The organism is Mycobacterium asiaticum, assembly GCF_001673635.1.
In the GTDB taxonomy this organism is placed as follows: Bacteria; Actinomycetota; Actinomycetes; order Mycobacteriales; family Mycobacteriaceae; genus Mycobacterium; species Mycobacterium asiaticum_C.
Genome location: NZ_LZMH01000023.1, coordinates 170932 through 228602 on the forward strand (window position 1 = coordinate 170932; position 57671 = coordinate 228602).

Annotated in this window: 35 protein-coding genes and 1 pseudogene (2 of these 36 only partly in view); 20 read left to right on the forward strand and 16 right to left on the reverse strand. The window is 71.7% G+C overall.

Annotated features, from left to right (window positions below):
• The 3 genes from mmpL3 to trmB form a co-directional block, all read right to left on the reverse strand.
• Nucleotides 1–1744, reverse strand: the 5' portion of a protein-coding gene (gene mmpL3 / locus A5645_RS06150; protein ID WP_065036231.1) for a trehalose monomycolate exporter MmpL3. 1109 nt of this gene lie to the left of the window's left edge; only the first 1744 of its 2853 coding nucleotides appear in the window; its start codon is at nucleotides 1742–1744; its stop codon lies off the left edge, out of view.
• Between the two features lie 66 nt (nucleotides 1745–1810).
• Complete coding sequence (locus A5645_RS06155) at nucleotides 1811–2533, reverse strand: NYN domain-containing protein (RefSeq protein WP_065036230.1); 723 nt, start codon at nucleotides 2531–2533, stop codon at nucleotides 1811–1813.
• 14 nt (nucleotides 2534–2547) lie between these two features.
• A complete protein-coding gene (trmB, locus tag A5645_RS06160) occupies nucleotides 2548–3291 on the reverse strand; it encodes a tRNA (guanosine(46)-N7)-methyltransferase TrmB (RefSeq protein WP_436405473.1) in 744 nt (247 codons plus the stop codon).
• Nucleotides 3292–3451: 160 nt separating this feature from the next.
• On the opposite strand from trmB, the gene A5645_RS06165 reads away from it, so the two are divergent.
• The 5 genes from A5645_RS06165 to A5645_RS06185 all read left to right on the forward strand — a co-directional run bounded on the left by A5645_RS06165 (nucleotide 3452) and on the right by A5645_RS06185 (nucleotide 10511).
• Entirely contained in the window at nucleotides 3452–4399 is a 948-nt protein-coding gene (locus A5645_RS06165) for a hypothetical protein (protein WP_065128953.1), read from the forward strand.
• 35 nt (nucleotides 4400–4434) lie between these two features.
• A complete protein-coding gene (locus tag A5645_RS06170; RefSeq protein ID WP_065128954.1) occupies nucleotides 4435–5937 on the forward strand; it encodes a hypothetical protein in 1503 nt (500 codons plus the stop codon).
• 199 nt (nucleotides 5938–6136) lie between these two features.
• Entirely contained in the window at nucleotides 6137–7960 is a 1824-nt protein-coding gene (locus tag A5645_RS06175) for a phosphoenolpyruvate carboxykinase (GTP) (protein ID WP_065036228.1), read from the forward strand.
• An 88-nt stretch (nucleotides 7961–8048) separates the two neighbouring features.
• Nucleotides 8049–9572 (forward strand): fatty-acid--CoA ligase FadD4, encoded by a 1524-nt coding sequence (gene fadD4, locus A5645_RS06180; protein ID WP_065128909.1) that lies wholly within the window; start codon nucleotides 8049–8051, stop codon nucleotides 9570–9572.
• A 3-nt stretch (nucleotides 9573–9575) separates the two neighbouring features.
• Nucleotides 9576–10511, forward strand: coding sequence for an enoyl-CoA hydratase/isomerase family protein (locus A5645_RS06185; protein ID WP_065128910.1), 936 nt, complete (start codon nucleotides 9576–9578; stop codon nucleotides 10509–10511).
• A 32-nt stretch (nucleotides 10512–10543) separates the two neighbouring features.
• On the opposite strand, the gene A5645_RS06190 is transcribed toward A5645_RS06185, so the two are convergent.
• Complete coding sequence (locus A5645_RS06190) at nucleotides 10544–11671, reverse strand: acyl-CoA dehydrogenase family protein (RefSeq protein ID WP_436405474.1); 1128 nt, start codon at nucleotides 11669–11671, stop codon at nucleotides 10544–10546.
• A 159-nt stretch (nucleotides 11672–11830) separates the two neighbouring features.
• Here A5645_RS06190 and A5645_RS06195 point away from each other — a divergent pair, with 159 nt between their 5' ends.
• Nucleotides 11831–12829, forward strand: a complete 999-nt coding sequence (locus A5645_RS06195) for a MaoC family dehydratase (RefSeq protein WP_065128911.1) — start codon at nucleotides 11831–11833, stop codon at nucleotides 12827–12829.
• Between the two features lie 22 nt (nucleotides 12830–12851).
• On the opposite strand, the gene A5645_RS27565 is transcribed toward A5645_RS06195, so the two are convergent.
• Complete coding sequence (locus A5645_RS27565) at nucleotides 12852–30722, reverse strand: PE family protein (RefSeq protein ID WP_155767866.1); 17871 nt, start codon at nucleotides 30720–30722, stop codon at nucleotides 12852–12854.
• 215 nt (nucleotides 30723–30937) lie between these two features.
• Nucleotides 30938–33550: a PE family protein gene (locus tag A5645_RS27570; RefSeq protein WP_065128913.1), complete on the reverse strand. Its 2613-nt coding sequence runs from the start codon at nucleotides 33548–33550 to the stop codon at nucleotides 30938–30940.
• Between the two features lie 231 nt (nucleotides 33551–33781).
• Between A5645_RS27570 and A5645_RS06210 the strand changes: the two genes are divergently transcribed.
• Nucleotides 33782–34939, forward strand: a complete 1158-nt coding sequence (locus A5645_RS06210; protein WP_065128914.1) for a CoA transferase — start codon at nucleotides 33782–33784, stop codon at nucleotides 34937–34939.
• Nucleotides 34933–36234, forward strand: a complete 1302-nt coding sequence (locus tag A5645_RS06215) for an amidohydrolase family protein (RefSeq protein WP_065128915.1) — start codon at nucleotides 34933–34935, stop codon at nucleotides 36232–36234. Before A5645_RS06210 ends, A5645_RS06215 begins: the two co-directional genes overlap by 7 nt.
• A 15-nt stretch (nucleotides 36235–36249) precedes the next feature.
• Here the strand turns inward: A5645_RS06215 and A5645_RS06220 are convergent, their stop codons facing one another.
• The gene (locus tag A5645_RS06220) at nucleotides 36250–37146 is read right to left on the reverse strand and encodes an alpha/beta hydrolase (RefSeq protein WP_065128916.1); all 897 of its coding nucleotides are present in this window, start codon (nucleotides 37144–37146) and stop codon (nucleotides 36250–36252) included.
• Between the two features lie 122 nt (nucleotides 37147–37268).
• On the opposite strand from A5645_RS06220, the gene A5645_RS06225 reads away from it, so the two are divergent.
• The 8 genes from A5645_RS06225 to A5645_RS06260 all read left to right on the forward strand — a co-directional run bounded on the left by A5645_RS06225 (nucleotide 37269) and on the right by A5645_RS06260 (nucleotide 45164).
• On the forward strand, nucleotides 37269–37916 hold the full coding sequence (locus tag A5645_RS06225; RefSeq protein ID WP_065128917.1) for a class I SAM-dependent methyltransferase: 648 nt from the start codon (nucleotides 37269–37271) through the stop codon (nucleotides 37914–37916).
• 24 nt (nucleotides 37917–37940) lie between these two features.
• Complete coding sequence (locus A5645_RS06230; RefSeq protein ID WP_065128918.1) at nucleotides 37941–39188, forward strand: molybdopterin-dependent oxidoreductase; 1248 nt, start codon at nucleotides 37941–37943, stop codon at nucleotides 39186–39188.
• 1 nt (nucleotide 39189) lies between these two features.
• A complete protein-coding gene (locus A5645_RS06235; RefSeq protein WP_065128919.1) occupies nucleotides 39190–39774 on the forward strand; it encodes a hypothetical protein in 585 nt (194 codons plus the stop codon).
• A gap of 38 nt (nucleotides 39775–39812) precedes the next feature.
• On the forward strand, nucleotides 39813–41012 hold the full coding sequence (locus A5645_RS06240; RefSeq protein WP_065036216.1) for an alpha/beta hydrolase: 1200 nt from the start codon (nucleotides 39813–39815) through the stop codon (nucleotides 41010–41012).
• Between the two features lie 44 nt (nucleotides 41013–41056).
• Nucleotides 41057–42466 carry a WS/DGAT/MGAT family O-acyltransferase gene (locus tag A5645_RS06245; protein ID WP_065036215.1) on the forward strand — a complete coding sequence of 470 codons (1410 nt, stop codon included), beginning with the start codon at nucleotides 41057–41059 and terminating at the stop codon, nucleotides 42464–42466.
• A 58-nt stretch (nucleotides 42467–42524) separates the two neighbouring features.
• Nucleotides 42525–43304 (forward strand): crotonase/enoyl-CoA hydratase family protein, encoded by a 780-nt coding sequence (locus tag A5645_RS06250; RefSeq protein ID WP_065121182.1) that lies wholly within the window; start codon nucleotides 42525–42527, stop codon nucleotides 43302–43304.
• A 73-nt stretch (nucleotides 43305–43377) separates the two neighbouring features.
• The gene (locus A5645_RS06255) at nucleotides 43378–44871 is read left to right on the forward strand and encodes a class I adenylate-forming enzyme family protein (RefSeq protein ID WP_065128920.1); all 1494 of its coding nucleotides are present in this window, start codon (nucleotides 43378–43380) and stop codon (nucleotides 44869–44871) included.
• Entirely contained in the window at nucleotides 44868–45164 is a 297-nt protein-coding gene (locus A5645_RS06260; protein ID WP_065036212.1) for a hypothetical protein, read from the forward strand. Before A5645_RS06255 ends, A5645_RS06260 begins: the two co-directional genes overlap by 4 nt.
• Before the next feature lie 20 nt (nucleotides 45165–45184).
• Here A5645_RS06260 and A5645_RS06265 read toward each other — a convergent pair whose 3' ends face one another.
• Together A5645_RS06265 and A5645_RS29040 are read right to left on the reverse strand one after the other, a co-directional pair.
• The gene (locus tag A5645_RS06265; RefSeq protein ID WP_253866859.1) at nucleotides 45185–45820 is read right to left on the reverse strand and encodes a TetR/AcrR family transcriptional regulator; all 636 of its coding nucleotides are present in this window, start codon (nucleotides 45818–45820) and stop codon (nucleotides 45185–45187) included.
• Nucleotides 45821–45839: 19 nt separating this feature from the next.
• Nucleotides 45840–45974: a hypothetical protein gene (locus tag A5645_RS29040; protein WP_269199548.1), complete on the reverse strand. Its 135-nt coding sequence runs from the start codon at nucleotides 45972–45974 to the stop codon at nucleotides 45840–45842.
• A 233-nt stretch (nucleotides 45975–46207) separates the two neighbouring features.
• Here A5645_RS29040 and A5645_RS06270 point away from each other — a divergent pair, with 233 nt between their 5' ends.
• The gene (locus tag A5645_RS06270) at nucleotides 46208–46990 is read left to right on the forward strand and encodes a crotonase/enoyl-CoA hydratase family protein (RefSeq protein ID WP_065128921.1); all 783 of its coding nucleotides are present in this window, start codon (nucleotides 46208–46210) and stop codon (nucleotides 46988–46990) included.
• An 81-nt stretch (nucleotides 46991–47071) separates the two neighbouring features.
• Here the strand turns inward: A5645_RS06270 and A5645_RS06275 are convergent, their stop codons facing one another.
• Nucleotides 47072–48547, reverse strand: coding sequence for an aldehyde dehydrogenase (locus A5645_RS06275; RefSeq protein ID WP_065128922.1), 1476 nt, complete (start codon nucleotides 48545–48547; stop codon nucleotides 47072–47074).
• Nucleotides 48548–48651: 104 nt separating this feature from the next.
• On the reverse strand, nucleotides 48652–49419 hold the full coding sequence (locus tag A5645_RS06280; RefSeq protein ID WP_065128923.1) for a class I SAM-dependent methyltransferase: 768 nt from the start codon (nucleotides 49417–49419) through the stop codon (nucleotides 48652–48654).
• A gap of 73 nt (nucleotides 49420–49492) precedes the next feature.
• Here A5645_RS06280 and A5645_RS06285 point away from each other — a divergent pair, with 73 nt between their 5' ends.
• Nucleotides 49493–50647, forward strand: coding sequence for a glycosyltransferase family 4 protein (locus tag A5645_RS06285; protein ID WP_065128924.1), 1155 nt, complete (start codon nucleotides 49493–49495; stop codon nucleotides 50645–50647).
• Between the two features lie 14 nt (nucleotides 50648–50661).
• On the opposite strand, the gene A5645_RS06290 is transcribed toward A5645_RS06285, so the two are convergent.
• Complete coding sequence (locus A5645_RS06290) at nucleotides 50662–51444, reverse strand: YoaK family protein (protein WP_065128925.1); 783 nt, start codon at nucleotides 51442–51444, stop codon at nucleotides 50662–50664.
• A gap of 181 nt (nucleotides 51445–51625) precedes the next feature.
• Between A5645_RS06290 and A5645_RS06295 the strand changes: the two genes are divergently transcribed.
• A complete protein-coding gene (locus A5645_RS06295) occupies nucleotides 51626–51937 on the forward strand; it encodes a helix-turn-helix transcriptional regulator (RefSeq protein WP_065036253.1) in 312 nt (103 codons plus the stop codon).
• Here the strand turns inward: A5645_RS06295 and A5645_RS06300 are convergent.
• Both A5645_RS06300 and pgfA read right to left on the reverse strand, forming a co-directional pair.
• On the reverse strand, nucleotides 51934–53613 hold the full coding sequence (locus tag A5645_RS06300) for an MmpA family trehalose lipid delivery protein (protein WP_436405471.1): 1680 nt from the start codon (nucleotides 53611–53613) through the stop codon (nucleotides 51934–51936). The two genes, A5645_RS06295 and A5645_RS06300, sit on opposite strands and share 4 nt — an antisense overlap.
• A 4-nt stretch (nucleotides 53614–53617) precedes the next feature.
• Nucleotides 53618–54961: a cell envelope lipid trafficking protein PgfA gene (gene pgfA, locus A5645_RS06305; protein ID WP_172830475.1), complete on the reverse strand. Its 1344-nt coding sequence runs from the start codon at nucleotides 54959–54961 to the stop codon at nucleotides 53618–53620.
• Between the two features lie 126 nt (nucleotides 54962–55087).
• Between pgfA and A5645_RS06310 the strand changes: the two are divergent.
• A pseudogene (locus A5645_RS06310) lies at nucleotides 55088–56300 on the forward strand (acyltransferase family protein); the annotation flags it as partial.
• Between the two features lie 16 nt (nucleotides 56301–56316).
• On the opposite strand, the gene A5645_RS06315 reads toward A5645_RS06310, so the two are convergent.
• Nucleotides 56317–57072 (reverse strand): PP2C family protein-serine/threonine phosphatase, encoded by a 756-nt coding sequence (locus A5645_RS06315; RefSeq protein ID WP_065036204.1) that lies wholly within the window; start codon nucleotides 57070–57072, stop codon nucleotides 56317–56319.
• Nucleotides 57069–57671 carry the final stretch of an AMP-binding protein gene (locus tag A5645_RS06320; RefSeq protein ID WP_065036203.1) on the reverse strand. It continues 936 nt past the right edge of the window, so the window shows 603 of its 1539 coding nt (coding positions 937–1539); the start codon falls outside the window, past its right edge; it ends in the stop codon at nucleotides 57069–57071. The genes A5645_RS06315 and A5645_RS06320 overlap by 4 nt, the downstream gene beginning before the upstream one ends.

Genomic DNA, 57671 nt, shown 5'->3' on the forward strand with positions numbered 1-57671 from the left:
CCAGGAACATCAACAGCATCGTCGTGGTGATCAGCACGAGCACCATCAACGGAGCCTTGTCGACCAGGCTGTGAATAGAGTCCTGCTCCAGCGCGGGTGTGCCGCCGACGAATATCTGCAGACCCTTAGGCGGGGTGATCGCCCTTAGCTCCTCGAGTTTCTTCGCCGAGTCGGCGGTGTTGGAGAGTCCGTTCTGCAGCACTCGAACGGACGGATCCTTCGACCCGCCCGGCGCCTGCGGACGTTCCTGCCACATGTTCGCCGGATCGTTGTCCTGCTCGATGAAGCCGGGGATCTGCATTGCCTTGCTGCGGATATCCGCGACCTGCTGGTCGGTGACCGGCTGATGGTTGGTGGACTGGATCACCAGGGTCAGCGGGTTGGTGCGATACCCCGGGAAAAGCTTGTCGAAGTGCTCCTGGGACTGGCGCGCCGCGTTGTTCGGCGGCAGGTATTTCTCGCTCATGCCGCCCAGGGACATGTTGCCCAGCGGGATGATCAGCAGAATCATGCCGACGATGATCGGGATGGCGAACGCCAGCGGACGCTTCATCACGAAGTTCGTCAGCTTCCCCCAGAAGCCGGCCTCCACCTCTTCACGGGTCTTGGTCTTCTGCAGCCGGTCGGCCAGCCAGTTCAGGTAGGCGCGCGACACCTTCCAGTTCCGCAGGAACGGAACCCGGAACGCGGTCCGCACACCGAGCGCGTCCACGTGCTTGCCCAGGATGCCCAGGCAGGCGGGTAGCAGCGTGATGGACAGAATCGCGGCCAGGGAAACCGCCGTGATCAGGGCATAGGTCAGGGATTTCACGAAGCCCTGAGGCAGCAGCAGCAAGCTGGCCCCGGACGCGGCGATCAGCACCGCGGAGAACACCACAGTTCGGCCGGCCGTCATCACGGTGCGGCGCACCGCCACTTCGGTGTCGTAACCCTCGGCTATTTCCTCGCGGAACCGGCTTACCACGAACAGGCCGTAGTCCACCGCGATACCCAGCCCGATCAACGACACCACGGGCTGGGCGAAGAAGTGCACCGGTCCGAACACCGCGATCAGTCGCAGAATGCCCAGCGAACCGGCAATGCTCAGACCGCCGACCATCACCGGCAGGCAGGCCGCCACCGCGCCGCCGAACACCAGGAACAGCACGACGGCCACCAGGGGCAGGGCCAGCACCTCCATGCGGCGCTGGTCGGTGGCGATGGTGCCGGTCAACGCACTCGCGATCGGTTGCAGGCCGGCCAGTTGCACGGTGCCGCCGTCCAGCTTCTGCAGGGCCGGCTCGATGGTCTTGTAGTTGGTCAGGATGGTGTCGTCGTCGTCGCCCTTGAGCGGGATCGACACAAAGGTGTAGTGCTTGTCGTCGGTGGCCATGCCCTTGATGACCGGGCTGGTGCTGTCCGGCGCCCGCAGGTAGCCGGCCCAGCCGAGCACCTCTTTGGGGTGGTCCGCGACGAACTGGTTGAGCTCGTCGTTGATCTTCTTCGACCACTGCGGGTCGTTGACCGTCTTGCCGTCGGGAGCTTTGAAGATGGCGACGATGTGTCCGGTTCGGTCGCGGCCATAGACCTGGTCGCCGAGGACCGAAGCCTTCACCGACTGACTGCCGTCGTCGTAAAAGCCGCTCTGTGTGACATGCTTGCCCAGGCTGAGCCCGAAGATGCCGCCGAACAAGCACAGAGCCACAGTGACCCCGATTACGATGAACCGGTACCGGTACACCGTTCGACCCCACCAGGCGAACACTTAAGCTCCTTACTGGATCGCTAGCGACCCGCGCATTGCTTTTCGATTGTCGGACACGCGGCTTCTTTACACACGCGAGGTCAACAGCGACGACAGCGGCCGGAACGGCTGCAGCCATGCCCCCTGCTCAGGTAGCGAATCAAGCCCGATTCGCGGCAATGGCTCCCGGAAAACACCTGCGATGTCCTCCAGGTCGACGAACTCCAAGGTATCCGACGCTAGCGCCCAACTGGCGTGTTCACGAAATCCAAGCACTTGAACCGGCACTGAGCCGCGCGCTATTTCTTCCAGCGGCTGGCGGAACGCCTGCCCGTCGGCCGACGCCACCATCAGGCCCGCCAGGCCCTCCCGGAACCGCTGATCGATGTGCTCGAGCATGTCGCGGTCGACGTCGCTGTCCTCATCGATCTTGGGTTTGGCGAACACGGCGAACCCGACGTTGCGCAGCGCGTCGACCCAGGGACGTACCACCTCGGCGCTGCCGGGGGCGATGTTGGTGAAGACGGTGGCCTCGGGTTCCACCCGGATATCCGCTGCACCCCCCGCCGCGACCTCCGCGGTGCGGGCCAGCAGCCAACGGCCCAGCGCATCAAAGCGGGGACGTTCCAGCGCGGTGGGGCGGCGGCCCAGGATCGAACCCAGGCCCATGTCGAGATTGGGCGCGTCCCAGACCAGCAGGACGCGCTTCATCGGCTCGGGGAATCCGGTCAGGCCGTCCTGGGACAGGTCGCCCGCCAGGATCGACGGGTCAGTCAGGGATTCCGTGGTGGGGGTGGCTACGTCAGTCATTGAGCATCAGTCATTCAGCGCCGCTTCCATACGAATTCGCAGACGGTACTACCCGCTTCTTGGGCCTTCGTCTCGTACTTGGTGGTGGGACGTGTGGTCGATATCGGCAGGGATTCGGTGCCCGGGTCGACCCGGACGAGTTGGGATTCGGCGTCACCGACCTCGCCGATCTGCTCGGCATAGCCCGGATGGTCGGTCGCGGCGTGCAGCACACCACCCGGGAGTAGCCGGTCGGCGATCAGCGCAACCGTCGCCGACTGCAACAACCGGCGCTTGTGGTGCCGGGCCTTGGGCCAGGGGTCCGGGAAAAAGACCCGAACACCGGTCAGCGACGCCGGGGCGAGCAGGTCTGTGAGTACGTCGATGCCGTTGCCGCGGATCAACCGGATGTTGCGGACCTGATCGTTATCGATTCCACACAGCAACTGCGCGAGTCCCCGCCGGTAGATCTCCACGGCGATGACGTCGACGTCCGGTTCGGCCTTGGCCATTGCGAGGGTGGAGGTGCCGCTGCCGCACCCGATCTCCAGCACCAGCGGAGCCACCCGGCCGAACCAGTTCCGGGCGTCCAGGGGCTGGCCTTCCGGATCGTCAGCCTGCCGGCCCAGCGCCGGCCAGAGCCGCTCCCAAGTGTCGCGCTGAGAATTGGACAGCGCCGAACGCCGGGAGCGGAAACTCGTGGCAGGGAGGTAGCCCCAGGGCGTATCGGGCCGTAACCCCACCCCGGGTTGCGCATGCATCCCACCATCGTGGCTTATGAGGACCGGATGTGGCCGCCTCAGGTCCAGATTGAGACCCAACAGTTGCCTTCGGCTGGTAACGGCGGACACCTGGCTCGCGTGCTCGGAATGCAAATGACACGATTCGGTGGGGACCGTCGATTCCGGAGAGGGGCATCGGATTTTCGTCGACGAGCTGATGGGTTTCGCCCAGGAGGTCGCTGACCAGCGGCTTCTTGCGGTCGCGCAGCGTATGGGGGTGCCGCTGCGGGTGGCCGTGAGCGGTCGCCCGGGGGTGGGGCGGCGCACCGTGACCCGCGCGCTGGACCGTGCGGGCCTCGCGGTGACGACGGACACACGTGCCGCGGAACTGCACGTCCACGTCGTCGCCGAGGTCGTCAAGCCCGAAGACACCGGCGCCGGTGCGACGCTGGCGGTGCTGAACAAGGCGGACCTGACCACCTTCGCGTCGGGGGCGGACCCGGTCGAGGCCGCCCGCGCGGGCTGTGGGCGATTCGCCGAACTGCTCGGGGCGCCGGTGCTGCCAATGAGCGGGTTGCTGGCCGTGGCCGCCCTCGATGGTCTGGATCCGGTGTACTGGGCGGCGTTGCGGGCGCTGGCCGCCGACCCGGACGGGCTGGTCTGTCTGGACCGCGGCTTCGACGGGTTCCTGGCAGCGCGGCTGACGGTGCCGGTGGCGGCACGGCGGCGATTGTTGGCGGTCCTCGATTTGTTCGGCATCGCGCTGGCGGTGGCCACCCTGCGCCGGGGCGCCGGGCCGGCTGGCGTGCGGGCGGTGCTGCGCCGGGTCAGCGGTGTCGACGCGGTGCTGGACCGGCTCGTCCTCGCGGGCGCGCGGCCACGCTACCGGCGCCTCCTCGACGCCGTCGGCGACCTGGAGGCGCTGGCGGTCTCCGACGCGCGGGTCGCGGCGTTCCTGGCCCGCGATGCGACCGTGGTAGCCCGGATGGCGGCCGCGCTGGACGCGGTCCGGGCCGACGAGCTGGAACTTGGGCCGTCGGCGCCGTTGCAGCGGGCGGCGCATTGGCAGCGTCGCCGCCGCACCGTGACGAACGAACTACACCGCGCGTGCGCGGCCGATATCGCTCGGGGATCGCTGCGGCTGTGGGCGCGGGGGACCCGGTGAGTACTCGCGACGATCCGGCCGCCCGGGTGGATGCGATGGTCGCTGCGATCGGACCGGGTCTGGCTCCGCCCGCGATCAACCGTCGGGACGTGGTGCTGGTGACCGGTCCCTGGCTGGCCGGCGTCACCAGCGTCGCGACCGCGCTGCGGGAACGGTTCCCGGACTACCCGGTGGTGGAGTCTCCCGAGTTCAGTCCCGGCGATGCGCCACTGGCCGTGGTGTTCGTCGTCTCCGCGTCCGCACCCATGGCCGCATCGGACTGCGCCCTACTCGATGCCGCCGCGGAAAACACCGACGTGGTGGTGGGGGTGGTGGCCAAAATCGACGTGCACCTCGCCTGGCGGGACGTGCTCGCCGCCAACCGCGACCGGCTGGCCGAGCATGCGCCGCGCTACGGCAAGGTGCCGTGGATCGGCGTCGCCGCCGCGCCGGAGGTGGGGGAGCCGCAGGTCGACGAGTTGGTCGCGACCGTTCAGAGTCAGCTCGCCGACTCCGACGTGGCGCGCCGCAACCGATTGCGGGCCTGGGAAGCGCGGCTGCAGAAGGTGGCCGCGCGGTTCGACCGGGACGCCGACGGTGCGGGGCGCCGGGCACGCGTCGACGCCCTGCGCGAGGAACGCAGTGCCGCCCTGCGGCTGCGGCGGCAGTCGCGAACCGAGCGCACCATCACGATGCGCGGCCAGATCCAGCAGGCCCGGGTCCAGCTGTCCTACTTCGCGCGCAACCGCTGCACCTCGGTGCGTGGTGAGCTGCAGGAGGACATCGCGACGCTGACCCGGCGCCGCATCCCCGCGTTCGAGGACTACGTCCGGGGACGGCTGGACGAGGTGGTCAGCGAGGTCGCCGAGGGTATCGACGCCCACCTGGCCGATGTCGCGGAGGTGACCGGGGTGGCGCTGGAACTGCCGCCCGCCGACAAGCCACCCGCCGTCCCGGTGTCCTCGCCGCCTCGGAAGTCCCGACGGCTGGAGACCAGGTTGCTGATGGTGATCGGCGCGCTGTTCGGGCTCGGTGTGGCGCTGACCCTGAGCCGGCTGGTGACCGGCCTGCTGTCGCGGCTGAGCCCCGGTGTGGCGCCCCCGGTGGTGGGCGCCGGGATCGTGGCGTGCGTGGCGGTGGGCCTGGCGACGACGCTGTGGTTGGTCAACGTCCGCAGCCTGCTCAGCGATCGCGCCGTGCTGGACCGCTGGGTGACAGATGTGACGTCTTCGCTGCGTTCGGTCACCGAGCAGATGGTCGCCAGCCGGGTGCTGGACGCCGAATCGAGCCTGTCCACCGCGGTCAGCGCACACGACGAGGCCGAGAACACCCGGGTCAATGACCAGGTCAGCCTGATCGACGGCGAACTGCGCGAACACGCCCTGGCCGCGGCACGGGCTGCGGCGGTGCGCGACCGGGAGATGCCGACCATCCTGGCGGCCCTCGACGCGATTCGCGCGGAGCTGGGCGAACCGGGTATATCTGGTACGGTCACCGACCCAGGGATCATCCGGGCAAAGATCTCGCCGCGGTCGGACGCGGGTCATGGCGCTTTCTGACCGGATTAGACCTTTCTGAATCGGTCTTGTGAGAAGGCTTATACCCGCCCATACCTTCCCCGACAAGTGATGCGCGATAATCTGTATAAGAAAGCGCTAAGTGTTATTACCGCCGCGCGGGCAATACTAAGCAAGCGCATGCGACCAGAACGAGCCGACAAACCGACGATCGCCAACGCAGCAGATTCAGGAGAGTTCGATGACTTCAGCAACCATTCCCGGTCTGGATACCGCCCCCACGAACCATCAGGGGCTGCTGTCCTGGGTGCAGGAGGTTGCTGAGCTCACCCAGCCCGACCGGGTGGTCTTCACCGACGGGTCGGACGAGGAATTCAAGCGGCTGTCCGAGCAGCTGGTCGAGGCGGGCACCTTCACCCGGCTGAACCCGGAGAAGCACCCGAACTCGTTCCTGGCGCTGTCCGACCCCTCCGACGTCGCACGGGTGGAGTCGCGGACCTTCATCTGCTCGGAGCGCGAGATCGACGCCGGCCCGACCAACAACTGGAAAGACCCCAGCGAGATGCGGTCGATCATGACCGACCTGTACCGCGGCTCGATGCGCGGTCGCACCATGTACGTGGTGCCGTTCTGCATGGGTCCACTGGGCGCCGACGACCCGAAGCTGGGCGTGGAGATCACCGACTCCGAGTACGTCGTGGTCTCCATGCGCACCATGACCCGGATGGGCAAGGCCGCGCTGGACAAGATCGGCGATGACGGGTTCTTCGTCAAGGCGCTGCACTCCGTCGGTGCGCCGCTGGAGGAGGGGCAGCAGGACGTCCCGTGGCCGTGCAGCGACACCAAATACATCACCCACTTCCCGGAGACCCGCGAGATCTGGAGCTTCGGCTCGGGCTACGGCGGTAACGCGCTGCTGGGTAAGAAGTGCTACTCCCTGCGTATCGCGTCGGCGATGGCCCACGACGAGGGCTGGCTGGCCGAGCACATGCTGATCCTCAAGCTGATCTCGCCGGAGAACAAGGCGTACTACTTCGCGGCCGCGTTCCCGTCGGCCTGCGGCAAGACCAACCTGGCGATGCTGCAACCCACCATCCCGGGCTGGCGCGCCGAGACCCTGGGCGACGACATCGCCTGGATGCGGTTCGGCGAGGACGGCCGGCTGTACGCCGTCAACCCGGAGTACGGCTTCTTCGGGGTGGCGCCGGGCACCAACTGGAAGTCCAACCCGAATGCCATGCGCACCATCGAGGGCGGCAACACGGTGTTCACCAACGTGGCGCTCACCGATGACGGCGACGTGTGGTGGGAGGGCCTGGAAGGCGAGCCCGACCATCTGATCGACTGGAAGGGCAACGACTGGTATCTCCGCGAGACGGAGAGCAAGGCGGCCCACCCGAACTCGCGCTACTGCACCCCGATGTCGCAGTGCCCGATCCTGGCCCCCGAGTGGGACGACCCGCAGGGCGTGCCGATCTCCGGCATCCTGTTCGGTGCCCGCCGCAAGACCACGGTGCCGCTGGTCACCGAGGCGCGGGACTGGCAGCACGGCGTGTTCATGGGCGCGACCATGGGCAGCGAGCAGACCGCGGCCGCCGAGGGCAAGGTCGGCACGGTGCGCCGCGACCCGATGGCCATGCTGCCGTTCCTGGGCTACAACGTCGGCGACTACTTCCAGCACTGGATCGACCTGGGCAAGCACGCCGACGAGTCCAAGCTGCCGAAGGTGTTCTTCGTCAACTGGTTCCGCCGTGGCGACGAGGGCCAGTTCCTGTGGCCGGGCTTCGGCGAGAACAGCCGGGTGCTGAAGTGGATCGTGGACCGTATCGAGCACAACGCGGGTGGCCAGGACACCGCCATCGGCGTGGTGCCGACGGCGGCGGACCTGTACCTGGACGGCCTGGACGCGGACGCCGCCGACGTCGAGTCGGCACTGGCGGTCAATGCCGCCGAGTGGCGCGAAGAGCTACCGCTGATCGAGGAGTGGTTCGAGTTCGTCGGCGACAAGCTGCCGACCGGCATCCGCGACGAGTTCGAGGCGCTCAAGGCCCGCCTGGCCGAGTAGCTGGCGCGAGCAGACGTAAAAGCACCTACACGCACGGCGTGTCAGGTGCTTTTACGTCTGCTCAGCCGTGGCTCGTAAAGTTTCAGCCATGCACATCCGCCCCTACGCGCAAGCCAATCCCGACAAGCCCGCCGTCATCCTGTACCCGTCCGGCACGGTGGTGACCTTCGGCGAAATGGAGGCGCGGGCCAACCGACTGGCGCACAAATTCCGGCAGGCGGGCCTGCGCGAGGGCGACGCCGTCGCGATCCTGCTCGAGAACAACGAGCACATGCACACGGTGATGTGGGCGGCCCGGCGCAGCGGGCTGTACTACGTGCCGATCAACACCCACCTCACCGCGGCCGAGGCCGCATACATCGTCGACAACAGCAGCGCCAGGGCGATCATCGGTTCGGCGGCGCTAAGCGAGGTCTGCGCCGGCCTGGCCGAGAACCTGCCGGGCGGGCTGCCCGAGTTGCTGCTGATCGCCGACGGCGATCTGGACGGCTGGCAGCGCTACCCGGAATGTGTTGCCGATCAACCGGATACCCCGATCGACGACGAAATCGAGGGTGACCTGCTGCAGTACTCCTCGGGCACCACCGGCCGGCCCAAGGGCATCAAACGCGAACTGCCGCACCTCCCGCCGGCGGAGGCGCCCGGCCTGATGTCGGCGCTGGTGGATTTCTGGATGGACCGCGAAACGGTGTATCTGAGCCCCGCCCCGCTCTATCACACCGCACCGTCGGTGTGGTCGATGACGGTGCAGGCCGCCGGGCTGACCACCGTGGTGATGGAGAAGTTCGATCCAGAAGGGACGCTGGAGGCCATCGCGCGGTACGGGGTGACGCACGGCCAGTTCGTCCCGGCGATGTTCGTGCGGATGCTGAAACTGCCTGACTCGGTGCGTGATTCGTACGACCTGTCCAGCCTGAAGCGAGTGATGCACGCCGCCGCGCCCTGTCCGGTGGAGATCAAGAAACAGATGATCGACTGGTGGGGACCGATCGTCGACGAGTACTACGCGTCCTCGGAGGCGATCGGCTCGACGTTGATCACCGCCGACGACTGGCTGGCGCACCCGGGTTCGGTGGGCAAACCGATGATCGGCGCGCTGCACATCCTCGGGGAGGACGGCACCGAGTTGCCGCCCGGCCAGCCGGGGGAGATCTACTTCGAAGGCGGCGCCTCGTTCGAGTACCTCAACGATCCGTCCAAAACCGCTGCGTCCCGGGACAAGCACGGGTGGATGACGGTCGGCGACATCGGCTACCTCGATGAAGAAGGTTACCTGTACCTGACCGACCGCCGGCACCACATGATCATCTCCGGCGGGGTGAACATCTACCCGCAGGAAGCCGAGAATCTGTTGGTCACCCATCCAAAGGTGTTGGACGCGGCCGTGTTCGGCGTTCCCGACGACGAGATGGGTCAGCGGGTGATGGCGGTCGTACAGGCCGTCGACCCGGCCTACGGCACCGACGAATTCGGCGAGGAACTACTAGGCTGGCTGCGGGAACGGTTGTCGCACTTCAAGTGTCCGCGGTCGATCGCGTTCGAAACACAGCTGCCGCGCACCGACACCGGCAAGTTGTACAAGAACGGGCTGGTCGAGAAGTATTCGGCGTGACCCATGATCGGGCTGGTCGATCTGTCCGCACCGCCGGATCCGGACGCCCGAACGCCGCCGGGTGTGGTCGTCGGCTACGGGCCACCCTCGAATGAATCATGGCTGACGACAGCTAGTTTCACCGTCACCGAAGAGCCCTGTGCCGACCGGCGGGTGGTCACCGTGGATTCGGTTCCCGAGACGCTGGCCGAGCTGACCCGACGCTGCGCGCATTGGCCGCAGGCCAGCGCCGTCTGCGACGACGTGCTGCGCAGCCTGAACCCTGATGGCTCGACGCTGGCGGGAGTGGTCACCGAATCGCTGGCCTATTCGACGCTGCAGGCCGGCCCGGAGTTCGCCCGCTGGCTGTCCGAGCGCGGGCCGGCGTCCGTCCCCGAGATCGCCGATCCCGTTGTGGCGCAACGAGACGGCGATCTACTGCGAATCCAGTTCAACCGGCCGCAGCGGCATAACGCCTTCTCCACCGACATGCGGGCGGCGTTGCTGGAGGTGCTGTCGGTTGCGCAGCTGGATCCGTCGGTGAGCGGAATAGTGTTGAGCGGCAACGGCCCGTCCTTCTGCAGCGGGGGTGACCTGGCCGAATTCGGTTCCTTCGCCGACCCGGCCAGCGCGTACCTGGCCCGCACCCGGCACAGCCCGGCCCTGGTGCTTGACGAGCTCACCGCCCGGTTCGGCCGCCGGTGCCGGGCGCGGGTGCACGGTCAAGTACTGGGCAGCGGCCTGGAGATGGCAGCGTTCTGCGGCTGGGTCGAGGCGAGCCGCGACGCGGTGTTCGGCCTGCCCGAGCTGAGTTTGGGTCTGCTTCCCGGGGCCGGTGGCACCGTCAGCGTCACCCGACGGATCGGTCGTTGGCGCACCGCTTATCTGATGCTATCTGGCCGGACCATCTCCGCCGAGACGGCGCAGCAGTGGGGGCTGGTGGACGCGCTCCGCGACTGATCAGCAGCCGAAACAGCCGGATGGTTTCGGACTCAGATCCCGCCGCGTGACACCAATTGCGCGGCAATCACATTGCGCTGAATCTCGTTGGTGCCCTCACCGACGATCATCAGGGGCGCGTCGCGGAAATAACGCTCCACGTCGTACTCGGTGGAGTAACCGTAACCGCCGTGGATGCGTACCGCGTTCAGCGCGATTTCCATCGCGATCTCGGAGGCGAACAGCTTGGCCATCCCGGCCTCCATGTCGCAGCGCTGGCCGCTGTCGTAGCGTTCGGCGGCATACCGCGTGAGCTGGCGCGCGGCGGTGAGTTTTGTTGCCATGTCGGCCAAGTAGTTGCCGACGGCCTGATGCTGCCAGATGGGCTTGCCGAAACTTTCGCGTTGTTGGGCATAGTCCAAAGCGTCCTCCAGGGCCGCGGTGGCCACGCCCAGTGCTCGGGCCGCGACCTGAATGCGGCCCGTCTCCAGGCCCTTCATCATCTGCGAAAAGCCTTGGCCCATCCGCCCGCCCAGCACGGCTGAGGCCGGCACCCGGAAGCCGTCGAACGAGAGCTCGCAGGACTCGACACCCTTATAGCCCAATTTCGGCAGGTCCCGCGACACCGTCAGACCCGGACCGTGCTCGACAAGCAGCACCGAGATGCCCTTGTGTCGAGGCGTGGCGTTGGGGTCGGTCTTGGCCAGCAGCGCGATCAGGCCGGAGCGCCGCGCGTTGCTGATCCACGTCTTGGATCCGTTGACCACCAACGTATCTGGTCCATCCGGCAGTGCGGTGGTGGTCATGTTCTGCAGGTCCGAGCCACCACCGGGCTCGGTGAGCGCCATGGTGGCCCGCAACTCGCCTGTGGCCATCGGCGGCAGATACGTCCGCTTTTGCTCCTCGGTGCCGAACAGCGTCAGCAGCTTGGCGACCACGGTGTGGCCGCCCATCGCCCCGGCCAGGCTCATCCAGCCGCGCGCAAGTTCCTGGGTCACCTGGACATAGCAGGGCATCGAGACCGGTGACCCGCCGTACTCCTCGTCGATGGCCAGGCCGTAGATGCCGATGCGCTTCATCTGTTCGATCCACGCCTCGGGATAGGTGTTGGCATGCTCGATTTCGCGCACGGTCGGCTTGACCTCGCGATCGATGAACGCCCGCACGGTGGCGACCAGCATCGCCTCCACGTCGTCCAGTTCAGTGCTCACCGTCGGCCGCCTCTCCGTTGGTCGAGAGTGATTCTGGCGACGCGGGACCGGCGTGTCGCGTCGTGGCTTTCACTCTCGGCTGTATGGGTGTTTGACCCTCGGTTGGACAGCCTGCCAGCATGAGCCCTTGTGATTAACGGGTACCGGGACCTCCGGGCGGGCGGCCCCTACTTCGACGACCTGTCGCCGGGCCAGGTGTTCGACTGGGCGCCGTCGGTCACCCTGAGTGCCGGGCTGGCCGCCGCCCATCAGGCGATCGTGGGCAACCGGTTGCGGCTGTCGCTGGACGCCGGGCTGTGCGGCGCGGTCACCGGCGCGACGGGTGCGCTGGCGCACCCCGGCTTGGTGTGTGACCTGGCGATCGGGCAGTCGACGCTGGCCACCCAGCGGGTCAAGGCGAATCTGTTCTACCGCGGGTTGCGGTTTCACCGCTTTCCGGTGCTCGGCGACACGCTGTACACCCGCACCGAAGTGGTGGGGCTGCGGGCCAACTCGGTCAAGCCCGACCGGCCGCCGACGGGCCTGGCGGCGCTGCGTATGACGACCATCGACCAGGCCGATCAGTTGGTGCTGGACTTCTACCGCTGCGCGATGCTGCCCACCAGCCCGCAGTGGGCAGGCTCGGGGCCGGCCGATGACCTGTCCGCTATCGGCGCGGACGCGACGGACCCGCTCGTCGACCCGACCCAGGAGTGGGACGCCGAGGCCTTCCGCGCCCGGGTGCCCGGTCCGCATTTCGACCCGCAGCTGGCGGGTGCGGTGCTGCACAGTACCGGCGACGTGGTGACCAGCGCCCCGGAGCTGGCCAGGCTCACCTTCAACATCGCTGCCACACACCATGATTGGCGGGCCGGCGGGCAGCGGCTGGTGTACGGCGGGCACACCATCGGGCTGGCGTTCGCGCAAGCCAACCGGCTGCTGCCGAACCTGGTGACGGTGCTGGGCTGGCAGTCCTGCGACCACACCGGCCCGGTGCGCGAGGGTGACACCCTGTACAGCGAGCTGCACGTCGAATCCGCAGACTCGCGCGAGCACGGGGGTGTGCTGGGTCTGCGCTCGGTGGTCTATGCGGTTGGCGAGCCGGACCGGCAGGTCTTGGACTGGCGCTTCAGCGCGCTGCAGTTCTGACGTCCCGGTCCGGCCCGCCCGTCTAACCCGCGGTGCCCGGGGTGCCAGGAGCTCCCACGGTGCCGCCGCTGCCGGTCCCCGATCCAGCACCCGGCGCGCCGCCGTTGCCGGCGGTGCCGCCGCTGCCGCCCGTCCCGGTGCTACCGGTGTTGCCGCTGCCGCCGGCGCCTGCACCGGGTGTGCCCGCCGCGCCGCCGGCGCCGCCGTCGCCGCCGCTGGGACCATTGCCACCGTTGCCACCGTCGCCGTTGGTGCCGGCGCCTGCATTGCCGCCGACTCCGCCGGTTTGGCCGCCGACGGCGCTGCCACCGCTACCGCCCGTGCCGCCGCTGCCGGCGTTGCCGCCCTTGCCGGAGACTGCGCCGCCGCCGTTGCCGCCGGCGCCACCGGTGCCGCCGTCGCCGCCGGTGCCGCTGTTACCGCCGGCGCCACCGTTCGGAACCGTCTCGGTGCCGGTGGCGCCGTTGCCGCCGGTGCCAGGTGCGCCACCGGTGCCGCCGTTGCCGCCGGTGCCGCCGGCGCCGCCGTTACCCGTACCCAGGGCGGCGCCACCGGCTCCAGCCTTCCCGCCGTTGCCGCCGCCTCCGCCGTCACCGCCGTTGCCGCCGGCGCCCGCGTTGACGTTGATGTCCCCGGCTCCGCCGTTGGTGCCGGGGCCGCCGGTGCCGCCCTGGCCGCCGTTGCCGCCCGTACCGCCGTTACCGGAGATCGAGCCGCCCAGCCCGCCGGCGCCGCCGTTGCCGCCGTTGCTGCCGACCTGACCGGTGCCGCCGGCGGAGCCGCTGCCGCCGTTGCCGCCGTTGCCGCCGTTGCCGACCGTGCCACCGTTGCCGCCGGCACCGCCCTCGCCCCCGTTGACGCCCGGAGTCACGGAGCTGAAGCCGTTGCCGCCCGCTCCGCCGTTGCCGGCCGGACCGGTGACGGCCGTGCCGTTGGCGCCCGCGGTTCCGGTGCCGCCGGTGCCCGCGGCACCGCCGATGCCGACGGTCCCGGCGTTGCCGCCGTCGCCGCCGACACCGCCGTTGGGGTTGGTGCCGTTGGTAGCGTTCGCGCCGGTGCCGCCGTTGCCGGGTGTTCCGGCGTTGCCGCCCTTGCCGCCGCTGCCGCCGGCGCCGTTGCTGCCCGCGTTGCCGGTGCCCAGCACCGTCCCGGCGGTGCCGCCGTCGCCGCCCTTGCCGCCGTTGCCGCCGTTGCCGCCACCGCCGCCGTGCTGGGCGCCGCCGATGCCGGTGCCGTAGGTGTTGCTGTTGGCCACCCCGTTGCCGCCGATTGCGCCCTTGCCGCCGTTGCCACCGGCCCCGCCGTTGCCACCGGCCGCGCCGCTGCCGGCGTTGCCGGAGATCGCGCCACCGTTGCCGCCGTTGCCACCGGCCCCGCCGTTGCTGCCGGCCACACCGTTTCCGCCGGTGCTGCCGGAGGTGGCCGAGGTGGATCCGGCGGTGCCGGCGATGCCGTTGCCGCCCTTTCCACCGTTGCCGCCGTTGCCGTAGGTGCCGCCGTTGCCTCCGGCGCCGCCGTTGCCGCCGTCGACGCCGACGGTGGTGGAGTTGAAGCCCACCCCGCCGTTGCCGCCGTTACCGACCGCGGTGGCAAAGCCGGCGCCGTCGGTGCCGTTAGTGCCGGTGGTCCCGGAACCGCCGCTGTTGCTGCCGCCGGTGCCGCCCTTGCCGACGATCGCGTTGCCACCGTCGCCACCTTTGCCGCCGTTCGGGTTGGTGGCGGTTCCAGCGGCGCCGGCGCCGCCGTCGCCCGGGGTGCCGGCCTTGCCGCCGTTGCCAGCGTTGCCGCCGTTGCCGTCGGTGCCGTCGGTGCCGATGCCGAGGGCCTTGCCGCCCAGTCCGGCGTTGCCGCCGTTGCCGCCGGCGCCGCCGGTACCGCCGTTGCCGCCGTTGCCGTCGGCGCCGTTGTTGGTGCCGGCCACACCGGTCGCGCCGTTCACGCCCGCACCACCGTCGCCGCCGGTGGCGCCGATGCCGCCGTTGCCGCCCTTGCCGGCGTTGCCGCTGACCGAACCGCCGTTGCCGCCGGTGCCACCATTGCCACCCGCCCCGCCGGCCATGCCGTCGGTGCCGCTGGCGCCCGCGCCGGAGCCGGCGTTGCCGGCCGTGCCGGCTGAGCCGTTGCCACCGTTGCCGGCATTGCCGCCGTTGCCGTGGCTGCCGGCGTTGCCGCCGTTGCCGCCGTTGCCGCCCGCGGTGCCGGGGTTGGCGGCGGTCTGGTTGTAACCGTTGCCACCGTTGCCGCCGTTGCCGACCGCGCTGCCGACGATCGCGCCGTCCTTGCCAGGAGTGCCGGCCTGAGTGTTGGAGGTGCCGCCGCTACCGCCCTTGCCTGCGGTTTCGTTGCCGCCGGCACCGCCATTGCCGCCGTTGGGGTTGGTGACGGTGCCGTCGACACCGTTGCCGCCGTTGCCCGGAGTCCCGGCCTTGCCGCCGTTTCCGCCGTTGCCGCCGATGCCGTCGGCGCCGTTGTTGCCGACGCCCTGCGCCTGTCCGCCGACTCCGCCGTTGCCGCCGTTGCCGCCGTTGCCGCCGACCCCGCCATTGCCGCCGTTCTGGCCGGACCCGACTCCGGTGCCGTACTGGTCGACATCCGTGACGCCGTTGCCGCCGGTCACGCCGTTGCCGCCGGCGCTGCCGTCGGCGCCGTTGCCGCCGGCGCCACCCTGGCCACCGTTGCCGGAGGTCGAGCCGCCCTTACCGCCGGCCCCCCCGTGGCCTCCGTTGCCGCCGGCGCGGCCGTCGACGCCGGAGTCACCCGCCTTGGTGCCGTTGGCACCGGACAGGTTGTTCACGCCGTTGCCGCCGGCGCCTCCGTTGCCACCGTTTCCGATGTTGCCGCCGTCGCCGCCGTTGCCACCGTTGCCGCCGCTGAAACCCTTGGTCAGTGGGTTGTAACCGGCGCCACCCTGGCCGCCGTTACCGGCCGGCCCGACGACGGAGGCGCCGTCGGTGCCGCTGGTGGGTGTGCCGCTGCCGGTACCGGCCGCCCCGCCGATGCCGGCCTTGCCGGCGTTGCCGCCGTTGCCGCCGTTGCCGCCGTTGGGGTTGCCGACGGTGCCGGCGGCGCCGGTGCCGCCGTTGCCGGGGGTGCCTGCCTTTCCGCCGTTGGCACCGTTGCCGGCGGTACCGGTGGTGCCCGCGTTGCCGGTGCCGTTGTTCAGCGCGCCCGCAGCGCCGCCGTTGCCACCCGAGCCGCCGTTGCCGCCGTCGCCGCCGTTGCCGCCGTTCTGGCCGGCGCCGTTGTTGACCCCGGGCAGACCGGCCTTCCCGCTGACACCGTTGCCGCCCTTGCCGCCGTTGGCGCCGTTGCCGGCGTTGCCGCCGTGGCCGGCGTTACCCGAGATCGAACCGCTGGCGCCGCCAGCGCCGCCGTTGCCGCCCGATCCACCGGCGGTGCCGCTGGTGCCGGAGTCACCGGCCTTGGTCCCGTTGACGCCGTTGGTACCAGCCGTGCCGTTGCCGCCCGAGCCGCCGTTGCCGCCGTCGCCGATCGGTCCTGCATTGCCGCCGGCGCCGCCGTTACCGCCGGACTTGCCCGGGTCGGTGACCGGGTTGTAGCTGAAACCGTTACCGCCGTTGCCACCGTTGCCGCCGTTCACGCCGCCGGGCACACTGCCATCCTGGCCATTGAGACCGTTCTGGAAGCCCGTGCCGCCCAGGCCTTTCGCGCCGCCGGAACCGAGGCTGCCGCCATCGCCGCCCTTGCCGCCGTTGGGGTTGGCGGCCGTGCCGTTGCCGCCGTTGCCGCCGTTGCCCCCGACGCCGTCACTACCACCGTTGCCGCCGGCTCCGCCGTTGCCGTCCTGGTAGCCCGGCGCGATCGCCTTGCCGCCATTGCCGCCGGTGCCGCCCGCTCCGCCGTTGCCGCCGCCGCCGCCGTTGCCGCCGTCGCCGCTGTTGAGGCCGTTGCCGCCGTTGCCGCCGGTGCCGCCGTTGCCGCCGTTGCCCGCGGCGCCGCCGTTACCACCGTTACCGCCCGAGGTGCCGCCCAGACCGCCCTGACCGCCGTTGCCGGCCGCGCTGCCGTTGCCGCCCGCGGTGCCGGCGCCGCCGGCGCCGCCGGCGGACCCGGCGTTGCCGGTCGCGCCGCTGCCGCCTTTACCGCCGGTGCCGCCGGTGCCGTACTGCCCGGCGTTGCCGCCGGTGCCGCCGGCGCCGCCGGCCTTGGTCGGGTCGTTGGAGTTCCAGCCGGCTCCACCGGTGCCACCGTTACCGGAAATGGTGGTTGGGCTGGTGCCGTTGGTGCCGGGGGCACCCGTGTTTGCGCCGGTGCCACCGGTACCGCCGTCGCCGCCGCTACCGGGGTTCGCGCCGTTGCCGCCGGTGCCGCCGTTGGGGTGGGCCGCGGTGCCGGCCGCGCCGGTGCCGCCGACGCCGCTCACCCCACCGTTACCGCCGTTGCCGGCGCCGCCGCCGTCACCGACGGTGCCGTTGGTGACGGTTCCGGCGTTGCCACCGTTGGCGCCCTGGCCGCCCGTGCCGCCGTTTCCGGCGTTGCCGCCCTTGCCGCCGTTGACGCTGAAGTCGCCGGTGCCACCCTTGCCGCCAACGCCGCCGGTGCCGCCGTCGCCACCCTTGCCGCCGTTCCCGCTGTTGCCGGCCACCGTGCCACCGTTACCGCCGTTACCGGCCGCGCCACCGTGGCCGCCGGTGCCACCGGCGCCGCCGTCCTGGCCCGGGCCGCCAGTGCTGCCGGTCACGCCGGTGCCACCCGTGTAGCCGTTGCCGCCGTTGCCGCCGTTGCCGTACTGGCCGGCGTCCCCGCCGTTGCCGCCGGCGTACCCGGTCTGGCCGGCGCCGGGGATGCCGAATGCGTTGCCGCCGTTGCCGCCGTTGCCGGTCATGGCCGTGGAGGCGGCGCCGTCGCTGCCGTTGTTGCCGCTGCCATTCAGGCCGGTCGCGCCTGCGCCGCCGCTGCCGCCGGCGCCGGAGTTGCCGCCCTTGCCGCCATCGCCGCCGCCGAGGTAGCCGTCGCCGCCTTTGCCGCCGGCCCCGGCGTTGCCGCCGTTGCCGCCGGTCCCGCCGTTGCCACCCTTGCCGCCGTTCGGGCCGACGCCACTGGGGTCGGGGGCGCCGTTGCCGCCGGTCCCGCCGGTGGCACCGCTACCGGCGTTGCCGCCGGCCCCGCCGTGACCGTTGAGGGTGCCGCTCTTGCCGCCCGCGCCGCCGTCGCCGCCGTTACCGCCGTTCTGTCCGGTACCGCCGTCGGCGCCGGGGGTTGCGCCGGTGCTGCCGGTCGCGCCGGTCGCGCCATTGCCGCCGTTACCGCCCTTGCCGCCGTCGCCGTACAGGCCGCCGTCGCCGCCGGCACCACCTTTGCCACCGTTCTGGCCGGGCACGGTGCCGTTGTAGCCGTCGCCGCCGTTACCGCCGTTGCCGCCGACGCCAGTGGGCGTGCTGCCGGCGCTTCCGCTGCTGCCCTTGGCGCCGGTGCCCGAGCCGTTGCCGTTGGCACCGCCGCTACCGCCGGTCCCGCCACTCGCGCCGGTGCCCGGGTCGCCGCCCTTGCCACCCGCGCCGCCGTCGGGGTTGGAGACGGTGCCCGCGGCCCCGTTGCCGCCGTTGCCCTGGACACCGCCGTTGCCACCATTGCCGGCGTTGCCGCCGGCCGCACCGGCACCGCTGACGCCGTTGGTGGCCGCGCCGCCGGCGCCGCCCCCGCCGCCGTTTCCGCCGGTGCCGCCCTTACCGCCCTGGCCACCGTCTTGCCCGCCACCGATTCCGTTGCCGTAGGCGTCGGTGTTGGCTACCCCGTCGTGGCCGTGCACGCCGTTGCCGCCATTGCCGCCGCTGCCGGCGTCGCCGCCCTTGCCGCCGCCGCCGCCATCACCGACGACCGTGCCGCCGGCCCCGCCGGCACCGCCCTGGCCGCCCGCTCCACCGTTGCCGCCGTTGCTGCCGCCCGCGCCGGGGTTGCCGTCGTTGGTGCCGTTCACACCACTGGACCCGTTACCACCGGCGCCGCCGTTACCTCCGTTGCCGTTGGTGCCGCCGCTGCCGCCCTTACCGCCCGCGCCGCCGGCCAGACCGTTGCCGTTGGCGTCGGTGGCGTTGGGTTCCCAGCTGTAGCCAACACCGCCGTTGCCGCCGTTACCGGACTTACCGGTGAAGGCCGCGCCGGCGGCGCCGTTGCTGCCGCTCGGGTCGCCGCCGCCGTCGAGACCGCCGGTGCCGCCGGCGCCGCCGCTGCCCGCGTTGCCGCCGTTGCCGCCGTTGCCGCCGGCGGTGTGGGTGGAAATGCCCGCCGCGCCGTTACCGCCGCTGCCGGAAGCCCCTGCGCCGCCGCCGTTTCCGGCATTGCCGCCGTTGCCGACGGTGCCCGCGGTGCCGTACAGCCCGGCGCTGCCGCCGGCGCCGCCGGCGCCGCCGTTGCCGCCGGCGCCACCACTGCCGCCGTTGCCGCCGTTCTGGCCTCCGCCGATCCCGGTGCCGTAGTTGTCCGAACCGGACACGCCATTGCCGCCGTTGTGACCCGTGCCCCCGGCGCCGCCGTCGCCGCCGGTACCGCCGGCACCACCGGCGCCGCCGTCACCTAGGTTCGCGCCGGCAGCGCCACCGGCACCGCCCTTGCCGCCGTGACCCCCGGCGCCTCCGGTACCACCGTTGTCACCGTCGCTGACGCCGTCCTTACCGGCCGCGCCGCCGACACCGTTACCGCCGTCGCCCCCGTTGCCGCCGCTGCCGTAGTTGCCGCCCTTGCCGCCGGCCCCGCCGTCGCCGCCGTTGGCGCCCGGGGTCGTCGAGGTGAAGCCGTCGCCCCCGTTGCCGCCGTTGCCGCTCGGTGTGGTGGGCAGTGCGCCGTCGGTGCCGTACTTGCCGAAGCCGACGCCGTTGCCGTTGCTGCCGCCCTCGCCGCCGGCGCCGACGGTGCCAGCGTTGCCGCCGCTACCACCGGCGCCGCCGTTGACGCTGGTGGCCGTGCCCTGTGCGCCATCGCCGCCATTGCCGCCGATCCCGGCGTTACCACCATTACCGGCGGCCCCGCCCAGGCCCGACTGGCCGGCGATGCCCTTGGTGGAAGAGCCGCCGACTCCGCCGTTGCCGCCGCTGCCACCATTGGCGCCGTTGCCGCCACTGCCGCCGCTCTGGCCCGCTCCGACGCCGTTGCCGTAGGTGTTCTTGCCCGCCTCGCCGACCGCGCCATTGGCCCCGGATCCGCCGTTGCCGCCGCTCGCGCCGCTGCCACCGGTGCCGCCACTACCGCCGTTACCGGCGTTTACACCGGCCTTGCCGCCGCGGCCGCCATCACCGCCGGAGCCGCCGGCCTGCGCGTTGCCGCCGTTGGCGCCGGATGTGGCTCCGGGCGCGCCGTCCACGCCGGCCACGCCGTTACCGCCGTTACCGCCGTTACCGCCGTTACCGTAATTGCCGCCGTCACCGCCGGCGCCGCCGTTGCCGCCGCTACCGCCGGCGACCTGCGGGTTGAAGCCGCTACCACCGTTGCCGCCGTTGCCGACGATGCCGGTGATCCCGGCGCCGTCGACACCTTTGGCCGCGGTGCCGCCACCGCCGTTGGCACCGCCGGCGCCGCCCTTTCCGACCGCACCGGCGTTGCCGCCGTTGCCGCCCGCACCACCGTGGATGTTGGTGCTGGTGCCGGCCGCGCCGTGACCGCCGCTGCCGGGGGTGCCGGCGTTGCCGCCCTTGCCGCCGACGCCCCCGGTGCCGTTGCTGCCCGCACTGGCACCGGATCCGCCGGATGCGCCGCCCGTGCCGCCGGCGCCCCCGGCGCCACCGGTACCGCCGTTGCCACCGGCGCCGCCGGCCTGGCCGCCCCCGACACCGTTGTTGTAGAGGTTCTGATCGCTGACACCGTTGGCGCCGGTGATCCCGGTGCCCCCGGATCCGGCCGCGCCCCCGACGCCGCCATTGCTGGCATTGCCGCCGGCGCCGTTGGCGCCGGCGCTGCCGCCACTGCCGGTGCCCGCCGCGCCGCCGGCGCCACCCGCTCCGCCATTGCCGCCCTTGCCGCCGGCACCGCCGTCGCCACCGGCGTAACCCGCGCCGTTGTTGACACCCGACGTGCCGTTGGCGCCCGCCGCGCCGACGCCACCGTTGCCCGCGGAGCCGGCGTTGCCGCCCTTAGCGGCCGCGCCACCATTGCCGGCGGTCCCAGCTCCGGCGCTGCCGTTCGACGCGCCCGCGGCACCACCGGCGCCACCGCTGCCGCCCGTGCCACCGTTGCCGGCGTTGCCGCCGGCGGTGCCGGAGCCGCCGGTCCCGGAGGTGGCGACGCCATTGCCGCCGTCGATGCCGCTGCCGCCGTTGCCGCCGATGCCGCCGGCGCCGCCGTTACCGCCGGTGCCGCCCTTGAAGCTGGCGCTGCCGGCGCCCTTACCGCCGGCGCCGCCCGCCCCGCCAGTGCCGCCGGCGGTGCCGTCGGCGCCGTTCGGGTTGCCGCCGTTGACCCCGCTGGTGCCTGCCGTGCCCGCGGCGCCGTTACCGCCGTTGCCGCCGTTGCCGCCGTTGGCGCCGGTGCCGTTGTTGCCGCCCGTGCCGGTCCCGCTGCCGCTGCCGTTGGCGCCACCGCCGCCGCCGGTGCCAACGGCGCCCGCGTTACCGCCGGCACCACCGGCACCGCCGGTCGTGTTGGTGGCGGTGCCGGCCGCGCCGTTGCCGCCGTTGCCGGCCAGGCCGGAGTTGCCGCCCTTGCCGCCGGTCCCACCGGTGCCGTTGGTGCCCGCGGTTGCACCGGTGCCCGCGGTGCCACCCTTGCCGCCGGCGCCGCCGGTCCCGCCGGTGCCGCCGGCCCCGCCGTCACCGCCGGCCTGGCCGCCGCCGACGCCGGTGCCGTAGTTGTTCTGGTCGCTGACGCCGTTGGCGCCGGTGATGCCCGCGCCACCGCTTCCGGCCGCGCCGCCGGTGCCGCCGTTGCTGGCGTTGCCGCCGTTGCCGTTGGCGCCCGCGTTGCCCGCGGTGCCGCCGTTGGTGGCGCCGGCCGCGCCGCCGGTGCCACCGTTACCGCCGTTGCCGCCCTTGCCGCCGGCGCCGCCGTCGCCGCCCTTGTAGCCGGCGCCGTTGTTGACGCCCGAGGTGCCGTTGGCGCCGACGGCACCGATGCCGCCCTTGCCTGCGGTGCCCGCCGCACCGCCGTTGCCCGCGGTCCCGCCGTTACCCGCGGTGCCCGCGCCGGCACCCGCGTTGGCCGTACCCGCCGCGCCGCCGGCGCCACCGGTGCCGCCACCACCGCCGTTTCCGGCGTTACCGCCCGCGGTGCCCGCGCCGCCCACACCGGAGGTCGCGACCCCGTTGGTGCCGTCTACGCCGCTGCCGCCGGCGCCGCCGATGCCCCCGGCGCCACCGTTACCCCCGGTGCCGCCCTTGAAGCCCACGCCCGCGCCCTTGCCGCCGGTGCCGCCGGCACCACCCGTGCCACCCGTGCCGCCGTCGGCGCCGTTGGGGTTGGCGGCGTTGACGCCATTGGCGCCGACCGTGCCGGCCGCCCCGTTCCCGCCGGTGCCGCCGTTGCCGCCGTTGGCGCCGGTGCCATTGGCTCCGGCGTTGCCGGTGCCGATGCCGCTGCCGTTGGCGCCACCCGCGCCGCCGTTGCCGATGCCACCGGCGTTACCGCCGGCCCCACCCGCGCCGCCGGTGGTGTTGGTGCTGGTGCCGGCCGCGCCGTTGCCGCCGTTGCCCGCGAATCCGGCGTTGCCGCCCTTGCCGCCGGTGCCACCGGTGCCGTTGTTGCCGGCGCTTCCGGTGGTGCCGCCGCCGGCACCGCCCGTGCCACCCTTGCCGCCGGCTCCGCCGGTGCCGCCGGCCCCGCCGTCGCCACCGGCCTGGCCGCCGCCGATGCCGGTGCCGTAGGCGTTCTGGTCGCTGACCCCGTTGGCACCGGTGATACCGGTTCCGCCCGAACCGGCCGCACCGCCCGCACCGCCGTTGCTGGCGTTGCCGCCGTTGCCGTCGGCACCCTTGACGCCGCCCGTCCCGGCGCCGGCGGCACCGCCCGTGCCACCGGCCCCACCGTTGCCGCCCTTACCGCCGGCGCCACCGTCGCCGCCGGTATAGCCGGCGCCATTGTTGATCCCGGAAATGCCGTTGGCGCCTGCGGCGCCGACGCCACCATTGCCGGCGGTGCCCGCGTTGCCGCCCTTGCCGGCGCTGCCGCCACTGCCCGCGTTACCCGCGGTGGCACCGCCGGTGCCCGCGCCTTGTGCGCCACCGGATCCGCCGTCGCCTCCGGCGCCACCGTTGCCGGCGTTGCCGCCGGCCTGACCCGAGCCGCCGCCGCCGGTAATGGCCACGCCGCTGCCGCCGTTGACACCCGAGCCGCCGGCACCACCGGCGCCACCAGTCCCGCCGGCGCCACCGTTACCGCCCTGGAAGCCGGTGCCGTTGCCGGTACCGCCCGTGCCCCCGGCGCCGCCCTTGCCGCCCGCCGAACCATCGGTGCCGCTGTCGCCGGCGTTGACGCCGTCGCTGCCCGCGGTGCCGGCGGCGCCGTTACCGCCCGCGCCGCCGTTGCCACCGTTGGCGCCGCTGCCGTTGGCGCCGGACGCGGCGGTGCCGCCACCGCCACTGCTGCCGCCGGCGCCGCCCTGGCCGAGCGTGCCCGCGTTGCCACCGGCGCCGCCCTTGCCGCCGTCGATGAAGTTCGTGGTGCCGTCGGCGCCCCGGCCGCCGTCGCCGGCGGTCCCGGAATTGCCGCCCTTGCCGCCTACGCCGCCCGAGCCGTTGTTGCCCGCGGTCGCGCCGGTGCCGGCGGTGCCGCCGGTGCCGCCGCTGCCGCCTGCCCCACCGGTGCCGCCGTTGCCGCCGTTGCCGCCGTCTTGGCCGGCGCCGTTGTTGACACCCGCGGTCCCGTTGGCGCCGTTGACACCGGCGCCACCCGATCCAGCAGCACCGCCGACGCCGCCGTTGCCGGCGTTGCCGCCGTTACCGTTCGCGCCGGAGCTGCCCGCGGTGCCACCGTTGCTGGCCCCGGCCTGACCGCCGGAACCGCCGTTGCCGCCGTTACCGCCGTTGCCGCCGGCACCACCATTGCCGCCGGTATACCCGGCGCCGTTGTTGATGCCGGTGACCCCGTTGGCGCCGGCCGCGCCGGCACCGCCGGTCCCCGCCGTACCTGCGTTGCCGCCCTTACCTGCGTTGCCGCCGTTGCCCGCGGTGCCTGCGCCGGCGCCGGCATTGGCCGCACCCGCGGCACCGCCAGCGCCGCCGCTGCCGCCGGCGCCGCCGGAGCCGGCATTACCGCCGGCGGTGCCCGCACCGCCCACACCGTTGGTCTGCACGCCGGTGGTGCCGTCTATGCCGCTGCCGCCGGCGCCGCCGGCGCCGCCGTTACCGCCCAGACCGCCGGTGCCGCCCTGGAAACCGGCGCCGACGCCCTTGCCGCCCGCGCCGCCGACGCCACCGGTGCCGCCCGCGGTGCCGTCGGCGCCGTGCGGGTTGCCCGCGTTGACGCCGTTGCCGCCCGCGGTGCCGGCCGCGCCGTTTCCGCCGGCCCCGCCGTTGCCGCCGTTGGCGCCGGTGCCGTCGGTTCCTGCGGTCGCGGCGCCGCCACCGCCGTTCGCGCCGCCGGCGCCGCCCTTACCCAGCGCGCCGGCGTTTCCGCCGGCCCCGCCGACGCCGCCGGTGGTGTTGGTGGCGGTGCCGGCCGCGCCGTCACCCCCGCTGCCCGCCACACCGGAGTTACCGCCGTTGCCGCCCGCGCCGCCGTTGGCATCGAGTCCCTTGAGCCCGGTGGTGCCGCCGCCGGCACCGCCCTGGCCGCCGGCACCGCCGGCTCCACCGGTGCCACCGGCACCGCCGTCGCCGCCGGCCTGACCGCCGCCGATACCGGTGCCGTACTTGTTGAGGTCCGCGGTGCCGTTCGCGCCGGTGATGCCGGCACCACCGGATCCGGCCGCGCCGCCGGCCCCGCCGTTGCTGGCGTTGCCGCCCTTGCCGTCGGTACCCACGTTGGCGCCGGCGCCGCCGGCAGCGCCGCCGGCGCCACCGGCGCCGCCGTTGCCACCTTTACCGCCCGCACCGCCGTTGCCGCCGGCATAGCCGGTGCCGTTGTTGACGCCCGTGGTCCCGTTGGCGCCGGCCGCGCCGATTCCACCCTTGCCTGCGGCGCCAGCGGCGCCGCCGTCGCCGGCCGCCCCGCCGTTGCCCGCGCTGCCTACCGTCGCGCCACCGGTGGCGGTGCCCGCCGCGCCACCGGCGCCGCCGTCACCACCGGCGCCACCGTTGCCGGCGTTGCCACCGGCTTGGCCGGCCAGACCGGCGCCGGTCGTAGTCACGCCGTTGCCGCCATTGATGCCGCTGCCGCCGACGCCACCGGTGCCGCCCGTGCCGCCGGCCCCGCCGGCCCCGCCGTGGAAGCCGACACCGTTGCCCTGGCCGCCGGCACCGCCGGCGCCGCCCTTGCCACCGGCAGCGCCGTCGGCGCCGCTGTCTCCGGCGTTCACGCCGTTGGCGCCCGCGGCGCCTGCCGCGCCGTTTCCGCCCGAACCCCCGTTGCCGCCGTGCGCGCCGGTGCCGTTGGCGCCGCTGAGCGCGGTGCCGATACCGCTGCCATTGGCGCCGCCGTCGCCGCCCTGGCCGATGCTGCCGGCGTTACCGCCCGCACCACCCTGGCCGCCGTCGACGAAGGTGCTGGTCCCGTCGCCGCCCCGGCCGCCGTCGCCGGCCGCACCGGCGTTGCCGCCCTTGCCGCCCACCGCGCCGGTGCCGTCGAGGCCCTGGAATCCGGTGGTGCCGCCGCCGGCGCCACCGACGCCGCCCGCGCCGCCGGCACCGCCCGTGCCACCCGCACCGCCATTACCGCCGGCATGACCGGCGCCGTTGTTGACGCCCGCGACGCCATTGGCACCGGTGATGCCCGTACCACCGGAGCCGGCGGCCCCGCCGACACCACCGTTGCTGGCCTTGCCGCCATTGCCGTCGGCACCCACATTGGCGCCGGCGCCGCCGGCCGCGCCGCCGGTCCCGCCGTTGCCGCCGTTGCCGCCGTTGCCGCCCGCGCCGCCGTCACCGCCGGCGTACCCGGCACCGTTGTTGGTGCCGGCGATCCCGTCGTGGCCGTTGGCGCCGATGCCGCCCTTACCTGCTGCGCCCGCGGCGCCGCCGTCGCCGGCCGCGCCGCCGTTGCCCGCCTGGCCTGCCGTGGCGCCGTCGCCGGCAGCACCTGCGGCGCCGCCCTTGCCACCGTCACCACCGGCGCCGCCGTTGCCGGCGTTGCCGCCGGCCTGGCCGGCCAGACCCGCGCCGTTGGTGGCCGTGCCGTTGGCGCCGTTGGTACCCGAGCCGCCGGCGCCGCCGGCGCCGCCGCGGCCGCCGGTACCGCCGTCGCCACCGTGGAAGCCCACGCCGTTGCCCTGGCCACCGGTACCGCCGGCGCCGCCCTTGCCACCGGTCGCGCCGTCGGCGCCATGGTCGCCGGCGTTGACACCGTTGGCGCCCGCCTGGCCGGCCGCGCCGTTACCGCCGTCGCCGCCGCGACCACCGTCCGCACCTGCGCCGCTGAGCCCATTGCTGCCGCTACCGCCTTGGGTTCCGCCGTTGGCGCCGCCCGCGCCACCAGCCCCAATTGACCCGGCGTCGCCGCCGGCGCCACCGGTGCCGCCGTCGAGGAAGCTGGGGGTGCCATCTGCACCGCGACCGCCGGCCCCCGCGGTGCCGGCGTTGCCGCCCTTACCACCCGCGCCGCCGAGACCGTCCTTGCCCGCGGTGGCCGTTGCACCGCCGGCCTGGCCGCCGGTACCACCAGCGCCTCCCGCGCCGCCCGTACCACCCGCACCGCCACTGCCTCCGGCCGTGCCAGCACCATCGTCGACACCGGCCACACCGTTGGCGCCGAGCGCACCGGAACCGCCGGCACCGGCCGCGCCGCCGGCGCCACCGCTGCTGGCCGCGCCGCCGTTGCCGTCGGCACCCGCCGAAGCGCCGAGACCGCCGGCGGCGCCACCGGCACCGCCCTTGCCGCCGTCGCCGCCCGCACCGCCGGCACCTCCGCTGCCACCGGCATACCCGTCGCCGCCGTTGACCGCGCCGTCGTGCCCGTGGGCGCCGATACCGCCCCTGCCCGCCGTCCCAGCGGCTCCGCCGGCGCCGGCCGCTCCGCCATCACCCGCCTTGCCCTGGATGGTGCCGCTACCGCCGGCGCCACCCTTACCGCCGTCGCCGCCAGCGCCGCCGCTACCGGCGTTACCGCCGGCCTGGCCCGCTCCGCCGGCGCCGTCGGTCGCTACGCCATTGCCCCCGTCGACGCCGCTGCCGCCCTGGCCACCGGCGCCACCGATGCCGCCTGTGCCGCCGTCGCCACCGTGCGTCCCAGTGCCGCTGGCCGCGCCACCGGCGCCACCGTCGCCGCCCCGCCCGCCTGCCGAGCCGTCGGTGCCACTGTTGCCCGCGCTGACCCCGTCGGTACCGGCTTTACCGGCGGTGCCGTGGCCGCCGTCGCCGCCGTGGCCACCGTTGGCCCCGGCCCCGTCGCTTCCGTTGCCGGCATTGCCGCCCAGAGTGCCGCCGTTGGCGCCGCCGGTGCCGCCGACGCCGACCGTGCCGGCGTTACCGCCCTTGCCGCCCGCGCCGCCGTCGACGAATGCAGTGGTGCCGTCTGCGCCGCGACCGCCGTCGCCCGCCGTGCCGGCGTTGCCGCCCTGGCCGCCGATACCGCCCTTGCCGTCGGTGCCCGCGGGGGCTCCGGCATGAGCCGCGCCGCCGGTACCGCCGGTGCCACCGGCGCCGCCCTTACCGCCGGCGCCGCCGTCACCGCCTGCGACTCCGGCACCGGAGTTGGCGCCCGCCACACCACTGGCGCCATCGACGCCCGCGCCACCGGCGCCCGCCGCACCACCCGTACCACCGTCGCTGGCGGCCCCACCGGCTCCATTGGCGCCGTCGTGCCCACCGGTTCCGGTTCCCGCGGCGCCGCCCTTACCACCGGCGCCGCCGTTACCGCCCTGGCCACCATCCCCGCCGTCACCGCCCGCGTAACCCGCGCCACCGTTGGCGTTTGCCGTGCCGTTCGCCCCGGCCGCGCCGGTCCCACCGGCACCCGCGTGGCCGGCGTTGCCGCCCTTACCGGCCGCTCCACCGTCACCGGCCGTCCCGGCCGCGCCGCCGTGGGTGCCGGCCGAACCGGCGGCACCGCCCGTGCCGCCGTCGCCACCGCCGCCGCCGGATCCCGCGTTGCCGCCGGCAGTACCCGATCCACCGGTGCCGCTGGTGGCTGTTCCGTTGCCGCCGTCGACACCGCTGCCGCCGTGGCCGCCGTTGCCACCCTGGCCGCCGGCTCCACCGGCACCGCCGTGGGTGCCCACACCGCCGGCCGCGCCGCCGGCACCGCCGTCACCGCCCTTGCCGCCGGCCACCCCGTTGCTGCCGCTGGCCCCAGTTCCTACGCCGTTCTCACCGTTCTGGCCCGCTGCGCCATTGCCGCCGGCACCACCATCACCACCGTCGACGCCGAGCCCGGCGGCGCCGTTCTTGCCGGCGCCCATACCGCTGCCGTTTGCCCCGCCGTTGCCACCGGAACCAGCGACACCGGCGTTACCGCCGGCGCCGCCGCTGCCGCCGTCGAGGTGGGTGGCATCACCGTTGGCGCCGGCGCCGCCGTCACCCGGGGTGCCGGCCGCACCGCCGTCCCCACCGGCGCCGCCCGCACCACTTGCGGCCGCCGAACCCTTGCCCAGCACCGCACCCGCTTTGCCGCCGGTCCCGCCGTCGCCGCCGGTCCCACCGTCACCGCCACTGCCGCCAGCCGTGCCGGACTGGCCGGCACCGAGGTCCGCGCCGGACCGGCCGTCCACACCACTACCCCCGGCACCGCCCGCGCCGCCGCGCCCGCCTGACCCGCCGGCTCCGGCATTGCCGCTGATGGAGCCGCCATTGCCGCCCGTGCCGCCGGCGCCGCCAGCGCCACCGGCCGTGCCGCTGCCGCCACTGTCGCCGGCTACCAGGCCGTTGTTGCCGGCAGTACCGGTCGCGCCGTTGCCGCCCGCACCGCCGGCGCCGCCGTTGCCGTAATTGCCGCCGTTGCCGCCGTTTCCGCCCGTGCCGCCGCTGGCCCCAGCGATGTTGCCCAGTGACGCGTCATAACCCGCGCCGCCGTTTCCGCCGTTGCCGCCCGCGTTTGTGATGGTGGCGCCGGTCTTGCCGTGTGCGCCGATGACCGAGCCCGAGCCGCCGGTGCCGCCGGTGCCGCCGACACCGTTGAAGTTGCCGCCGTTGCCGCCGTTGCCGCCGTGCGGGCTGCTCGCGTTGCCCGCCGCGCCGTTGCCGCCGTTGCCGGCGAGCCCACCGGTGCCGCCGTCGCCGCCGGCGCCGCCGCGCCCGATGATTCCGTTTTCGCCGAACAGCAGGCCACCCTGACCGGCCGCGCCACCGTTACCCCCATTGCCGCCGGTCGCGCCCGCGCCGCCGTTGCCGCCGTCGCCGCCGTTGCCGCTCGGGTAGGTGCCGTCGGTGCCGTTGAGGCCCTGCAGGCCGGTACCGCCCCGGCCTCCGAGTCCGCCGTTGCCGCCGTTGCCGCCGTCGCTGAACAGCAGACCACCGCGGCCACCGGCACCGCCGTTACCGCCGTGACCACCGGAGACACCGGTCACTCCGGCACCGCCGATGCCACCGTTGCCGCCGACCCCGCCGTTGCCGTACAACCAGCCGGCGGTTCCGCCAGCGCCGCCGTCGCCACCGTTGAAGCCCGCCCCGCTGCTGCCGCCGCTACCGCCGGTGCCGCCCATGCCCAGCAGGAACCCGGCGTTGCCACCCAATCCGCCACCGCCACCCTGGGTGGCACCGGTACCGCCGGAGCCGCCGGCCCCGCCGGTGCCGTACAGGCCGCCGGTACCGCCGGCCCCACCCAGCCCGCCGGCGCCGATGCTGCCGAGTCCGCCGGTGCCGCCGGCGCCACCGGACGCCCCCGAAAGCCATCCGGCGTCTCCACCGATGCCTCCGGTACCGCCGACTCCGCCGGCACCGCCCGCGCCGCCGGCCCCACCGGCCCCCGCGATCAGGCCGCCGTGACCCCCATGGCCGCCGAATCCGGCCTGTCCGCCGCCCGACGGGCCGGTGCCGCCCGCGCCGCCGGCCCCGCCCGCACTGAGCAGCCAGGCGTTTCCGCCGGCGCCACCGGTCCCGGCAGTGCCGCTGACGCTGGTGTTGGCTCCGCCGGCGCCACCCGCTGCGCCGTCGCCGTACAACCACCCGCCGCTGCCGCCGGTCGCGCCCCAACCGCCGTTTGCGCCGGCACCACCCGCTCCGCCGATGCCGCCGGCACCGATGAGCCACGCCCGGCCACCGGCGCCACCCGCGCCGCCGAACCCGAGGCTGTTCAGGTTCGCGCCGCCGACACCCCCTGCGCCGCCGCTGCCGTACAGCCAGCCACCGCTGCCGCCGGCCCCACCCGCGCCGCCGTTGCCGACGGTCGAGGCCCCGCCGGCGCCGCCGGCGCCGCCATTGCCGATCAGTCCGGCGTCACCGCCGGCGCCGCCGGCCTGTCCGGTAGCTCCTGCGGCCCCGGCACCGCCGTTGCCGAAAAGCAAACCGCCGGCCCCGCCGGCCGCCCCCGGCGTTGCGCCGTTGGCACCGTCGCCGATCAGCGGGCGTCCGAGCAGCGCATAGGTAGGAGCGTTGATGACGCCGAAGATTGCGTCCTCTAATCCTTGCAGCGACAGCAGGTTCGACGCCTCGGCCCCGGCATACTGGTTGGCCCCGGCCGTGAGTGATTGCAGGAACTCGGCTTGGAACGCGGCGGCCTGAGCACTGACCGCCTGGTATGCCTGGCCGTGGGTGCCGAACAGGGCCGCTATCGCGGCGGAGACCTCGTCTTGAGCTGCGGCCAGCAGGCTGGTGGTGCTGGCGGCTGCGGCGGCGTTAGCCGATTCGAGGGTCGATCCGATTCCGACCAACTGTGACGCCGCCGCTGCGAGCGCGTCCGGTGCAGCGATCAAGTACGACATGGGGGACCCGTCCATTTGCTCGGACACGACCCAAAGGTCGTGTGACGATTCCCCCGGTCATGTTGTCTAGCTAAGCCAATACGAAGATAACCTAATTGCGTTGTTTACAGACTGGTTTACGTCTAATAAGGCTAAAAACATTCTAAAAGTTCCAAAAATGTGGCGCAGGCCACAACTCGGTTCGGACCGCTCGGGCTGCCCGCGGCGTGGGCTCGCTAGGGGATCAGCCCGTCTCGACCGGCGACGCCGCCGGATCCGGCGGTCCCGGTGGAATTGCCCGGACCGCCCGTACCGCCGGGGCCGCCGGAGCCGCCGATACCGATGAACGTGGCGTTGCCACCGTTGCCGCCGCCCCCGCCGGACCCGCCGACGTTGGCCGCGTTGGCACCACCGGCACCACCGGCCCCACCGGCGCCGCCGTTGCCGTAGATCAGGCCGGCGTTGCCATTGACACCGCCGTGTCCGCCGGCCGCACCGGCGCCGACGGCATTCGTTCCGGCGCCGCCGGCACCACCGGCGCCGCCGTAACCGCCGTTGCCGATCAACAGCGTGGCAGCGCCGTTGCCGCCGTTACCGCCTACGCCGCCGAGGGCCAATGGCCCACCGGCGCCGCCGATTCCGCCGTTGCCACCACCCGCGCCGTTGCCGGCCAGGAAACCGCTGGCACCGGCATTGCCGCCCTGGCCCCCGGCGCCTCCCGACAAGCTGGTGCCAGCCTGTCCGCCCTGGCCGCCGTCGCCGCCGAAACCACCCGTGCCGAGCAGCCAGGCTTGGCCACCGCTGCCGCCGGTGCCACCGATGCCGGCCGGCGTCAACAGGGTGCCGCTCACACCTGTGCCCCCGGCACCGCCATGGCCACCGAAGCCGAATACCAGACCGGCGCTGCCCCCGCCGCCACCGTTGAAGCCGTTCCCGTTGGCGACGCCGGCCACGCCGCCACTGCCGACGCCGCCCTGACCGCCGTTACCGAACAGCCATGCCCTACCGCCGCTCCCGCCGTCGCCGGCGAGTTCTGTGCCGCCATCGCCACCCGCGCCGCCGTTGCCGAACAACAGGCCGCCGTTGGCGCCGTTGCGGCCGGTGCCGCCGTCGCCGCCCTCGCCGATCAGCAGGCCGGCCCGGCCGGCCGTGCCTCCGATCACGCCATTTCCGCCGTCACCGCCGTTGCCGAGCAGCATGGCGTTGCCACCGCCGCCGCCGATACCGTCGCTGCCCGAAGCGCTGACACCGGCGGTGCCGCCGTCCCCGCCGCTGCCGAGCAGCAATCCGCCGTTGCCGCCGTTGGCCCCGTTGCCGCCGGCGCCGCCGGCCGCGTTGGTGCTGTTGCCACCGGCGCCGCCGTGGCCGCCCCAGCCGATCAGGCCGGCGTTACCGGCCGTGCCGCCATTGCCCGGCGCCCCGTTCAGCAGGCTGGTACTGCCGCCGTCTCCACCGGAACCGCCGTTGCCCAACAGGCTTCCGCCGCCGGCGCCGGAGCCACCGGCGCCCCCGACGCCGGACTGGCTGCTGCCGCCGGCTCCGCCCGAACCGCCTTCGCCCAGCAACCAGGCGTGCCCGCCGGCGCCGCCGGCCCCGCCCGCGCCGCTGCCGCCCAGGTTGGCGCCGCCGCTTCCGCCGTGCCCACCACTGCCGAGCAGGAATCCGCCGCTGGCACCCGATCCGCCCGCGCCTCCGTAACCGGCCAGGCTGCTGCCGCCGGCGGCGCCGCTACCGCCCCACCCGAGCAACCAGGCTGCTCCGCCCGCTCCACCGGCACCGGCGTCGGCGCCCGCGCTGTTACCACCGGCCCCGCCGTCGCCGCCCAGACCCAACAGGTAGGCATTGCCGCCGATACCGCCGCCGCCGCCGACCCCGGTACCTGCGGCGTTACCGCCGGCGCCGCCGGACCCGGCGATGCCCAGGATGGCGTTGCCTCCGTCGCCCCCGGCGCCCGCCGCCCCGAACCCGGCCGCACTACCGCCCGCGCCGCCGGAACCGGCGTTGCCGAACAATCCCGCGTTAGCGCCGGCGCCGCCGGCTCCACCGCTGCCGCTGACGCTGGTGCTACCTCCCGCGCCACCGGACCCGCCGTTGCCGAAGAGCAGCCCGGCGGAGCCGCCTGATGCGCCGTCGGCACCGTTGGCGAACATGCTCGAGCCGCCGGCTCCGCCGACGCCGCCGCTGCCGAGCAGATATGCCGAACCGCCTGCGCCACCGAGGCCGCCGGCGCCGTTGCCGCCTATGCCCCCCGTACCGCCGGCGCCGCCATTGCCCCAGAGCCAGCCACCGCTGCCGCCGGCTCCGCCTGTCCCGCCGGCGCCGTTCGACGAGCCGCCGACACCTCCGGCGCCGCCGCTGCCGATCAGTCCGGCCGACCCGCCGGCGCCGCCGGTCTGTCCCGGTGCGCCGGACCCGCCGCGGCCACCGTTACCCCACAGGTAGCCGCCGGGCTGGCCGGGATTGCCGGTTCCGTCGACGCCGTTGGCGCCGTCGCCGATCAGCGGGCGTCCGAACAGGGTTTCGGTGGGCGTGTTGATCAGGTCGATCAGCGACTGCAATGGCGAGGCGTTGGCCGTCTCGGCGGCGGCGTAGGAGGCCGCGCCGGCCGACAGGCTCTGCAGGAACTGCTGGTGGAACGCCGCGGCCTGCGCGCTGATCGCTTGATAGGCCTGGCCGTGGCTGCCGAACGCGGCCGCGATTGCGGCGGACACCTCGTCTTGGGCGGCCACCAGCACGCTGGTCGTGGAGGCGGCGGCCGAAGCGTTGGCCGATTCGATTGCCGCACCGATCCCGGTGAGGTTCGAAGCCGCTGCGTGTAGCGCGTCAGGTGCTGCGATGAGGTACGACATCGGGGAACCCGTCTACTCCTGACCACGACCCAAGAGCCGTGTGTAGTTTTCCCCCGGTCATGCGTACTGGCTGAGCCGATACGAACGATAACGCAAATCCTGCGTTTACATACTGAATTGCAGGCTATTTCTCATAAACCATCCAGATAGTTTCGTTTTGTGGTTCGCGTCACACTATGGGTCGGGTTGCCCCCGGCACGTCCCCTTTCGGACGGCGCGCACCATGGTGGAGTGGATGCGCGGTGGGCGGGCGAGTGGGGCCGCAGCGGGCTGGCCTACCTGACCGGCCTGCCTGAGCGGCCGCCCGACTTCTCGCGCGCGCAGGTGTTGGAACGGGCCAACGGGATGACTCCGGACGCGGCCACGTTGCTCAGTGGACGAGCCGCGTTGCTGGGTTTGACGCGCCGTGGCCGGGTGTCAGTAGGTGGCGCCACACGATTGTTTTCGGCCCGCGACGGCTGGTGCGCGATCACGCTGTCCCGTCCGGACGACATCGCGGCGGTTCCCGCCTTGCTGGGTATCGAGGGCATCCGAGGTGACCACTGGCCGGCGGTGCGGCGCTGGGTGGCCGCGTGTGCGGCGGCAGACGTCGTCGGCCGCGCGGAATTGCTCGACATTCCTGCGGCCGCACTTGGCGAAGCGGCCCCCGCGCCCCCCGAGATCCGGCAGGTCGCGCCCCGGGGATCCCCCCGCGGACCCCGCGGCCTGCTGGTGGCCGACCTGTCCTCGATGTGGGCCGGACCCCTGTGTGGGCAGCTGCTGGCTCGGGCCGGTGCCACCGTGGTCAAGGTGGAGAGTCCGGCCCGCCCGGACGGCACCAGGTCGGGCCACCCCGGGTTCTTCGACTGGATCAACGGCGGGAAGCTGTCCTACTGCCTGGACTTCGATACGCAGGCCGACGAGCTGCGGGCGCTACTGGCGGTCGCCGACGTGGTGATCGAAGGATCGCGGCCCGAGGCGCTGGCCCGCCGAGCCCTCGGCCCGGACGACATCGCGCCGCGGGACGGCCGGATCTGGGTGCGGATCACCGGGCACGGGTCGCGTTCCCGGCGGCCCGCTTTCGGCGACGACGCGGCGGTGGCCGGGGGGCTGGTCGGAACCGCCGACGGTCCCGTGTTCTGCGGAGACGCCATTGCGGACCCGTTGTCCGGGCTGGAGGCCCACCGGGCCGTCGTCGATTCTCTGGGCCGGGGCGGTGGCGAGCTGATCGAGATTTCGATGGCGGCCGTCGCCGCGACTTACGCGAAGCTGCCGCTGCACTCGTCGACCACCGATTTGCCCGCACCGCCGCCGCCGGCGCCGTCAGTGCCGGCCATCGCGGCCGCCCTCGGCGCCGACAACGCCACAATTCGTCACCTCGTCAACGAAAACCGCTGTCTGCCATGCTGATTCACCGGGCCACCCTGCTGGACGGGACGGCGGCAGATATCCGCGTCGGTGCCCGGGTCGAGGAGGTGGGTCAACGGCTGACCCCGCGGCGCGGCGAGGCGGTGCTGGACGCGGGCGGCGCGGCGGTGCTGCCCGGGCTGCACGACCACCACGTCCACTTGCGGTCGGCGGCCCAGGCGCTGGATTCGCTCTCCGTCGGCCCACCGACCGTCCGCACCAAAGATCAACTCACCCATGCCCTTTCGCATGCAGTGCCGGGCCCGGACGGATGGATCCGCGCCGTCGGCTACCACGAATCGGTAGCGGGGGAGTTGAACCGGACGACGCTGGACGCGGTGCTGGCGCACATCCCGGTGCGGGTCCAGCATCGCAGCGGCGCGCTGTGGGTGCTCAATTCCGCGGCGCTGGGCCGGGTCGGGCTGCCCGGCCATCCCGACGGCCGGTTACGCAGCGCCGACCCGTGGTCGGATGCGTTGCAGCGCCGGGAAAGTGACCTGGCCGAACTGAGCCGGCGTATCACCGCGACGGGCGTCACCGGCGTCACCGACGCCACCCCGGACCTCGACGCCAACGATCTGGTTTCGCTGATGATGGCGCATCGCAGCCGGGAGTTCCGCCCCGGCGTGCGGTTGCTCGCTCCGGGCAAGAAGATCCTGCACGACGATCGTCTGGATCTGGACGCCCTGACCGACTGGATCCGCGATCGTCACCGCCTCGGCCAGCCCGTCGCCGTGCACTGCGTGACGGCGGCCCAGCTGGTGGTCACGATCGCAGCGCTGAAGGACGCCGGCAGTCACCCACTGGACCGGATCGAGCACGCGGCCATGGTGCCCGAAGACAACCTGGCGGACCTCGCCGAGCTGGGCGTCACCGTTGTCACCCAGCCGAATTTCGTTGCCGAGCGCGGTGATCAGTACCTGGCCGACGTACCGGCCGACGAGATCGACCAGCTCTGGCGGGTCGCCTCGCTGCGCCGGGCCGGGGTCTCCGTCGCGCTGTCCACCGACATGCCGTTCGGCCACGGCGATCCGTGGGCGGCGATGCGGGCCGCGGTGTCCCGGACCACGCCCAGCGGCATCGTTCTCAACGGTGCCGAATGTGTCACGCCCGCCGCGGCTTTGACGATGTTCCTGGGTTGGCCGGATCGCCCGGACCGGCCCCGCACCGTCGAGATCGGCGAGCCGGGGGACCTGTGCGTGCTGTCCGAGCCGCCCGCGGTGGCGCTGGCCGAGCTGGATGCTGCCCTGGTGGCCGCCACGGTGATCAGGGGTGAACTGGTCTACTTCGCGATGTGAGCGCCGATATGACTGTCAGCCCGCCAGCGCCGTCCGCAGGACGTCGCACTGCTGGCGGAAAAACTGTTGTGAAACAGGCACTTTCGGCAGCACCAGGTCGAAGCCGTGGAACGCGCCGGGCACCGTTTGCACCTCGCACGGGACCCCGGCTGCGCGTAGCCGGTCGGCGTAGGCGAGATCCTCGTCGTGGAACAGGTCGTGGGTACCGACCCCGATCCAGGCCGGCGCCAGGCCGCTGAGATCCTCGCGCCGCCCCGGCACCGCGGTCGACGGATCCGCATCACCGAGATACGCCGTCCAGCCGAATTGGTTGGCCCGCGGGTCCCACAACCGGTGACGGGCATCGGCCGGCGCCGAGGCGCTGCGGTCGTCGAGCATCGGGTACACCAGCAGCTGGAAGAACGGTGCGATGTCGCCCCGGTCCCGGGCCAGCAGCGCCAGCGCCGCGGCGAGGCCGCCCCCGGCACTCGCGCCGCCGATGACGATCCGCGCGGGGTCGACCGCGGGCAGTCCGGCCAGCCAGGCCAGCGCCGAATAGCAGTCTTCCAGCGGCGCGGGATACGGGTGCTCGGGCGCCAGCCGGTAGTCCACCGATGCGACGGTGATGCCCAGCGCGCGGCAGTACCGCAGACACAGCTGGTCGTCCTGCTTCGCGCTGCCTATCACGTAGCCGCCGCCGTGAATCCACAGCAGGGCCGGAGCCGGTTCGGCGACCCCGGTGGGGCGGTAGAGGCGCACGCCCACGCCCGAGCCGAGGGTCAGTACCTCCACCCCAGGCGGCGTGCGGCCGTTGTTCAGCGGCATCAACGCCCGCATCAGCCGCAGTGTCCGCGGGCCCACCAGTCGGCGCGGTGCGATGCGCGCCAGCCGGCGCAGGTCGGGATGGACTTCGTCGTTCGCAGTGGCGGCCATCGCATCAGTATCTACGGAGATCAATCCGTTCCTGCCTCGGCTCCGAATCTTCAGCTGTAGGTGTTGGGTTGGGCCTAGCACGCCGAGTAGTCGCCGGTGTGCTCGAGCACGAAGGGCGTGGAATGCTGGGACATCTGTACGAACGCGCACTGGGCGGCGAAAGATGTTGGATCAGGCATGACGACGGCGAGTTGTGGCCGCTGCCTGCCGAGCGGTGGTTGGGCCGACGCGAGGCTGGCGCCGCACACGAGACGGACCACGCATTCGACGAGGCGGTGGCGCGGCTGTGCAGCGGTCCGACCATCGAATTGGGTTGCGGTCCAGCACGATTGGTGGCCCGGCTGGTGCGCAGAGGAATACCCGCGTTGGGCGTGGACCGCTCCGCGGCGGCGATTCGGCTCGCCGGCCGCGGCGGTGCTCCGGCCCTGTGGGCTGACGTGTTCGAACCGCTGCCCGGGACCGGTCATTGGCAGACGGTGTTGCTGGTCGACGGCAACGTCGGGCTCGGCGGCGATCCGCTGCGTATCCTGCTCCGGGCCGCCGAACTCTTGCGCCGCGGCGGACGATGCGTCGTCGAATTCGACGCCCGGGCCATCGGCGTCCAGGGCCGTCGGGTCCGGCTCGAGTCCGGTGGTGAGGTGGGGCCGTGGTTCCGCTGGGCCGCGGTCGGCGTCGACAGCGCCGCGACGCTTGCCGCACAGGCCGGTCTCACACCCACCGGAGTCCGGTGGATCGGTGACCGAGTTGTGGTGACGCTGGCTGTCAGCTGAGGCTGTCAGCTGAGGAAGGTGAAGATGAGAATCCCGGCGCCGCTCGTCCGGTTCACCAGCCCACTGCGCGGCCCGTGGCTGACATCGGTATTCGGCCTGATGTTGCTGGTCAGCCTGCCCATCGTCATCATCACCGGCCTGCTGTCCTACATCGCCTACGCACCGCAACTCGGTCAGGCCATACCGGCCGCCGTCGGGTGGCTGCGGCTGCCGCTGTTCACCTGGCCCACCTCGCCGTCCTGGTTGTATCGGCTGACGCAGGGGCTGCATGTGGGGCTGGGGCTGGTGATCATCCCGGTGGTGCTGGCCAAGCTGTGGTCGGTGATCCCGAAATTGTTCGAGTGGCCGCCGGTGCGCTCGATCGCCCAACTGCTGGAACGGGTTTCGCTGCTGATGCTCGTCGGTGGGGTGCTCTTCGAGATCGTCACCGGCGTGCTCAACATCCAGTACGACTACATCTTCGGGTTCAGCTTCTACGACGCGCATTACTTCGGTGCCTGGGTCTTCATCGCCGGCTTTCTGACGCACATCAGCCTGAAAATCCCCCGCATGGTCACCGGACTGCGAGCGATGTCGATGCGGAAAGTGTTGCGCACCAACGTATCCGAAACCGAGACCGAGCCGCCCGATGACAGCGGACTGGTGTCCGTCGACCCGGCGCCGCCGACCGTGAGTCGGCGCGGCGCACTGGGCCTGGTTGGTTCCGGCGTGCTATTGCTCGCCGTGCTGACGGCCGGGCAGACCCTCGGCGGCCCGGCGCGCAGCCTGGCCCTGCTGCTACCGCGGGGCCGGCCAGGGCCGGGCAACAACGACTTTCCGGTCAACCGGACGGCTGCCGTCGCCGGCATCACGCCCGAGGGGGTGGGTTCTAGCTGGCGTTTGACGTTGCTTGGCGGCCCCGCGCCGGTGGTGCTGGACCGCGCCGCGCTGGCCGCCCTACCGCAGCACACCGCGCGGCTGCCGATCGCGTGCGTGGAAGGCTGGTCGACGGTACAGACGTGGAGCGGGGTACGGCTAACCGACCTGGCCCGGCTGGCCGGGGTGCCGTCCCCGGCGTCGGCGCACGTGCGGTCGCTGGAGCGGGGCGGCGCCTTCGGGCAAGCCAAGCTGCAGGCCAATCAGGTTCTCGATCCGGATGCGCTGCTGGCGCTGCGGGTCAACGACGCCGATTTGACGCCGGACCACGGCTATCCGGCCCGGATCATCGTCCCGGCGCTGCCCGGTGTGCACAACACCAAATGGGTCGCATCCATCGACTTCCGGGCAGGCTGAAATGCGAGGCTTGACAAGGGTTTTCACTAAGTACTACGGCTCACACCCGCTGCATCTGTTGACCCTGGTGGCCGGGTTCGCGCTGGTGGGTTACGTGCTGGTGACCATCACGCCCGCCGCGTTGTGGAATCCGAACACCTGGTGGCAGTCCATCATCGTGTGGTTCGCCGCGGCGGTGATCGGCCACGACCTGCTGCTCTACCCGATCTATGCGCTGGCCGACGCCGTAATCGGCCGAAGCGTGCCGCGGCGGCCCGCAAAAATACCGGCACACAACTACCTACGGATCCCGGCGCTGGGAGCGGGGCTGACCCTGTTGGTCTTCCTGCCGGGCATCATCGAGCAGGGCGCGGCGACGTACCGGGCGGCGACCGGCCAAACCCAGCAAATGTTTCTGGGGCGCTGGCTGATATTGGTCGCGGCCATGTTCGCCGCCAGCGCGATCGTGTACGTCGCCCGCGTGTTCCGGGCGCGTCGTCGGCCCGCACTGCTAACCGGCGAATGCTCGGCAGCCAGCGTCGAACCAGTAGACCGCAAACAGTCCGGCGTAGCTCTCACCGAAACCCGCGCGGAACCGCAAGATTAAGGGTGTTATTACCTGCCGGTAGGGGTACGCTCCCCTCCATGTCGGCGACTGGACAGTCCCATTCCTGCGTCAAGCGACTGCTTCGCGCCCGTCCCTCTGATTACCTGCTCGCAATGAGCAAGGCGGGAGCGTCGCTGCCAGTGGTGGGCAAAAGCCTCGAGCCGCTGGGCACCGTCGCCGCGATGAGCGTCTGGGGCATGCGGTTCGCACCGGAACTGATGTCCGCGTCGGCAAAGAGCTGGTTCACCCCCGGCAACGGCGAGATGCGCCGACGCGACCGCGAGAGCACCAACGACGTGTCCATCGCAGCTCTGCGCGGCATGGTCTCGGCCGCCGAGCTCGACGAGCAGTGGCCCGCCGCCGAACGCACGCCGCCGTTCTGGGAAGCGCTGCGCCAGCAGAAGTACCTCTACCGCCGCAACGTCCACTACGGCGACCACCCTGTCCAGACCCTGGACGTGTGGCGTCGCCCGGACCTGCCCGCCGAACCGGCGCCGGTAATGGTCTTCGTGCCGGGCGGCGCCTGGGTGCACGGCAGCCGCAAGATGCAGGGCTCGGCGCTGATGTCGCGGCTGGCCGAACAGGGTTGGGTATGCCTGGCGATCGACTACCGGGTCTCGCCGCACAACCGCTGGCCACGGCACATCACCGACGTCAAGACCGCCATCGCGTGGGCGCGGGCCAACGTCGACAAATTCGGTGGCGACCGCGACTTCGTCACCGTGGCGGGTTGTTCGGCCGGCGGGCACCTGGCCGCCCTGGCCGGTCTGACCGCCAACGCCCCGCAATTCCAGGCCAAGCTGCCCGACGGCGCCGACAGCTCGGTCGACGCGGTCGTCGGGATCTACGGCCGCTACGACTTCGAGGACCGCTCCACCCCGGAACGCGTCCGTTTCGTCCAGTTCCTGGAGAAGGTCGTCATCCAGCGCTCCATCGCCCGGCACCCCGAGATCTTCCGGGACGCATCGCCGATCGCCCAGGTGCACCGGAATGCGCCGCCGTTCCTGGTGATTCACGGCAGCAAAGACAGCGTGATCCCGGTGGCCCAGGCGCGCAGTTTCGTCGACCGGTTGCGCGCGGTGTCGACCTCGGCGGTCAATTACGTCGAGCTGCCGGGCGCCGGGCACGGGTTCGACATGCTCGACGGCCCCCGCGCGGGTGCGATGGCCCACGCCACGGGCCTGTTCCTCAACCAGGTGCATCGCACCCGAAATCAGTTCGCCAAAGAGGTCATCTGACGGTCGGCCGATTGTAAGGTCGCGCGTATGGGTAGGGGACTGCGGTGAAGCGGCTCAGCGGCTGGGACGCGGTGCTGTTGTACAGCGAAACGCCGAACGTGCACATGCACACCATCAAAGTGGCCATCATCGAGCTCGATCCGGAGCGTCGCGGCTTCACCATCGACGCCTTCCGGCAGGTGATCGCCGGCCGGATGGACAAGCTCGTCCCGCTCGGCTACCAGCTGATCGACGTCCCATTCAAGTTCCACCACCCGATGTGGCGGGAGAACTGTGAGGTCGATTTCGAGTACCACATCCGGCCCTGGCAGCTGGACCCGCCGGGCGGGCGTCGCGAACTCGACGAGGCGATCGGCAAGATCGCCAGCACCCCGCTGGACCGGGCGCACCCGCTGTGGGAGATGTACTTCGTCGAGGGCCTGGCCAATGACCGGATCGCGGTCGTCCTCAAGATCCACCACGCGCTCGCCGACGGCGTGGCGTCGGCGAACCTGATGGCGCACGGCATGGATTTGATGCCGATCCCGCAGAGCCGCTCGTACCACAGCGACCCCGCGCCCACCAAGCGTGAGCTGGTCAGCGCGGCATTCGTGGACCACATGCGCCACATCGGGCGGATCCCGGCGACGCTCCGCTACACCGCGCAGGGCGTGCGCCGGGTGCGGCGCAGCTCGCGCAAGCTGTCTCCCGAGCTGACCATGCCGTTCACCCCGCCACCGACCTTCATGAACCACATGCTCACCCCCGAGCGCCGGTTCGCCACCGCCACGCTGGCGCTCGCCGACGTGAAGGCGACGGGCAAGAAGCTGGGCGCCACCATCAACGACATGGTGCTGGCGATGTCCTCCGGCGCGCTGCGCACCCTGTTGTTGCGGTACGACGGCAAAGCCGTTCCGCTGCTGGCGTCGGTTCCGGTGAGTTTCAACTTCGACCCCGAGCGGATCTCGGGCAACTACTTCAGCGGGATGATGGTGGCTATTCCGGCCGATCTCGAGGACCCGCTGGAGCGGGTGCAGGCCGCGCACGACAACGCGGTCTGGGCCAAGGAGAGCCATCAACTGCTGGGACCCGAGCTGATCAGCCGCTGGGCGGCGTACTGGCCGCCGTCTGGGACCGAGGCCCTGTTCCGTTACCTGGCCAGCCGCGACGGGCAGAACAAGGTGTTGAACCTGAACATCTCGAACGTGCCGGGACCGCGCGAACGCGGCCGGGTGGGCGGCGCCCTGGTCACCGAGATCTATTCGGTGGGCCCGCTGACCGCGGGCAGCGGCCTGAACATCACCGTCTGGAGCTATGTCGATCAGCTCAACATCTCGGTGCTCAGCGACGGGGCCACCGTCAAAGACCCGCACGAGGTGACCGAGGCGATGGTCGCCGACTTCCTGCAGATACGAAGGGCCGCGGGCATTTCCGAAGATCTGACGGTCGTCGCGGACGCCATGGCACCGGCCTGACCGGCCGTTACAATGACCGGCCGATTCGTCACGCAGGCCGACCGCTACCATCTGCACTGTGAGCGACGAAGCTAACAACGAACCCGAGGTCCTCGTCGAGCAGCGCGACCGGATCCTGATCATCACCATCAACCGCCCGAAGGCCAAGAACGCGGTGAACGCCGCGGTCAGCCGCGGCCTGGCCGATGCCATGGATCGGCTCGACGGCGACGCCGGCCTGTCGGTGGCGGTCCTGACCGGCGCCGGAGGCTCGTTCTGCGCAGGCATGGACCTCAAGGCGTTCGCCCGCGGCGAGAACGTCGTCGTCGAGGGCCGCGGCATGGGCTTCACCGAACGCCCGCCCGCCAAGCCGCTGATCGCCGCGGTCGAGGGCTACGCGCTGGCCGGCGGTACCGAGCTGGCGCTCGCTACGGATTTGATTGTGGCGGCGCGGGATTCGGCCTTCGGGATACCCGAGGTCAAGCGCGGACTGGTGGCCGGCGGCGGCGGACTGCTGCGGCTGCCCGAGCGCATTCCGTATGCGATCGCCATGGAGCTGGCTCTGACCGGTGACCAGATCTCCGCCGAGCGAGCGCACGAGTTGGGGCTGGTCAACATCCTGGCCGAGCCGGGCGGAGCGCTGGACGCGGCGATCGCGCTGGCCGAGAAGATCACCGCCAACGGGCCGCTGGCGGTGGCCGCCACCAAGCGGATCATCACCGAATCCCGTGGCTGGACACTGGAAAACCGGTTCGCCAAGCAGATCGAGATCCTGGCGCCGATCTTCATGTCCAACGACGCCAAGGAAGGCGCGATCGCGTTCGCCGAGAAGCGCCCCCCGCGCTGGACGGGCACCTGATTGGCGCGAGCAGACCATCAGTTACACTATCGGCAAGATTTGTAAAGGGTCGGGGATCTCAGAAGGACCAAGGATGAGCATTTCGTTGCTTCTCGAGATGGCTGCGTCGGGCAACCCCGACCGCACCGCGGTCGTCTCCGGGGACCTGCGGCTCACCACCCAGCAGCTCAGCGACCTTGCCGACGGCGGCGCCGGCGTGATCGCCGCCTCCGGTGCCGGGCACGTGGTGTACGTCGGGGTCGGCGGCGCGATGCTGCCGCTGCTGATCTTCGCCAGCGCACGCGCCGGGCTGGCTTTCACGCCCATCAACTACCGGCTGTCGGCCGACGGCATCCAGGCCCTGATCGACCGGTTGCCCGACCCGTTGGTGATCGTCGACGAACGCTACCGCGACACGCTCGGGGACGTCTCGAAGCGGATGGTCACCTCCGACGACTTCGTCGAGGCCGCCCGCTCCGCCGAACCCGCAGCCGAGTTCCCCGACCCGGACTCCGTCGCGATCGTGCTCTTCACCTCGGGCACCACCTCGCAGCCCAAGGCTGTCGAGCTCACGCACAACAACCTCACCAGCTATGTCATGGGGACAGTCGAATTCGACTCGGCAGCGCCGGAGGACGCGGCCCTGATCTGCGTGCCGCCCTACCACATCGCCGGCGTCGGTGCGGCGTTGTCCAACCTCTACGCGGGCCGAAAAATGGTCTACCTGACCAATTTTGACGCCCAGGAATGGGTACGGCTGGCCAATGAGGAGCGGGTGACGACGGCGACCGTGGTGCCGACCATGCTGGACCGCATCGTCGCCGTGTTGGAGTCGGGCGAGCACCGGCCGGCGGCGCTGCGCAACCTCGCCTACGGCGGCTCGAAAGTGGGCCTGCCGCTGGTGCGCCGTGCCCTCGAGCTGTTGCCGGACGTCGGCTTCGTCAACGCCTACGGCCTCACCGAAACCAGCTCGACGATCGCGGTGCTGACACCCGAGGACCACCGCGCGGCGCAATCGGCCACGGACGCCGCCGCGGCCCGGCGGCTGGCTTCGGTAGGACGGCCGGTGCCCGGCATCGAGCTGGAGATCCGCGCCGAGGACGGTACCGTGCTGGAGCCGGGGGAGACCGGGGAACTGTTCGTGCGCGGCGAGCAGGTCTCCGGCCGATACACCGGGATCGGCTCTGTGCTCGATGAAAACGGTTGGTTCCCAACCAAAGACATCGCGATGCTGGACGAGGACGGATACCTGTTCATCGGCGGCCGCAGCGACGACACCATCATTCGCGGCGGGGAGAACATCGCGCCCGCCGAACTGGAGGAGGTGCTGATCGAGCATCCGCACGTGCGTGACGTCGCGGTGGTCGGGGTCGAGGATCCGCAGTGGGGCCAGGCGATCGTCGCCGTCGTCGTCCCCCGCAGCGGCGTCGACCCCGATCCGGAAGAGTTGCGAGAGTACGTGCGGGCGAGTTTGCGGGGGTCGCGCACGCCGGACCGAGTAGTGTTTCGCGACGAGCTGCCAACCACCGCCACCGGCAAGGTACTTCGCCGGGAGATCATCGAAAACCTAGCAGGGGCACAAACATGATCAAGAACGGAACCCGCCTGGCCAGCCAGGTCTGTGACACCCAGGTCATCGTCGTCAGAAGCGCCGACAGCCTTGAGGACTTGCGTTGCGGCGGTGCGCCGATGGTGGAGATGGGTGCACCGCGGTCCGGTGAACTCGACCCCGAATTCGCCGACGGCAGCGTGATGGGCAAGCGCTACGTCGACGAGGCCGGGGCCGAACTGCTCGTCACCAAGCCCGGCGCGGGTAGCCTGAGCGTCGGCCAGACCAAGCTGACCCTGAAGGAAGTGAAGCCGCTGCCGGCCAGCGACTGAAGCCGGCCGCACCACCGGCGCTAGCGGTCCATCCCGTTGCGCCGTACGAATTCCCTTGCCTTGATCAAGAATTCGAGTTGGTCGCCGACCTCGCGCAGCGGGCGGGTGCTGTGCGTGGACCGGCACAGCACGATGGCGCCTTCCAGCGCGGAGATCGATGTCACCGCAAGCGACGAGGCCGTTTCCTCATCGAAGCCCTCCGTGACGAACGCGCGGGCCATTGCGGTGCACCAGCGCCCCAGGATCAACCCGGCTTCGGCGGACAACCCGAGTTCGTCGTCGGCCGAGCCGATCGCGGCGGCCACAACGGGACACCCGGCGTTGAATCCGCCGTCGGACAGCAGGCGCTCCCAGAACTCGACGAACTCGCGGATCAGCGCCTTGGCGCCGCGGTCCACCGCGTCGTCGATGGTGGCGGTGATGGATTCGCCGGCGTACCGCAGCGCCTCGGTGAGGATCTGATTGCGTCCCTCGGGGAAGTGGTAGTACACCGAGCCGCGCGGGGCGCCGCTGTGGGACAGGACCGCGTCGATGGTGACGCCGGCCGCTCCGCGCTCACGCATGACCTGCGCTGCGCTGACGAGCATTTTCTTACGGGTATTGACACGACCGGTCGTCACGAACGGGTCCCGCACGAGATCCGTGGACGTTCGCATGGTCGGTCTCCTGAGGTGATCAGGCAGCGGGCACGTGGCCCGGCTGCGGGGACGGGGTGACCACCTGGCGTCGGTGGAACCGGAGGCGGCGACGGTAGGTGGGCAGTTCGCGGGTATATCGATAGCCGGCGACGTTGATCTCGATGATCCACATGTTTTTCTCCCACGGGGGGTGGTGCTCTCACGTGCCGGTGGCCTCCAGCCCATGACTATGCCAGTTAGCATATTAAACATTAGTGTAAGTAAGCAAGTTTTAATCTTTGGCTGAGAAAAAAGCGCCGGTGAACGTGATGAACACCACGGCGTGTAGTTGGTTTGAAGCCTGAAGCGACCTGCCGCGGATTATGCTCTATTGCATAATTTTGCGTTCTGCGGTTCACTGTGGCAATGACAAGCACCGTCTCCGTCGAGCGGGACGGGCACGTCCTGCTCATCGGTTTGAATCGCCCCGAAAAGCGCAACTCTTTCAACCGCGCGATGATCGCGGATTTGTCCCGCGCCTACGCCCTGCTGGAATCCGACCCCGAACTGCGCGCCGGCGTGCTGTTCGCCCATGGTGACCACTTCACCGCCGGACTGGACCTGGTCGATGTCGGGCCGGCCGTCGCCGGTGGACAAGACTTGATGCCTGAAGACGGTCGCGACCCCTTCCGCCTGGAAGGCAACTGGACCACGCCCCTGGTCGCGGTCGCGCACGGCTGGTGCATGACCTTGGGCATCGAACTACTGCTGGCCGCCGACATCCGGATCGCCGCGTCGGGTACCCGCTTCACCCAGATGGAGGTGCTGCGCGGCATCTATCCGTTCGGCGGTGCGACGATCCGGCTGCCGCGTGAAGCCGGCTGGGGCAACGCGATGCGATGGCTGCTGACCGGCGACGAGTTCGACGCGGCCGAGGCATACCGGATCGGCCTGGTCCAGGAGGTCGCCGACGATGCCGAGGCGGCGTTGGCCAGTGCGCGGCAGATCGCGCAAGTCATCGCCGAGCGCGCCGCCCCACTGGGTGTGCGGGCGACGCTCGCGTCGGCGCATCTGGCCCGCGAGCAGGGTCAGGCGGCCGCCGCGCAACGGCTCGCTCCCGTCGTGAAGGAACTGTTCGCCAGTGCGGACGCCGCCGAGGGCGTGCAGTCGTTCATCGAGCGCCGTGCGGCCCGCTTCGAGGGGCGCTGACCCCTCGCGACCAGACGCTAAAGCCCCCGACACGCCGGGCGTGCGGGGGCTTTAGCGTCTGCTCGCCAGAACTCGGCGACGCTACTCGACCGTGTAGCCCATCGGCATCAACACGCTCTTCTGCTGGGTGAAGTGCTCCACGCCCTCGGGCCCGTTCTCGCGCCCGATGCCGGAGTTCTTGTACCCACCGAACGGACAGCACGGGTCGAACGCATACCAGTTGATCGCGTAGGTCCCGGTGCGGATCTTCTCCGAGATCTCAATGCCCTTGGGCACATCGGAGGTCCACACGCTGCCGGCCAGCCCGTACACCGAGTCGTTGGCGATCTTGATGGCGTCCTCGACGGTGTCGTAGGGAATGATCGCCAGCACCGGCCCGAAGATCTCCTCCTGGGCGATCGTCATCTTGTTGTCGACGTCGGCGAACACCGTGGGCTGCACGAAGAACCCGTTGTCCAATCCTTCGGGACGGCCGCCACCGCACACCAGCCGCGCGCCCTCCTCGATGCCCTTGGCGATGTAGCCCTCGACGCGGGCACGCTGCTTCTCCGAGATCAGCGAACCGATCTGGGCGTTCGGGTCCGAGGGCGGACCGACCGGCAGTGCCTGCACGAAAGCGCTTACCGCATCCACGATTTCGTCATAACGCGACCGGGGCGCCAGGATCCGCGTCTGGCCGACGCAGGCCTGGCCGGTGTTCATGATCCCGGAGAACACCATCATCGGGACCGCCGAGGCCAGGTCGACGTCGTCGAGCACGATGGCCGCCGACTTCCCGCCGAGTTCCAGCGTGCACGGCTTGAGCAGGTCGGCGGCGCGACGGCCGATCTCCTTGCCGACAGCCGAGCTGCCGGTGAAGGTGAACAGGTCGACATCGGTGTTGGCGGTCAGCGCCTGGCCGGTCTCGATGCCGCCGGGCACCACCGACAGAACCCCTTCGGGCAGGCCGGCGTCGGCGAACACCTCCGCCAATGCATTTGCGGTCAACGGGGTTTCACCGGCCGGCTTGAGCACCACGGTGCAGCCCGCCAGCAACGCCGGCCCCAGCTTGTTGACCGCCAGGAACAGCGGCACATTCCATGCCACGATGGCGGCCACCACACCGATCGGCTCGCGGTGCACGATCGTCTGGCCATAGGAGCCAGTGCGCACCTCGCGCCACTTGACCTGGTCGACGGCCGGTCCGGCGAAGAAGTTCAGCGCCCCCATCGTCCCCATCCAGTGCATGGTCTCGATGGTCATCGGCGGCTGGCCGGTCTCGTCGGCGAGCAGCTTGGCGAACAGCTCCTTGCGCTCCTCGAGCAATTGCAGCGCCTTGGCGATGACGGCCGCGCGCTCCTTGGGCGGGGTGGTGGGCCACGGGCCGCTGTCGAATGCGGCGCGGGCCGCGGCAACCGCCGCGTCCACGTCGGCCGCCGCCGCCAGCGGGACCTTGCCGACGTACTCGCCGGTCGCCGGGCAGTGCACCTCGATGACCTGGTCGGTCGATGGCTGGGTCCACTTGCCGCCGATGAAGAGCTTGTCGTATTCGGTCGCCTGGCTCACGGTCTGGGTCATTCCGCCGTTCCTCCTCGTTGCTTCACGCCGCGTCCTCGTCGGACGCCGCCGGCAGTGATACGCGCCACCCTACCGAAGCCGTCGCGAGATTAGAACCTGTTCCATTATTGCGGCGACAGGACCAGCACCAGATTGCTCGTGGCGAACTCCCGCAGCACCGGCACCGAGGTCAGCCACCAGGCCCATCGTGGGTGGTAGCGAGGGAAAGTGGCCACCGCGGCTCCGGTGCTGGCGGCCCAGTCCAGGCCCGCGGCGGCGGAGACGGCGAATAACGACGACCCGTAGTCGTTCTTGGCCGGATGACCGTGTCTGCGGGCGTACATCGCCGCCGCCCGGGCGCCGCCGAGGTAATGCGTCAGGCCCATCTCATGGCCACCGAACGGTCCCAACCAGACGGTGTAGGACAACACGACCAGCCCGCCCGGCCGGGTCACCCGCAGCATCTCGTTGCCCAGTTGCCAGGGCCGCGGGACGTGTTCGGCGACGTTGGACGACAGGCAGATGTCCACCGAGTTGTCGGCGAACGGCAACGCCATGCCCGAGGCCCGGACGACTGCGCCGGAGTGCCGCGCCACCACCGGCTCGGCGGCGTGGCTCTCGGACGGGTCGGGTTCGACGCCGACGTAGCGTGCGCCGGCGGCGTCGAACGCGGCCGCGAAATAGCCGGGCCCGCCGCCGACGTCGAGCAGCGTGCGTCCGCTCAAGTCGGCACCGGTTGCGGCCCGCCAGAGATCTTCGACCATGCCCGCGGTGTCGACGGCCAGGGCGCCGTAGAACCGCGCCGGGTCGGTTTGCTCGAACCGGAACTCCGACAGCAGGCGCAACGAGCGTCGCAGCGTCGCGCGCCGCGCGAAGATGCCGGTCACGCCCACGCGGTCACCATACGGGCGCCGATTGTGCGGCTGCGACCGGCCGCAAGCGCGGCGGCGGCTAGGCTAGCGAACAATGTCTGACCTGCGATCCGTACTGCTGCTGTGCTGGCGCGATACCGGGCACCCGCAGGGCGGTGGCAGCGAGACCTATCTGCAACGCATCGGCGCCCAGTTGGCCGCCGACGGCGTCGGCGTCACCCTGCGCACGGCGCGCTACCCGGGCGCCGCCAGGCGTGAGGTCGTCGACGGTGTGCGCATCAGCCGGGCCGGCGGGCGCTACACGGTCTACATCTGGGCAATGCTCTCGATGGCGCTCGCCCGCATCGGCCTGGGACCGCTGCGCCACGTGCGGCCCGACGTCGTCGTCGACACCCAGAACGGTCTGCCGTTCCTGGCCCGGCTGGTCTACGGCCGCCGCGCGGTGGTGCTGGTGCACCACTGTCACCGGGAACAGTGGCCGGTGGCCGGACCGGTGCTGTCGCGGGTGGGCTGGTTCGTCGAGTCGAGACTTTCGCCGCGGCTGCACCGGCGCAACCAGTACGTGACGGTGTCGCTGCCGTCGGCGCGGGATCTGGTGGCGCTGGGGGTGGACGACGGACGCATCGCTGTGGTGCGCAACGGACTCGACGAGGCGCCGCCCCGGACGTTGTCCGGCCCGCGGACCGCCGAGCCGCGCCTGGTGGTGCTGTCCCGGTTGGTCCCGCACAAGCAGATCGAGGACGCCCTGGACGCGGTCGCCCGACTGCGCCCCGGCTTCCCAGAGCTGCAGTTGGACGTCGTCGGCGGCGGATGGTGGCACCAGCGTCTCGTCGAGCACGTACACCGGCTCGGCATTTCCGATGCTGTGACCTTCCACGGCCATGTCGACGACGCCACCAAACATCAACTGCTGCAACGCTCGTGGGTGCACCTGTTGCCCTCACGCAAGGAGGGGTGGGGCCTGGCCGTGGTCGAGGCCGGCCAGCACAGCGTCCCCACCATCGGCTACCGCTCCTCGGGCGGCCTGTCCGACTCGGTCATCGACGGTGTCACCGGCGTATTGGTCGACCACCCCGGCGAACTGGTGGACCGGCTGGAAGAGTTGCTGTCGGATCCGGTGCTACGCGATCAGCTCGGTGCCAAGGCCCAGGCCCGCAGCGTCGAGTTCTCCTGGCGGCAGAGCGCGGAGGCGCTGCACACCGTCCTGCGCACGGTGCAGGCGGGCGGGCGCGTCAGCGGCCTGGTCTGAGTGAAGCCGAGTAGCTAAGCCGTCGCCGGGGCCAGTTCCGGCGCCAATTGCTCCGCCGGGGACGCCACTTCGACGCTGCTCAGATTGCGGCTGCGCACCACGTAGGCGGCCGCGATGCTCAGGCAGATCGCCGCCGGCACCAGCAGCGCGTAGCCGCCCAGCCCCGACCCGACCAGCAAGCCAACGGTGGCGCCGCCCAGGAAAAGCAGCAGCGTCGTCGTCAGGATCGCCGCCTTCCACTTGTCGATCCCGTCCTGACGGCTGCGGCCGAGCATCAGCCCGAGGTCGGTGACCGTTCCGGTGAAGTGGGTGGTGCGGATCGGCATCCCGCGGAAACTCGAGGTGAGTCCGTTCTGCAGACCGAGCGCCGCGGCGGCCAGGAGGGCCTGGACGACGGATTGCTCGACCCCGATCAAACCCTTGAGCGGTGTCTCCGCCGCCACCACCGCGGCCAGCAGCAGCACCGCCTCCAGGGTCAGCACGGTGGCGTGGTGCGCGCGTGTCGGGTGTCGGTAACCGCCCATGATCACTCCCGCCGCGGCCGCGCCGCCGCCGAAGCCGAGCAGAATCGCTGCGAGAACGTGACCTTCGTACAACCAAGGGTTGGCGGTGTTCATGCCAAGCTGCGTGGTGATCCCAGTGAGATTGCCGACCGGGACGGCGAGGATCAGCAGGGCGACAGCGTTGACGAAGCCGGCCACAAAAGCCAGTGAGGCGCTGTAGAGCAGGACAGCGCGACGGGAGGAAAGGTCGTCATCGTGGGCCGGATGGCGAGCCGAGTCGTTCTTCAGACTCATCAGGACAATCCCTCTCAGCGTTGGACCGGGCGCTGATACGAAGTTTATATAGCGAAATATTCTTCATCAATAAATCTTCGTATGAGTTTGGCCAGAGAGCGGCGCAGCGGCGCGGCGCAAAACGCACGGGAATTTGCGAAACCGTTTACGCGAAAGAAGCAGTAGTAACATCACAAGTGTGATGGCTGGCAAGGCGGTGAATCAGGACGAGCGGCCCGACTCCGAACGCGGCTGGACATTCCTGACGAATCATGGCCACGTCCTGCTGTGCGTATCCCTGAGTGAGCCGTTGACCGCGCGCGAGTTGTCGCTGCGCGTGGGCATCACCGAGCGGTCGGTGCAGGCCATCCTGTCCGACCTCACCGGCGAGGGATACCTGATCAAGTCCAAGGCCGGCCGCCGCAACGTCTACACGCTCAACCCCGACGGCAGGTTGCGGCACCCGCTGGAGTCCGGTCACACCGTCGGCGAGCTCATCGACGCGTTGCGCTAGCGCCCGGCGCGCACCGAGCGCATTGCCGCGCCAGCACCGCTGACCAGGAGCAACCCCAGCCACGCCAGGTGCGCGATGATCGTCACCGCGACATCCGTCGAGGAAGCGCGGGCGGTGTCGCCGCCGATCCGGTACAAGGCCAGATCGCCGTCGCGGTAGACCGGCGGCAGCCCTCGAACGGTACGCGCTGCGGCGCCCACGTCGCCGGCGCTGTCCGATTCCACCACCAGCCACATCACCCCGGCCGCGGCCAACGCCGAGGGCTGCGGCCCGGACAGCAATAGCTCCTGGACGGCGCGGGCGTGCGCCCCCTCGCCAGGGACGGTGACCCCGGATATCACCAGATCGCCGGACGTCAGCACCTCCGCCCGGACCCAGCGGGGCAGCGGGTCGAGCACCGGCGCCCGCCCCGCCCAGGCAAAGCGCCGCATGCTCCCGGCCGGCAACACCGCCACCGTGCCGGGCTCCCGGTTGATCGCCGCCGCGACCGCCGCCCAACCCGGGGGATAGCGCACCGCCTCCACCTTCCCCCAGACGCCCCAGGCCAGGTCGGGCAACACCAGAATCAGCGCCGCGCAGCACACCGCCGCGGCAGGCCGAAGCCGTCGCCGCAACACGACGACCGCCCCCGCGCCGGCCAGTGCGTATCCCGGCATGGCCAGCGCCACCCACTTCTGGCCGTCGCGCAACACCCCGAACCCCGGCACCGCGTCGACCACCGACCGCAACAGCTGCAACCCCGCCCCGGTGGCCAGCAGCGCCGGACCCACCACCGCAACCACGGCCAGCACCAGCAGCGGCCGGGCCGCGGGCCGGCGCGCCACGTCCGGCAGCCCGACGGCCACCACGCCGAGCAGCGTCACAGTCGACAGGACCGCGAAAAGCGTTGCGCGCGAATCGGGTACGGCCTCGGCGTTCCAGATGCCGCCCAGGCCGGCCAGGCTGCCGAGGGTGCCCAGGCCGGGTTCGGCGCGCGGCGCGAACGCGTTCACCCCGAGCGCGTTGGCGGGCTGGTGCGCCGTCAACGACGAGCCCAGCACTGATGCCGTCAACCAGGGCAGCGCACCCAGCAGCGCAAAGCCCGACACCGCACCCGCACACACCCAGCGCGTCCGGCCCCGGCCCGGCGCGGCCACGCACACCAGGCCCGCCGCCGCCGCGAGCAGCAAACCCGTCGGGGTCAGCCCGGCCGCGGCGACCCAGAACGCCAGCGCGAAGAAGCCCGACCCACCGGACCGCAGCCCGAGCACCGTCGTCGCCACCCACGGCAGGCACCCGTAGCCGACCAGCAAGCTCCAATGGCCCTGCAGCAGCCGCTCAGCGACATAGGGATTCCAGATCGCCAGCGTCATCGCCACCAACTCGCCGGCGGGCCCGGCCGCGGGCAGCACCGCGGCGACCAGGCGCCCCGCTCCCCAGCCGGCCAGCCACAACCCGAGCACCAGCAGCGTCTTGACCACGATCCCGCCGTCGACCACCCGGGACACCAGCGCCACCGCGAAATCCTGCGGTGTCGCGCGCGGCGCCGCAGACAAACCCAGCGCGGCATCGGTCAGATACGACCGCGGCGTCGAAACCGCGTCGCGCAGCAGCAGATACCCGGGGCTCAGCAGCGGCGCGAGAACGAGCAGCGCCAGCGCCAGCGCGTAACCCGGCCGGGCCAGCCTGGCCCACACCCAGTTACGTCCGTTCGGTCGGGCCAGGGCTGGACGGACCCGGCGAACCCGGCGGCGTGGGACCCGGCTCCGTCGGGCCGGCCTCGGTCGGCGGATCCCGCGGCGGCGGCTCCGCGGAGGCGCTGGACGGTGGGTCGGCGGAGGCGCTGGGCGGTGGCGGTTCCTCCGCCAGCTCCGGACGCTGGGTGGGTAGTTTCTCGGTCTCGGCTTCGGCGCCCGGCACCGGTGGCTCCAGCCCACTGCGGCGCAGGAAGTCGGTGTCGTCACGGTCCAGGCTGGGGTCGGTCAGCGCGCTTTCGGTCCGCAGGCTGAACGACGCCAGCACGGCGCCACCGACCAGGGCGATCAAACCGGTGACGGTGAATGTGATCGGCAGGACCCGCGACCACAACGCCAGCCGGTCCCGCTCGTCGCGCGCGGAGTTCACTTGCGACTCGACCGTCTCGGGGGTGGAGGTGAGCTTGTAGTCGGCCAGCGTCACCTCGGGCTTGAGCGCGTCGCGGGCGTAGTAGTGGTGGGCCTGATCGGTTTCCTTGACGATGGTGCCGGACACCGGGTCCACCCAGAAGGTTCGCTTGGCGGTGTAGTAGCGGGTCATGGTGATCTGCTCGGCCGGGTCGCCAGGGATCCCCCACATTCCCGCGCTGGTGGTGATCTTGCGGTCCTCTTCACCGGCATACAGCGATGGGTAGGCGATCGGGGCTACCAGCTTGCCCTCACTGTTGACGCCCACGGTCTGGGTGAACCGGTAGGTGGTCAGACCGTTGACGTCCTCTTCGCCCTCATAGTTCGCGTCGAACGGCTTCTGCGCGATCGGGTCGAAATAGGGGTACGTCTTGCGTTCGGTGTTGAACGGGAAGCGGTAGGCCAGGCCCTCGTGGCGCAACGGAATCGCGGTGGGCGGGTTCTCGTCGCCGATTCCGCGCGGCTTCTGCACCGATCCGCCGGGGTGCGCCTCGTCCGAGACCGCCATTGCCGTCTTGCGGTTGAGGGTGACGGTGTCGACGATGGCTAACAGCAGCCCGCTGTCTTTCTGCTTGTCGCTGCGCCGGACCGAGCTGCCGACCTGAAGCGTCACCACCTCGGCGTTGGCCGGCGCTTCGACGCTGATTTGCTGCTGCGACACCAGCGGCACGTTTTGGTTGACCACCACGTGGTCACCGGACAGCGACGCCGCGTCCAAGGCGGTGCCGTTGCCCTCGCTGATCAGCGTCGCATCGATGTTCAGCGGGATCTTGGTGATCCGGCTGCTGGTATAGGTCGACAACAGCAGCGCGGCGATCAGCAGTGCGGCTCCGAGTCCGATTGTCCCGCATGCGGCGATGCGCAACATGACTGCTCGGTTCACGTTGCTGTGACCTCCTTCTGGTCTCCAAGAACGGATGACCCGCTATGACCTGACCAAGCAGCGAGGCAAACCCGTTTGACCCTAACAGCAGAATGTAAGGACCCGCCTGTGCGCGCCGAGTAGTGCGGTGTACCCGTACGACCACCCAACGAGCACGGGCAAACTGTCACCCATGAGCGACGAGCGGCAGGTGGGTGGCACCCGCAACTTCCTGCCCGCGGTCGAGGGTATGCGCGCGTGCGCGGCCATGGGCGTGGTCGTCACCCACGTCGCCTTCCAGACCGGCCACTCCAGCGGTGTGGACGGCCGGTTGTTCGGCCGCTTCGACCTCGCCGTCGCGGTGTTCTTCGCGCTGTCGGGGTTCCTGCTCTGGCGCGGCCACGCTGCGGCGGCCCGCGATCTCGCGCCGCGGCCGCGCACCGGTCACTACCTACGCTCGCGGGTGGTCCGCATCATGCCGGCCTACCTGGTCGCGGTGGTGGTGATCCTGACCCTGCTGCCCGACTCCAACCACGCCAACCTGACCGTGTGGCTGGCTAATCTGACCCTCACCCAGATCTACGTCCCGTTGACGCTGACCGGCGGACTGACCCAAATGTGGAGCCTGTCCGTCGAGGTCAGTTTCTACCTGGCCCTGCCGATCATGGCCTTCCTGGCTCGTCGGTTGCCGGTCCGCGCGCGCATCGGCGTCATCGCCGCCATCGGCGCGCTCAGCTGGGCGTGGGGGTGGCTGCCGCTGGCGGTGCTGGGCGGCGGACCGGGCGCCAACCCGGTGAACTGGCCGCCGGCGTTCTTCTCCTGGTTCGCCGCCGGGATGGTGCTTGCCGAGTTGGTGCACGGCCGGTTCGGCTGGGTGCACCGGCTGGCGCGGCGCAGGATCGTGATGGCGGTCATCGCGGTAACGGCCTATCTGGTGGCCGCCTCGCCGCTGGCCGGCCCGGCCGGGCTGGTGCCCAGTACGCCCGCGGAGTTCTCGGTGAAAACCGCGATGGGCTCGGTGGTGGCGTTCGCGTTGGTGGCACCGCTGGTGCTGGATCGGCTCGACACCCGCCACCGGCTGCTGGGCAGCCCGCTGATGGTGACCCTCGGCCGCTGGTCCTACGGCCTGTTCATCTGGCACCTGGCCGCGCTGGACATGGTGTTCCCGGTGATCGGCGCCTTCGCCTTCAACGGGCACATGCCCACAGTGCTCGCGCTGACGCTGGTCTTCGGGTTCGCGATCGCGGCCGTGAGCTACGCCCTGGTCGAATCACCGTGCCGGGAAGCGTTGCGCCGCTGGGAGAAACGCGAGAAGCGAGCCGAGACCACCGATGCCGAGGCCGACGCGATCGCGCCCTAGCGGCGCCTGGCCGTGCCTAGCCGTGCGCGATATTGATCACCAGCGCGGTGATGTTGTCGGGTCCGCCGGCCTCCCGGGCCGCCGCGATCAACGCCGCGCAGGCATAGCCGGGATCGGGGTTCGCATCCAGAATCTGCGCCAGCCCAGGCTCTTTCACCACGCCGTGCAGACCGTCGCTGCACAGCAGAATCCGGTCTCCGGGATGCAGATCCAGCGTGCCGGCATCGGCCCGCGCGGGCGGCTTCATGCCCATGTACTTGGTCACCACGCTGCGGGCCCGGTGCTGGCCGGTGTCCTCGGGGTCGACCTGGTGGGCGTCCACCAGTGCCTGCACCAGGGTGTGGTCGCGGGTGAGCCGCTGCAGCTGCTGGTCGCGGCGCAGGTAGGCGCGGCTGTCGCCCAGATGGGCGACCAACAGGCGCGAGCCGGCCATCAGCGCGGTCACCAGGGTGCTGTTGGCCCCGGCGTAGCGGGCATCGTCCTGTGCCTTGGCGTGCAGGTCATCGGAGAGCTCGGAGACCGCGCGGCCCAGCCGCTCGGCGGCATCCGGCTGATCACGCTGATCCATCGGCAGGTGATGAGCGACGTAACGCGGCAGCACATCGACCATGGTCTGGGCGGCCAGTGCCCCGTCCCGGCTGCCGCCCACCCCGTCGGCCACCATGAACAGCCACTGGTCGGCGTCCACTCCCCAGCGGTCCTGGTTCTCGTTTCGCTGACACCCCACATCGCTGAGGGCCGAATACTGCGCGTCCAACTGGGGCTGGTTCACGGCCGATCCTCCCGGGGTTGGCCAGAGTGTAGTCGTGCTACCACCTCATCACGTACAGCCGATCGGCGCGCCTTTCCGGCGTCGTCGCGCAACGGCGTGTCGACGAATTCCACGGTGCGGGGCACCTTGTAGGCGGCCAGATGCTCCCCGACGAACCGTTGCACCGCGGCAGCGTCCAGCTCCGATCCGGCGATGGTGTGCACCAACGCGTACGGCACCTGCCCCAGGTCCTCGTCCGGGACGCCAACCACCAAGCAGGACAACACGTCCGGATGCGCGGACATTGCGTTCTCGATCTCGGCGGGGTAGACGTTGCGGCCGCCGACGGTGAACATGTCGACCCGCCGGTCGGACAGGTACAGGAAGCCGTCGGCGTCGAAATATCCGAGGTCGCCCAGCGAGTCCCAGCCGTCCCGGCTCTTGGCCTTGACGCCGACGTAGCGGTAGGTCGGCGCGCTGCCCGGGCTGGGACGCATGTAGATCTCGCCGACCACGCCCGGCGGGCACGGGTTGCCGTCGTCGTCGAGCACCTTCATTTCCCCGGCCACCACCTGGCCGACCGAGCCCGGGTGGGCCAGCCACTGCTCGCCGTTGATGAA

Coding starts and splice junctions, on each gene's coding strand:
- A5645_RS06235 (WP_065128919.1), top strand. CDS start 39,190: ATGCGAGGCTTGACAAGGGTTTTCACTAAGTACTACGGCTCACACCCG.
- A5645_RS06185 (WP_065128910.1), top strand. CDS start 9,576: ATGATCGGGCTGGTCGATCTGTCCGCACCGCCGGATCCGGACGCCCGA.
- A5645_RS06295 (WP_065036253.1), top strand. CDS start 51,626: ATGGCTGGCAAGGCGGTGAATCAGGACGAGCGGCCCGACTCCGAACGC.
- A5645_RS06165 (WP_065128953.1), top strand. CDS start 3,452: ATGGGTTTCGCCCAGGAGGTCGCTGACCAGCGGCTTCTTGCGGTCGCG.
- fadD4 (WP_065128909.1), top strand. CDS start 8,049: ATGCACATCCGCCCCTACGCGCAAGCCAATCCCGACAAGCCCGCCGTC.
- A5645_RS06240 (WP_065036216.1), top strand. CDS start 39,813: ATGTCGGCGACTGGACAGTCCCATTCCTGCGTCAAGCGACTGCTTCGC.
- A5645_RS06230 (WP_065128918.1), top strand. CDS start 37,941: ATGAGAATCCCGGCGCCGCTCGTCCGGTTCACCAGCCCACTGCGCGGC.
- A5645_RS06225 (WP_065128917.1), top strand. CDS start 37,269: ATGCTGGGACATCTGTACGAACGCGCACTGGGCGGCGAAAGATGTTGG.
- A5645_RS06275 (WP_065128922.1), bottom strand. CDS start 48,547: ATGACCCAGACCGTGAGCCAGGCGACCGAATACGACAAGCTCTTCATC.
- A5645_RS06220 (WP_065128916.1), bottom strand. CDS start 37,146: ATGGCCGCCACTGCGAACGACGAAGTCCATCCCGACCTGCGCCGGCTG.
- A5645_RS27565 (WP_155767866.1), bottom strand. CDS start 30,722: ATGTCGTACTTGATCGCTGCACCGGACGCGCTCGCAGCGGCGGCGTCA.
- A5645_RS06255 (WP_065128920.1), top strand. CDS start 43,378: ATGAGCATTTCGTTGCTTCTCGAGATGGCTGCGTCGGGCAACCCCGAC.
- A5645_RS06175 (WP_065036228.1), top strand. CDS start 6,137: ATGACTTCAGCAACCATTCCCGGTCTGGATACCGCCCCCACGAACCAT.
- A5645_RS29040 (WP_269199548.1), bottom strand. CDS start 45,974: ATGTGGATCATCGAGATCAACGTCGCCGGCTATCGATATACCCGCGAA.
- A5645_RS06170 (WP_065128954.1), top strand. CDS start 4,435: ATGGTCGCTGCGATCGGACCGGGTCTGGCTCCGCCCGCGATCAACCGT.
- A5645_RS06290 (WP_065128925.1), bottom strand. CDS start 51,444: ATGAGTCTGAAGAACGACTCGGCTCGCCATCCGGCCCACGATGACGAC.
- A5645_RS06270 (WP_065128921.1), top strand. CDS start 46,208: ATGACAAGCACCGTCTCCGTCGAGCGGGACGGGCACGTCCTGCTCATC.
- A5645_RS06215 (WP_065128915.1), top strand. CDS start 34,933: ATGCTGATTCACCGGGCCACCCTGCTGGACGGGACGGCGGCAGATATC.
- A5645_RS27570 (WP_065128913.1), bottom strand. CDS start 33,550: ATGTCGTACCTCATCGCAGCACCTGACGCGCTACACGCAGCGGCTTCG.
- A5645_RS06265 (WP_253866859.1), bottom strand. CDS start 45,820: ATGCGAACGTCCACGGATCTCGTGCGGGACCCGTTCGTGACGACCGGT.
- A5645_RS06285 (WP_065128924.1), top strand. CDS start 49,493: ATGTCTGACCTGCGATCCGTACTGCTGCTGTGCTGGCGCGATACCGGG.
- A5645_RS06155 (WP_065036230.1), bottom strand. CDS start 2,533: ATGACTGACGTAGCCACCCCCACCACGGAATCCCTGACTGACCCGTCG.
- A5645_RS06190 (WP_436405474.1), bottom strand. CDS start 11,671: ATGCTGGTCGCCACCGTGCGGGCGTTCATCGATCGCGAGGTCAAGCCG.
- A5645_RS06260 (WP_065036212.1), top strand. CDS start 44,868: ATGATCAAGAACGGAACCCGCCTGGCCAGCCAGGTCTGTGACACCCAG.